This is a genomic window from Actinoplanes sp. NPDC026619 (assembly GCF_040638295.1).
Taxonomy (GTDB): domain Bacteria; phylum Actinomycetota; class Actinomycetes; order Mycobacteriales; family Micromonosporaceae; genus Actinoplanes.
Genome location: NZ_JBEZYA010000014.1, coordinates 167,117 through 222,735, shown reverse-complemented (window position 1 = coordinate 222,735; position 55,619 = coordinate 167,117). Strand labels below are relative to the sequence as shown.

Annotated in this window: 56 protein-coding genes and 3 pseudogenes (1 of these 59 cut by a window edge); 31 read left to right on the top strand and 28 right to left on the bottom strand. The window is 70.3% G+C overall.

Going from position 1 to position 55,619, the window contains the following annotated elements:
- Positions 1-21 precede the first annotated feature (21 nt).
- Positions 22-147: a hypothetical protein gene (locus AB0E90_RS28775; RefSeq protein ID WP_360412339.1), complete on the bottom strand. Its 126-nt coding sequence runs from the start codon at positions 145-147 to the stop codon at positions 22-24.
- Positions 148-371: 224 nt separating this feature from the next.
- On the opposite strand from AB0E90_RS28775, the gene AB0E90_RS28770 reads away from it, so the two are divergent.
- From AB0E90_RS28770 to AB0E90_RS28730, 9 genes are all read left to right on the top strand, one after another.
- On the top strand, positions 372-1,160 hold the full coding sequence (locus AB0E90_RS28770) for a hypothetical protein (RefSeq protein WP_360412336.1): 789 nt from the start codon (positions 372-374) through the stop codon (positions 1,158-1,160).
- 6 nt (positions 1,161-1,166) lie between these two features.
- Positions 1,167-1,826, top strand: a complete 660-nt coding sequence (locus AB0E90_RS28765; RefSeq protein ID WP_360412333.1) for a class F sortase — start codon at positions 1,167-1,169, stop codon at positions 1,824-1,826.
- Positions 1,823-3,049 (top strand): FAD-dependent oxidoreductase, encoded by a 1,227-nt coding sequence (locus AB0E90_RS28760; RefSeq protein ID WP_360412330.1) that lies wholly within the window; start codon positions 1,823-1,825, stop codon positions 3,047-3,049. The genes AB0E90_RS28765 and AB0E90_RS28760 overlap by 4 nt, the downstream gene beginning before the upstream one ends.
- The gene (locus AB0E90_RS28755; RefSeq protein WP_360412327.1) at positions 3,046-3,735 is read left to right on the top strand and encodes a DUF1365 domain-containing protein; all 690 of its coding nucleotides are present in this window, start codon (positions 3,046-3,048) and stop codon (positions 3,733-3,735) included. Before AB0E90_RS28760 ends, AB0E90_RS28755 begins: the two co-directional genes overlap by 4 nt.
- The gene (locus tag AB0E90_RS28750; protein ID WP_360412324.1) at positions 3,732-4,958 is read left to right on the top strand and encodes a cyclopropane-fatty-acyl-phospholipid synthase family protein; all 1,227 of its coding nucleotides are present in this window, start codon (positions 3,732-3,734) and stop codon (positions 4,956-4,958) included. Before AB0E90_RS28755 ends, AB0E90_RS28750 begins: the two co-directional genes overlap by 4 nt.
- Positions 4,955-5,725 carry a DUF1295 domain-containing protein gene (locus AB0E90_RS28745; RefSeq protein WP_360412321.1) on the top strand — a complete coding sequence of 257 codons (771 nt, stop codon included), beginning with the start codon at positions 4,955-4,957 and terminating at the stop codon, positions 5,723-5,725. The genes AB0E90_RS28750 and AB0E90_RS28745 overlap by 4 nt, the downstream gene beginning before the upstream one ends.
- Before the next feature lie 97 nt (positions 5,726-5,822).
- Positions 5,823-6,431, top strand: a complete 609-nt coding sequence (gene sigK / locus AB0E90_RS28740; RefSeq protein ID WP_360412318.1) for an ECF RNA polymerase sigma factor SigK — start codon at positions 5,823-5,825, stop codon at positions 6,429-6,431.
- Positions 6,428-7,171: an anti-sigma factor gene (locus AB0E90_RS28735; RefSeq protein ID WP_360412315.1), complete on the top strand. Its 744-nt coding sequence runs from the start codon at positions 6,428-6,430 to the stop codon at positions 7,169-7,171. Before sigK ends, AB0E90_RS28735 begins: the two co-directional genes overlap by 4 nt.
- Positions 7,172-7,364: 193 nt before the next feature.
- The gene (locus AB0E90_RS28730) at positions 7,365-8,879 is read left to right on the top strand and encodes a serine/threonine-protein kinase (protein ID WP_360412312.1); all 1,515 of its coding nucleotides are present in this window, start codon (positions 7,365-7,367) and stop codon (positions 8,877-8,879) included.
- Between the two features lie 44 nt (positions 8,880-8,923).
- Here the strand turns inward: AB0E90_RS28730 and AB0E90_RS28725 are convergent, their stop codons facing one another.
- Positions 8,924-9,547: a TetR family transcriptional regulator gene (locus AB0E90_RS28725; protein WP_360412309.1), complete on the bottom strand. Its 624-nt coding sequence runs from the start codon at positions 9,545-9,547 to the stop codon at positions 8,924-8,926.
- A gap of 85 nt (positions 9,548-9,632) precedes the next feature.
- Here AB0E90_RS28725 and AB0E90_RS28720 point away from each other — a divergent pair, with 85 nt between their 5' ends.
- Together AB0E90_RS28720 and AB0E90_RS28715 are read left to right on the top strand one after the other, a co-directional pair.
- A complete protein-coding gene (locus tag AB0E90_RS28720) occupies positions 9,633-9,791 on the top strand; it encodes a hypothetical protein (protein ID WP_360412306.1) in 159 nt (52 codons plus the stop codon).
- Entirely contained in the window at positions 9,788-10,057 is a 270-nt protein-coding gene (locus tag AB0E90_RS28715) for a hypothetical protein (RefSeq protein ID WP_360412303.1), read from the top strand. The genes AB0E90_RS28720 and AB0E90_RS28715 overlap by 4 nt, the downstream gene beginning before the upstream one ends.
- A gap of 32 nt (positions 10,058-10,089) precedes the next feature.
- Here AB0E90_RS28715 and AB0E90_RS28710 read toward each other — a convergent pair whose 3' ends face one another.
- The 3 genes from AB0E90_RS28710 to AB0E90_RS28700 form a co-directional block, all read right to left on the bottom strand.
- Positions 10,090-11,148, bottom strand: coding sequence for a glycoside hydrolase family 11 protein (locus AB0E90_RS28710; RefSeq protein WP_360412300.1), 1,059 nt, complete (start codon positions 11,146-11,148; stop codon positions 10,090-10,092).
- Positions 11,149-11,368: 220 nt separating this feature from the next.
- Entirely contained in the window at positions 11,369-11,956 is a 588-nt protein-coding gene (locus AB0E90_RS28705) for an HAD family acid phosphatase (RefSeq protein ID WP_360412297.1), read from the bottom strand.
- Positions 11,956-13,329: a M4 family metallopeptidase gene (locus AB0E90_RS28700; RefSeq protein ID WP_360412294.1), complete on the bottom strand. Its 1,374-nt coding sequence runs from the start codon at positions 13,327-13,329 to the stop codon at positions 11,956-11,958. Before AB0E90_RS28700 ends, AB0E90_RS28705 begins: the two co-directional genes overlap by 1 nt.
- 106 nt (positions 13,330-13,435) lie before the next feature.
- Here AB0E90_RS28700 and AB0E90_RS28695 point away from each other — a divergent pair, with 106 nt between their 5' ends.
- A complete protein-coding gene (locus AB0E90_RS28695) occupies positions 13,436-14,185 on the top strand; it encodes an NPP1 family protein (protein ID WP_360412291.1) in 750 nt (249 codons plus the stop codon).
- On the opposite strand, the gene AB0E90_RS28690 is transcribed toward AB0E90_RS28695, so the two are convergent.
- Complete coding sequence (locus tag AB0E90_RS28690) at positions 14,163-15,749, bottom strand: FGGY-family carbohydrate kinase (protein WP_360412288.1); 1,587 nt, start codon at positions 15,747-15,749, stop codon at positions 14,163-14,165. The genes AB0E90_RS28695 and AB0E90_RS28690 overlap by 23 nt on opposite strands.
- Complete coding sequence (locus tag AB0E90_RS28685; RefSeq protein ID WP_360412285.1) at positions 15,750-17,963, bottom strand: aminotransferase class III-fold pyridoxal phosphate-dependent enzyme; 2,214 nt, start codon at positions 17,961-17,963, stop codon at positions 15,750-15,752.
- 93 nt (positions 17,964-18,056) lie between these two features.
- On the opposite strand from AB0E90_RS28685, the gene AB0E90_RS28680 reads away from it, so the two are divergent.
- From AB0E90_RS28680 to AB0E90_RS28665, 4 genes and pseudogenes are all read left to right on the top strand, one after another.
- Positions 18,057-19,202 (top strand): helix-turn-helix domain-containing protein, encoded by a 1,146-nt coding sequence (locus tag AB0E90_RS28680; RefSeq protein WP_360412282.1) that lies wholly within the window; start codon positions 18,057-18,059, stop codon positions 19,200-19,202.
- Between the two features lie 123 nt (positions 19,203-19,325).
- Positions 19,326-19,490: a hypothetical protein gene (locus AB0E90_RS28675; protein WP_360412279.1), complete on the top strand. Its 165-nt coding sequence runs from the start codon at positions 19,326-19,328 to the stop codon at positions 19,488-19,490.
- Positions 19,491-19,663: 173 nt separating this feature from the next.
- A pseudogene (locus AB0E90_RS28670) lies at positions 19,664-20,043 on the top strand (hypothetical protein).
- Positions 20,044-20,165: 122 nt separating this feature from the next.
- Positions 20,166-21,104, top strand: coding sequence for a M20/M25/M40 family metallo-hydrolase (locus AB0E90_RS28665; protein ID WP_360412276.1), 939 nt, complete (start codon positions 20,166-20,168; stop codon positions 21,102-21,104).
- A gap of 15 nt (positions 21,105-21,119) precedes the next feature.
- Here the strand turns inward: AB0E90_RS28665 and AB0E90_RS28660 are convergent, their stop codons facing one another.
- The 4 genes from AB0E90_RS28660 to AB0E90_RS28645 all read right to left on the bottom strand — a co-directional run bounded on the left by AB0E90_RS28660 (position 21,120) and on the right by AB0E90_RS28645 (position 24,658).
- Positions 21,120-21,857 (bottom strand): GAF domain-containing protein, encoded by a 738-nt coding sequence (locus tag AB0E90_RS28660; protein ID WP_360412273.1) that lies wholly within the window; start codon positions 21,855-21,857, stop codon positions 21,120-21,122.
- A 126-nt stretch (positions 21,858-21,983) separates the two neighbouring features.
- Positions 21,984-22,643, bottom strand: a complete 660-nt coding sequence (locus AB0E90_RS28655; RefSeq protein ID WP_360412270.1) for a DivIVA domain-containing protein — start codon at positions 22,641-22,643, stop codon at positions 21,984-21,986.
- Positions 22,644-22,784: 141 nt separating this feature from the next.
- The gene (locus tag AB0E90_RS28650; RefSeq protein WP_360412267.1) at positions 22,785-23,420 is read right to left on the bottom strand and encodes a response regulator transcription factor; all 636 of its coding nucleotides are present in this window, start codon (positions 23,418-23,420) and stop codon (positions 22,785-22,787) included.
- Positions 23,393-24,658: a sensor domain-containing protein gene (locus AB0E90_RS28645; protein WP_360412264.1), complete on the bottom strand. Its 1,266-nt coding sequence runs from the start codon at positions 24,656-24,658 to the stop codon at positions 23,393-23,395. Before AB0E90_RS28645 ends, AB0E90_RS28650 begins: the two co-directional genes overlap by 28 nt.
- Before the next feature lie 99 nt (positions 24,659-24,757).
- Between AB0E90_RS28645 and AB0E90_RS28640 the strand changes: the two genes are divergently transcribed.
- Complete coding sequence (locus AB0E90_RS28640) at positions 24,758-25,774, top strand: acyl-CoA desaturase (protein ID WP_360412261.1); 1,017 nt, start codon at positions 24,758-24,760, stop codon at positions 25,772-25,774.
- A 4-nt stretch (positions 25,775-25,778) separates the two neighbouring features.
- Here AB0E90_RS28640 and AB0E90_RS28635 read toward each other — a convergent pair whose 3' ends face one another.
- From AB0E90_RS28635 to AB0E90_RS28605, 7 genes are all read right to left on the bottom strand, one after another.
- Positions 25,779-27,455 carry an acyl-CoA dehydrogenase family protein gene (locus AB0E90_RS28635; RefSeq protein ID WP_360412258.1) on the bottom strand — a complete coding sequence of 559 codons (1,677 nt, stop codon included), beginning with the start codon at positions 27,453-27,455 and terminating at the stop codon, positions 25,779-25,781.
- Positions 27,452-27,997 carry a PadR family transcriptional regulator gene (locus tag AB0E90_RS28630; protein WP_360412255.1) on the bottom strand — a complete coding sequence of 182 codons (546 nt, stop codon included), beginning with the start codon at positions 27,995-27,997 and terminating at the stop codon, positions 27,452-27,454. Before AB0E90_RS28630 ends, AB0E90_RS28635 begins: the two co-directional genes overlap by 4 nt.
- A gap of 39 nt (positions 27,998-28,036) precedes the next feature.
- Positions 28,037-28,786, bottom strand: coding sequence for an aquaporin (locus AB0E90_RS28625; protein ID WP_360412252.1), 750 nt, complete (start codon positions 28,784-28,786; stop codon positions 28,037-28,039).
- A gap of 510 nt (positions 28,787-29,296) precedes the next feature.
- Entirely contained in the window at positions 29,297-30,523 is a 1,227-nt protein-coding gene (locus AB0E90_RS28620; RefSeq protein WP_360412249.1) for an MFS transporter, read from the bottom strand.
- Between the two features lie 56 nt (positions 30,524-30,579).
- Positions 30,580-30,774, bottom strand: coding sequence for a hypothetical protein (locus AB0E90_RS28615; protein WP_360412246.1), 195 nt, complete (start codon positions 30,772-30,774; stop codon positions 30,580-30,582).
- 21 nt (positions 30,775-30,795) lie between these two features.
- On the bottom strand, positions 30,796-31,437 hold the full coding sequence (locus AB0E90_RS28610) for a response regulator transcription factor (RefSeq protein ID WP_360412243.1): 642 nt from the start codon (positions 31,435-31,437) through the stop codon (positions 30,796-30,798).
- Positions 31,428-33,182, bottom strand: a complete 1,755-nt coding sequence (locus tag AB0E90_RS28605; RefSeq protein WP_360412240.1) for an ATP-binding protein — start codon at positions 33,180-33,182, stop codon at positions 31,428-31,430. The genes AB0E90_RS28610 and AB0E90_RS28605 overlap by 10 nt, the downstream gene beginning before the upstream one ends.
- A gap of 288 nt (positions 33,183-33,470) precedes the next feature.
- Here AB0E90_RS28605 and AB0E90_RS28600 point away from each other — a divergent pair, with 288 nt between their 5' ends.
- Genes AB0E90_RS28600 through AB0E90_RS28590 form a run of 3 tightly spaced genes read left to right on the top strand, consistent with a single transcriptional unit; the run spans position 33,471 to position 35,207 of the window.
- Positions 33,471-34,088: a TMEM175 family protein gene (locus AB0E90_RS28600; protein ID WP_360412237.1), complete on the top strand. Its 618-nt coding sequence runs from the start codon at positions 33,471-33,473 to the stop codon at positions 34,086-34,088.
- A gap of 52 nt (positions 34,089-34,140) precedes the next feature.
- Complete coding sequence (locus AB0E90_RS28595; protein ID WP_360412235.1) at positions 34,141-34,773, top strand: TetR/AcrR family transcriptional regulator; 633 nt, start codon at positions 34,141-34,143, stop codon at positions 34,771-34,773.
- The gene (locus tag AB0E90_RS28590) at positions 34,770-35,207 is read left to right on the top strand and encodes a thioesterase family protein (RefSeq protein WP_360412232.1); all 438 of its coding nucleotides are present in this window, start codon (positions 34,770-34,772) and stop codon (positions 35,205-35,207) included. The genes AB0E90_RS28595 and AB0E90_RS28590 overlap by 4 nt, the downstream gene beginning before the upstream one ends.
- A gap of 54 nt (positions 35,208-35,261) precedes the next feature.
- Here AB0E90_RS28590 and AB0E90_RS28585 read toward each other — a convergent pair whose 3' ends face one another.
- From AB0E90_RS28585 to AB0E90_RS28575, 3 genes are all read right to left on the bottom strand, one after another.
- Entirely contained in the window at positions 35,262-36,146 is an 885-nt protein-coding gene (locus AB0E90_RS28585) for a hypothetical protein (protein WP_360412229.1), read from the bottom strand.
- A gap of 261 nt (positions 36,147-36,407) precedes the next feature.
- Positions 36,408-36,578: a hypothetical protein gene (locus tag AB0E90_RS28580; RefSeq protein ID WP_360412226.1), complete on the bottom strand. Its 171-nt coding sequence runs from the start codon at positions 36,576-36,578 to the stop codon at positions 36,408-36,410.
- A gap of 76 nt (positions 36,579-36,654) precedes the next feature.
- Positions 36,655-37,545: an RNA polymerase subunit sigma-70 gene (locus tag AB0E90_RS28575; RefSeq protein WP_360412223.1), complete on the bottom strand. Its 891-nt coding sequence runs from the start codon at positions 37,543-37,545 to the stop codon at positions 36,655-36,657.
- 54 nt (positions 37,546-37,599) lie between these two features.
- Between AB0E90_RS28575 and AB0E90_RS28570 the strand changes: the two genes are divergently transcribed.
- Positions 37,600-37,953, top strand: a complete 354-nt coding sequence (locus tag AB0E90_RS28570) for a nuclear transport factor 2 family protein (RefSeq protein WP_360412220.1) — start codon at positions 37,600-37,602, stop codon at positions 37,951-37,953.
- 47 nt (positions 37,954-38,000) lie between these two features.
- Positions 38,001-39,638 (top strand): CocE/NonD family hydrolase, encoded by a 1,638-nt coding sequence (locus tag AB0E90_RS28565; RefSeq protein ID WP_360412217.1) that lies wholly within the window; start codon positions 38,001-38,003, stop codon positions 39,636-39,638.
- A 164-nt stretch (positions 39,639-39,802) separates the two neighbouring features.
- Here AB0E90_RS28565 and AB0E90_RS28560 read toward each other — a convergent pair whose 3' ends face one another.
- Both AB0E90_RS28560 and AB0E90_RS28555 read right to left on the bottom strand, forming a co-directional pair.
- A complete protein-coding gene (locus tag AB0E90_RS28560) occupies positions 39,803-40,540 on the bottom strand; it encodes a hypothetical protein (protein WP_360412214.1) in 738 nt (245 codons plus the stop codon).
- Entirely contained in the window at positions 40,530-41,045 is a 516-nt protein-coding gene (locus tag AB0E90_RS28555; protein WP_360412211.1) for a SigE family RNA polymerase sigma factor, read from the bottom strand. Before AB0E90_RS28555 ends, AB0E90_RS28560 begins: the two co-directional genes overlap by 11 nt.
- A gap of 256 nt (positions 41,046-41,301) precedes the next feature.
- Between AB0E90_RS28555 and thrS the strand changes: the two genes are divergently transcribed.
- Both thrS and AB0E90_RS28545 read left to right on the top strand, forming a co-directional pair.
- A complete protein-coding gene (gene thrS, locus AB0E90_RS28550) occupies positions 41,302-43,278 on the top strand; it encodes a threonine--tRNA ligase (protein ID WP_360412208.1) in 1,977 nt (658 codons plus the stop codon).
- 40 nt (positions 43,279-43,318) lie between these two features.
- A complete protein-coding gene (locus AB0E90_RS28545; RefSeq protein ID WP_360412205.1) occupies positions 43,319-44,836 on the top strand; it encodes a peptide-N4-asparagine amidase in 1,518 nt (505 codons plus the stop codon).
- Here the strand turns inward: AB0E90_RS28545 and AB0E90_RS28540 are convergent.
- Positions 44,782-45,498 (bottom strand): nicotinamide mononucleotide transporter family protein, encoded by a 717-nt coding sequence (locus AB0E90_RS28540; protein WP_360412201.1) that lies wholly within the window; start codon positions 45,496-45,498, stop codon positions 44,782-44,784. The genes AB0E90_RS28545 and AB0E90_RS28540 overlap by 55 nt on opposite strands.
- A gap of 40 nt (positions 45,499-45,538) precedes the next feature.
- On the opposite strand from AB0E90_RS28540, the gene AB0E90_RS28535 reads away from it, so the two are divergent.
- The 3 genes from AB0E90_RS28535 to AB0E90_RS28525 all read left to right on the top strand — a co-directional run bounded on the left by AB0E90_RS28535 (position 45,539) and on the right by AB0E90_RS28525 (position 47,949).
- Positions 45,539-46,540 (top strand): magnesium transporter CorA family protein, encoded by a 1,002-nt coding sequence (locus tag AB0E90_RS28535; protein WP_360412198.1) that lies wholly within the window; start codon positions 45,539-45,541, stop codon positions 46,538-46,540.
- Positions 46,541-46,578: 38 nt separating this feature from the next.
- Complete coding sequence (locus AB0E90_RS28530; RefSeq protein ID WP_360412195.1) at positions 46,579-47,226, top strand: hypothetical protein; 648 nt, start codon at positions 46,579-46,581, stop codon at positions 47,224-47,226.
- A gap of 69 nt (positions 47,227-47,295) precedes the next feature.
- Complete coding sequence (locus AB0E90_RS28525; RefSeq protein ID WP_360412192.1) at positions 47,296-47,949, top strand: ATP-binding cassette domain-containing protein; 654 nt, start codon at positions 47,296-47,298, stop codon at positions 47,947-47,949.
- Here AB0E90_RS28525 and AB0E90_RS28520 read toward each other — a convergent pair whose 3' ends face one another.
- Positions 47,950-49,566 (bottom strand): methyl-accepting chemotaxis protein, encoded by a 1,617-nt coding sequence (locus AB0E90_RS28520; protein WP_360412189.1) that lies wholly within the window; start codon positions 49,564-49,566, stop codon positions 47,950-47,952.
- 21 nt (positions 49,567-49,587) lie between these two features.
- The gene (locus AB0E90_RS28515) at positions 49,588-50,430 is read right to left on the bottom strand and encodes an ATP-binding cassette domain-containing protein (protein ID WP_360412186.1); all 843 of its coding nucleotides are present in this window, start codon (positions 50,428-50,430) and stop codon (positions 49,588-49,590) included.
- Positions 50,431-50,518: 88 nt separating this feature from the next.
- Between AB0E90_RS28515 and AB0E90_RS28510 the strand changes: the two genes are divergently transcribed.
- Complete coding sequence (locus AB0E90_RS28510; protein WP_360412564.1) at positions 50,519-51,457, top strand: ribose-phosphate pyrophosphokinase; 939 nt, start codon at positions 50,519-50,521, stop codon at positions 51,455-51,457.
- A gap of 193 nt (positions 51,458-51,650) precedes the next feature.
- On the opposite strand, the pseudogene AB0E90_RS28505 reads toward AB0E90_RS28510, so the two are convergent.
- Positions 51,651-51,929: pseudogene (locus tag AB0E90_RS28505) on the bottom strand (cellulose binding domain-containing protein); the annotation flags it as partial.
- A gap of 1 nt (position 51,930) precedes the next feature.
- Here AB0E90_RS28505 and AB0E90_RS28500 point away from each other — a divergent pair.
- Positions 51,931-52,095, top strand: a complete 165-nt coding sequence (locus AB0E90_RS28500) for a glycine zipper domain-containing protein (protein ID WP_360412561.1) — start codon at positions 51,931-51,933, stop codon at positions 52,093-52,095.
- Here the strand turns inward: AB0E90_RS28500 and AB0E90_RS28495 are convergent.
- Positions 52,089-52,730 (bottom strand): annotated as a pseudogene (locus AB0E90_RS28495) (lytic polysaccharide monooxygenase); the annotation flags it as partial. The gene AB0E90_RS28500 and the pseudogene AB0E90_RS28495 overlap by 7 nt on opposite strands.
- 203 nt (positions 52,731-52,933) lie before the next feature.
- Between AB0E90_RS28495 and AB0E90_RS28490 the strand changes: the two are divergent.
- The gene (locus AB0E90_RS28490; protein WP_360412183.1) at positions 52,934-53,671 is read left to right on the top strand and encodes a phosphodiesterase; all 738 of its coding nucleotides are present in this window, start codon (positions 52,934-52,936) and stop codon (positions 53,669-53,671) included.
- Positions 53,672-53,742: 71 nt separating this feature from the next.
- A protein-coding gene (locus AB0E90_RS28485) for a response regulator (RefSeq protein ID WP_360412180.1) crosses the window boundary here: on the top strand, positions 53,743-55,619 show its 5' portion. 136 nt of this gene lie beyond the right edge of the window; 1,877 of the gene's 2,013 nt are visible here — the first part of the coding sequence; its start codon is at positions 53,743-53,745; its stop codon lies beyond the right edge, outside the window.

Below are 55,619 nucleotides of genomic sequence, written 5' to 3'. Positions count from 1 at the left end.
GCCGTCCGTACTCGCCATGCGTCAGACCGCCACCCAGTAGCAGCTGTTGGTACAGAACGCGGCCGTCGTGAGACGCACGTCGCCGGTGCGGCGGACGTCGATCTTCTTGGCCGTGCTCGCCTTCTTCATCTCGAGCGTGGACTTCATGGTTTTCCTCCCCTCGGAGTCGTTCGTCTCGGACAAGAGAGAGCATCCAAGGACGCCGCGAGGCCAGGTAGAGCAAGACCTCTTACTCTGGCGGCCCGCCACCGGCCCGCCACCGGCCCGCCACCGGCCCGCCACCGGCCGAAAAGATTCACCGGCTCGGACCTTTCCGCGGCGCGGGCGGCTCCGAATCTCCTCCGACAAGCCAACTGTCGAAGGGATTCCTCGTGAAGCTCTCCCGCACCCTGCTCGCCGTACCCGCCGCGGCAGTGATCCTGTTCGCCGTGCCCGGCGCCGCGTTCGCCGACGAAAGCGTTCAGGTGCAGCTCGACGCGCTGAACAAGTCCGGCGCGTCCGGCACCGCCACGCTGACCGCGATGGCCGACGGCGACCTGAAAGTCAGCATTCGCTCGACGGGGCTGGTGCCGAACTCGCCGCACGCGCAGCACCTGCACGGCTCCACCGACGGCATGGACTTCCACTGCCCGGACATGTCCGCCGACAAGGACGGCAACGGCTTCGTCAGCACCGAGGAAGGGATGCCGGTCTACGGCAACATCTTCATCTCGCTGACGACCAAGGGCGACACCTCGCCGAAGAGCGGCCTGGCCGTCGACCGGATGCCGATGGCCGACGCCAAGGGGAACCTGTCGTACAGCCGCACCATCGCGGCCGCCGACCTGCCCAAGGGCACCATCGAACACCTCAAGGACCTGCACATCGTCGAGCACGGCATCGACGCCGACAACAACGGCAAGTACGACATGGCCGCCCTCGGCGAGTCGACGCTGGCCAAGTCGGCCGGCCTGTCCGGCATCCCGGAGGAGGCGACCGACCCGGCCACGTGCGGCATGGTCGCCGGCGCGGCGGTCGGCTCGGTGCCGGTCGGCGGCGTCGCCACCGGTGACGGCAGCACCCGGAACGACCCGGCCATCGCGTACGGCATCGGCGGTCTTGCCCTGCTCGGCGCAGCCGGGGCGTTCCTCGCTCGTCGTCGCCTCAGCCGGCAGAGCTGAGCCGTCATGACCGACGCCGAAGCGTCGGGCCGGAGCCGCCGGGGGCGCTACGCGCTCTCGGCGGTCGTCCTGGCCCTCACCGTCATCGGGGTTAGCGCCCTGGTCAGGGGCGGTCAGGAGACACCCCACTCGCTGCCGGCGGCGGCAGCAGCTGCCAGCACACCCCCGGACCGCACGGCCGGCGTTCTGACCGCCGGGCCGCTGATGAGCACCTCGGCCCCGACCCGGGTCGTCATCCCGAAGCTGGGCGTCGACGTGCCGCTGACCGGGCTCGGCCGGCAGGCCGACGGCACCATGCAGGTGCCGGTCGACGCCACGACCGTCGGCTGGTACACCGGAGCGCCCACCCCCGGCGCCCTCGGCCCCGCCGTGCTGGCCGGGCACGTCGACTACAAGAACAAGCCCGGCACGTTCCACCGGCTCACCGACCTGAAGGCCGGCGACGCCATCACCGTCGACCGGCAAGACGGCAGTATCGCCATGTTCTCGGTGCTGAAGGTGGAACGCTATGCCAAGAACAAATTTCCGAGCGATGCCGTGTACGGCGCGATCAACCGGGCCGGCCTGCGACTGATCACGTGCGGCGGCCACTTCGACAGCGCCGCCGGACACTACGAGGACAACATCGTCGTGTACGCCGACCTGACCATGGCCCACCCGGCATGACGAGATCCGTCGCCGTCGTCGGCGCCGGTGTGTCCGGCCTGACCGCGGCCTACCTGCTGCAACGAACGTGGGACGTGACCCTCTACGAGGCGGACACCCGGCTCGGCGGCCACGCGCACACCCACGACCTGCCGGACGGTGGCTCGACCGTGTCGATCGACTCCGGCTTCATCGTGCACAACGACCGGACCTATCCGCTGCTGCGCCGGCTGTTCGCCGAGCTCGGGGTGCCCACCCGCGCGACCGAGATGAGCATGTCGGTGCGCTGCGACGGCTGCGGGCTGGAGTACGCCGGCGCGAAGGGCCCCGGCGGCCTGTTCGTCCAGCGGCCGACCCCGTCCTACCTGGCCACCCTGGCCCAGGTGCCGGTCTTCCACCGGCGGGCGCGGGCGCTCCTGGCCACGGCGGAGAACCCGACGCTGGGCGCGTTCCTGATGCGCGGCCGGTACACCGGGCATTTCGTCCGGCATTTCGTGGTGCCGTTGGTCTCGGCAGTCTGGTCGTGCGGACCGGAGGTGGTCGCCGACTACCCGGCCCGCTACCTGTTCACGTTCCTCGCCCATCACGGGATGCTGTCGGTGACCGGCTCGCCGACCTGGCGGACCGTCGAGGGTGGCTCCCGCACCTACGTCGACCGGCTCGCGAAGCACCTGCGCAGCGTGCGGGCCGGCGATCCGGTGACCGCGGTATCCCGTACCCCGGACGGGGTCCTGATCGAGGCCGGGGAGCGCACCCGGTTCGACGCGGTGGTCGTCGCGACCCACGCCGACCAGGGGTTGCGACTGTTGTCCGACCCGACCGAGGCCGAGCGGCGGACGCTGGGCGCCTTCGGGTACTCGCGCAACGTCACGGTGCTGCACACCGACGACGCGGTGCTGCCGCGGCGGGAGCGGGCCCGGGCGAGCTGGAACTACCGGCTGCCGGGCTGTACGCCGGACGCCGGGCCGCCGATGGTCACCTACGACATGAACCGGCTGCAGGGGCTGACCGCGCAACGGCACTACCTGGTCACGCTCAACGCCGGGAGCAGCCCGGACGCGCTGGCCCGGATGACCTACGAGCATCCGATCTACACGCCCGCCTCGGTGGCCGCGCAAGCCGGACTGCCCGCTCTCAACGACGGCCGGACCGCGTTCGCCGGGGCGTATCACGGCTGGGGCTTCCACGAGGACGGCTGTCGCAGCGGGGTGGCGGCCGCCCGATCCCTGGGGGTGGAGTGGTGACCGCGCCGGCCCTCTACGAGTGCACGGTGCGGCACACCCGCACCGCGCCGCTGCGGCACGCCTTCGCGTACCGGACCTATCAGTGGCTCGTCGACCTGGACGAGTTGCCGCGCAACCGGTGGCTCGCCTCGTTCCGGGCCGGCGACCACTTCGGTGACCCGGCGCTGAGCATCCGCGAGAACGTCGACGCCTACCTGGCCGGGCACGGCATCGACCTGGCCGGCGGCCGCATCCGGCTGCTCACCAGCGCCCGGGTGCTCGGGCACGTGTTCAACCCGCTCAGCGTCTACTGGTGCCATCGGGCGGACGGCAGCCTGGCCGCGGTGATCGCGGAGGTGCACAACACGTATGGCGGGCGGCACTGCTATCTCCTGCACACCGACGAGCGAGGCCGGGCCGAGACCCCGAAGACGTTCTACGTCTCGCCGTTCAACGACGTCTCCGGTGATTACCGGCTGAGCCTGGCCGAACCCGGCGCCCGGCTGGCGCTGACCATTGCGCTGGACCGCGACGGCGCCCGCCCGTTCGTCGCGTCGCTGCGCGGTGAGCGCCGGCCGGTGACCCGGCGCGCGCTGCTGCGGCACCCGCTGGTCACCGTCGCGGTCTCGCTGCGGATCCGCGTCCAGGGTGTGCGCCTGTACCTGCGCGGCCTGCCGGTCGTGCCCAGAACGGAAGGTCTTCGATGACGGTAACCACCAACCCGACGACCGGCCTGGACCGCCGGCCGGCTGTGGCGGCCCCACTTCGCGCCGCGGTTGCCGGCGTGGTGTTCCGCCGGGCCATGGCGTCGTGCGCCGTCCGGGTCCGCTACCCCGACGGCCGGACGACCGGAACCACCGGACCGATCCTGGACGTACGGCGTCCGGACGCGCTGCTGGCCCGGGTCGGCGCCGCCGGGCTGATCGGCTTCGGCGAGGCCTACCAGGCCGGTGACTGGGACTCCGACGACCTGGTCGGCCTGCTGACCGTGCTCGCCGGTTCGATGGGGACGCTCGTTCGGCCGTGGTTGCAGTGGATGCGGCGGTTCCACGGTGCCCGGGAGCCGCGGGCCGAGCGCAACACCCCGGATGGCTCCCGGCGCAACATCCACCGTCATTACGACCTGTCGAACGACCTGTTCGCGCTCTTCCTCGACGAGTCGATGTCGTACTCGAGCGCGCTGTTCGACCGGCCCGGCGACGACTTCACCGCCGCCCAGCACCGCAAGATCGACCGGCTGCTGGACGGGACCGGCGCCGGCCCGGGCAGCCGGGTCCTGGAGATCGGCACCGGGTGGGGCGAGCTGGCCATCCGGGCGGCGCGGCGCGGAGCGCGGGTGGTCAGCGTGACCCTGTCGGCGGAACAGCGTGAGCTGGCCTTGCGCCGGGCGGCCGCGGCCGGCGTCGGCGACCGCGTCGAGGTCCGGCTGTGCGACTACCGGGAGATCGAGCCGGCGCCGGGCGGCTTCGACGCCATCGTCTCGGTCGAGATGGTCGAGGCGGTCGGGATCGACTACTGGCCGACGTTCGCGGCCACCCTGTCGCAGCACTCGGCCCCGGACGGCCGGATCGGGCTCCAGATGATCACCATGGCGCACGACCGGATGCTCGCCACCCGGAACACCTACACCTGGATCCATAAGTACGTGTTTCCGGGCGGCCTGATCCCGTCGGTGCCGGCGATGACGGACGTCCTCGGCCGGGCCGGCCTGACAGTGCTCGACCGGCTCGATTTCGGCCTCGACTACGCGGAGACCCTGCGCCGCTGGCGGGCCGCCTTCACCGAGCGCGAGCGGTCGGGCGCGGTGGCCGCGCTCGGGTTCGACGCCACGTTCGCCCGGACCTGGAACTTCTATCTGGCCTACTGTGAGGCGGGCTTCGCCGCCCGCTACCTCGACGTCTGCCAGCTCATCGTGCGGAGGTCCGGATGACGACCCTGCTGGTGTCGACCGCCGCGGCCGCCCTCGTCGTGATGCTGGCCGCCTTCGGGATCGGCGTGGCCCGCGGGGTGCACAAGGGGGTGGATGTCGCGTGGGGGCTGGGGTTCGCCGCGGTCGCGATCGCCGCGGTCGCGCTGAACGCGGACCGGCCGATGGCCTGGCTGGTGGCCGCGCTCACGGTGATCTGGGGCGTCCGGCTGGCTGTCCACATCGGACGGCAAGCGGGGCGGCATCAGGGCGAGGACCCGCGCTACGAAGAGATGCTCGGCCGGGCCAAAGGCAGCCGGACCTGGTACGCGTTCCGCAGCGTCTACCTGCTGCAGTGGATCACGCTGTGGTTCGTGTCGTTGCCGGTTCAGGTCGCGGCCCGATATGCCCCGCTCAATGCGCTCGCGGTCATCGGCGTACTCATCTGGGCGGTTGGTCTGTTCTTCGAGGCGGTCGGCGACGAGCAGCTGGCCCGTTTCCGGGCCGACCCGGCGGCCAAGGGCAGAGTGCTCGACACCGGGTTGTGGCGCTACACCCGGCACCCCAACTATTTCGGTGACGCGTGCGTCTGGTGGGGGCTGTTCGCGCTGGCCGCGCTGCACTGGACCGGCTGGCTCACGGTGCTCTCGCCGCTGCTGATGACCTGGTTCCTGGCGGCCAAGACCGGCAAACCGCTGATGGAGCGGCACCTCGCGGAGACCCGGCCGGGCTACGCCGAATACGTCGCCCGCACCAGCGGGTTCGTCCCCCGGCCACCGAGGCGCGATTGAATCGTCGGCTACCTGGGAAAACTCCGGCCAATCCGCGTCGGCCGCGGCGTCGAATCACCTCCCGGACGGATCTTTGGCCGGGGAGAGGCGGAGCACCATGGCAGAGCGGGGCACGAATCGGCGGCCGGACCACCTGACCCCGGTTCCCGACCCGGCGCCGGATGTGGGCGCCCTGCTCAGCGCGGTGGCGCGCGGCGACGAGCAGGCGTTCGGCCGGCTCTACGACCTGGTGGCCACGCGCGTCTACGGGCTGATCCGCCGCGTGCTGCGGGACCCGGCCCAGGCCGAGGAGGTCACCCAGGAGGTGATGGTCGAGGTCTGGCGATCGGCCGCCCAGTTCGATTCCGGGCGGGGTTCGGCGACCGGCTGGATCTTCATGATCTCGCACCGCCGGGCGGTCGACCGGGCCCGCGCCGCGCAGGCATCGACCGATCGGGATGCCCGGGTCGGCGCCGCCTCCATCGACACGCCGTACGACTCGGTGGCCGACGAGGTCACCGGCCGGCTGGAACGGCAGCAGGTGCGGCACTGCCTGGACGAGCTCACCGAGCTGCAGCGTGAGGTGGTCAACCTCGCGTACTACCAGGGATACTCATATCCCCAGGTCTCGGAGGTGCTGGGCACGCCGTTGGGCACGGTGAAGACCCGGATGCGAGACGGCCTGATCCGCCTGCGGGACTGCATGTCGACGGGGGTGGCGGCGTGAGCGCGGACATTCACACGCTGGTCGGGCCGTACGCGCTGGACGCGGTGGACGACCTCGAGCGAGCCGCCTTCGAGCGTCACCTGCGCGAGTGCGAACCCTGCCGGCTCGAGGTCGACGAGCTGCGCGAGACGGCGGCGCGCCTGGCCGACGGCGCCTGGTCGGTGCCGCCGCCCCGGCTGCGGGAAAACGTCATGGCGGAGATCGCGAACACCCGGCAGATTCCCGGCCGGCCGCCCGAGGTCGCCGCGCCCGGCCGGGCGACGACGTCGCGTCGCCGGTGGCTCGTTGCCGCGGCGGCCGTCGTGGTCGCGGCAACCGGGGCCGGCACGGCCGTCTATGCCGTTCAAGATCAGCGGGTACGCCATGAGCAGGCTCTCGCCGAGTCCGCTCGCGCGAGCGAAGCGCGGGTCCGGTCCGTCCTCGCCGCGCCCGACCTGGTCGTGCGCGAGCAGCCGCTGAAGAGCGGCGGCCGGGTCACGGTGGCGACGTCGAGCCTGCTGGACGCCGGTGTGATCATGCTGGCCGCCGACGGCGCGCCGGCCACCGGCCGGGTCTATCAGCTGTGGACGATCCGGGCCGGCGCGCCCGCTTCGGCCGGTGCGCTGACCGCCGGGCAGTCGGCGATCGTGCAGATCGTCGACGGCCTGCCCGACTCGTCCGCGGTGGGCGTCACCGTCGAACCGGCGCCCGGCTCCGCCGCACCGACGGCGCCGCTGGACGCCCTGGTCCAGATCACCTGACCGAAGACGGCGCCGCCGGACGCCCCTGGTTCGGATCACCTGAGCGAAGACGGCGCCGCCGGACGCCCCTGGTTCGGATCACCTGAGCGAAGACGGCGCCGCCGGACGCCCCTGGTTCAGATCACCTGAGCGAAGACCCAATCCGCGGCTCGCCCCGCTCCGAATCCCCGCGGAGACGGATCGGGGTGAGCCGATGGAGACGCTCGACGAGGTGCTGGGCGGACGCTACCGCCTGCTGGAGATGGTCGGCACGGGCGGGATGGGCCGGGTCTGGCGGGCGCGCGACCAGCTGCTGCTGCGCGACGTGGCGGTCAAGGAGATCACGGTGGCCTCCACCGCGCTGCTCGCCGCCCAGACGATGCGTGAGGCCCGGGCTGCGGCCCGGCTCGACCACCCCGGCGTGGTGCAGGTCTTCGACGTGGTCTGGCAGCACGACCGCTCGTGGATCGTGATGGAGTACGTCAACTCCCGCTCGCTGTACGAGGCCGTCCGCGACGACGGGCCGCGGTCGCCCCGGGAGGTGGCCCGGATCGGCGTGCACGTGCTGGCGGCGCTGCGGGCCGCGCACGCCGCCGGGGTGCTGCACCGCGACGTCAAGCCGCACAACGTGCTGCTCGGTGTGGACGGCCGGGTCGTGCTGACCGACTTCGGCCTGGCCACGATCGGCGAGCGGGACGGCGGCGTCGATCCGCGGCTCGGTTCCCCGCACTACATCGCGCCGGAACGGGTGCGGTCGGCGCCGGCCGGCGCGGCGGCCGACCTGTTCTCGCTCGGCGCCACGCTGTACGCCGCGGTCGAGGGGCGTGCGCCGTTCGCCCGTGGTGACACCGATTCCTCGCTGCGCGCGCTGCTCGACGACCCGCCCGACCCGCCCCGGCGGGCCGGCCCGCTGTCCGGGATCATTCTCGGGCTGCTCGCCAAGGAGCCGGAAGCGCGGCCGGACGCCGCCGAGACGGAATCGGTGCTCCGAGCGGTCGCCGGGGGTGCGAAGGCCAGTCCCTGGCGTGGCCGCGCGCCGGTTCCCCCGCGGCCCTCCCGCCGGCGCCGCGACCGCCGCTACGTGGTGGCCGGAATCGCCGCCGTGCTCCTGGCCACCGGTGGCGCCGGCGCTTACGCGGCCGGCCGGCACCGGCCGGAGGCGTCCACGCCGGCCGCCCTCTTCCCGAGCATTGCCTCCGCCGCCCCGGCCGCGCCGACCGGCATGTGCGGCTTCGGCGCCGACGCGCAGCCGGCCGTCGCCGCGACCACCGGCGTGCCGGCCGGCCTGCCGAAGGGCTGGATCTGGCACCGCGATCCCAGCGGTTTCGCGCTCGCGTTGCCGGCCGGCTGGCAGCGCTCGATGACCGGCAACGACGTCTGTTTCAGCGACCCGGCGGGCCGGCGCGCCTTCACCGTGAACATGATCGCGGTGGTCACCCGGCAGCCCCTGGCCTACTGGCAGAACCGCGAGAAGGTGGAGCGGGCCGACGGCGCCCTGCCCGGTTACCGGCGGATCAGCATGGGCGTCCTGCTGTTCAAGCGGGGCGCCGCCGACTGGGAGTACACCTACCGGCCCGACTCGGACACCACGCTGCACGTGCACCGGGTGCTGGCCGCGGTCAGCAGCAACCGCTCCTACCTGCTGCGCTGGACCACCGCCGACCGGGACTGGCCGGCCGGCCTCGGCCAGCAGAGCCAACTGATGGATCTCTTCGCGTCGGCGCCGTGACCCCGGTGCCGCCCGCTCTGGATCCGGCCCTGTCCAGCCGACGGTCAGGCGAGGCCGGTCGGCCATTGGCGGGTGCCCAGGACGATCAACCGGAGCTGCCGGCCGGCGGTGTCGATCACGTCCTCCTCGGCCGCGGGGCGGTCCAGCAGGGCAGCGGTGGTCCAAACCATCAAATTGACGATCAGGTTGGTGACCATCCGCAGGTCGGCGGCGATCCAGCGGTCGTAGCTCGGGCCGCCGACCAGCCTGTCGGTGGCCAGGTCGGTGGCCAGCTCGGCGGCGAACAGGTCGAGCTGCTCGGCGATCGCGGCGCGGACCGCGGTGACGCCGCCGTGGCGCTCGCGGGCGATGAACCGGAAGTGCTCGGGGTCGGCGTGCACCTGCCGGGCGAGGATCCCGACCGACCGGTTGATCACCTCGTCGCTGGAGCTGAGGCCGTCACGGACCGTGCGGATGGTGCCGCGCAGGCTGCCGAGGCACTGGTCGACGAGGGCCACGCCGAGGCTGTCGACATCGGGGAAGTGGCGGTAGAACGCGGTCGGGGTGATGCCCGCGGCGCGGGTGATCTCGCGCAGGCCGATGCTGCTCAGGCTCCGGTGCTCCATCAGGGCGAGCGCGGCGTCGAGCAGCGCCTGCCGGGTGCGGGCCTTCTGGTCGATGCGGCTCATGTCACTCAGTTAACACCTGTCCACTGAAGCAGGAGAAGCCTAGGCTGACTTCAGTGAACAGTTGTCTACTGAAAGGAGCACGGAAATGCTGGCACTGATGGCCGCGATCGCCCTGATCGCCGTAGTCGTCGGCCCGACCCTGCTCACCGGGCAACCCCTGCTGATCGCCGTGGGCATCGTCGCGGCGGCCGCGGTTCTGCTGGTCAACCGGCGCGCCCGCCGGATCGCGGGGCGGACCCGATGAACACCATCCTCAAGCGCATCGCCGGCATCGACGACCGGGCCATGGCGTCGCTGACGCTGGGCGTGGCCGGCCTGTTCTTCTTCAACGTGGTCTTCGGGCCGACCGCCATCGTGCTCGGCCTGATCGCCGCCCACCGGCACCGCGCCGGCACACCCAGCCGCAACGCGGGCCGGGCCGGCGCCGCGCTGGGCGTGGCCGACCTGCTCGTGCTGGCACTCGTGATGGCCGTGCAGCTGCGCGACGGCGGCCTGATCTGGCATGTCTGAAGCCGGGCCGGCCGGAGCCGGCCCGGCGTTGATCAGCTGCAGGTGGCGCCGTTGAGCGCGAAGCCGGTCGGGGCCGCGCTGTTGCCGGTGTGGTTGGCCTGGAAGCCGATGGTGGTCGAGCCGCCCGGCGGGATGGCGCCGTTGTAACTGGCGTTGGTGGCGGTCACCGTGCCGCTGGAGGGCGAGTACGTCGCGCTCCAGCCGGAGGTGATCGTCTGGCCGGACGCCAGGCCGAACTTCAGCGACCAGCCGCTGATCGCCGTCGTGCCGGTGTTGGTGATCGTGATGTTGTCGGTCAGGCCGGTGTTCCAGGCGCTGACCGAGTTCGTCACCTTGCAGGCGCTGGTGCCACCGGATCCGCCGCCCGGTGTCGTCGGGGTGGTGCTCGGCGTCGTCGGCGCGGTGGTCGGCTGGGTCGGGCTGGACCCCTCGCTCACCGTGATGTTGGAGCTGCCGCTGCTCTGGTAACCCTCGGTGGCCATGATCTGGTAGTCGTGCGCGCCCAGGTTCAGCCCGAGAGCGGCCCACGCGTTGAAGTGGTTGGCCGTGGTGATGGTGCCGCCGGTGCGGTGCGACTGCCGGACGCTCCAGTACTGGTAGAAAGTCGCGGTGCCGATGATCGACGGCTGGTTGACCCGCTGCGTGCGGTAGATGTCGTAGGTGCTGCCGTCGGTGGTCACCGAGCCGAGCCGGGTGGTGCCGGTGCTGGGGTTGTAACTGCCGAAATTCTCGACGATGTAGTACTCGATCAGCGGGTTGGTGGTCCATCCGTACAGCGCCAGGTAGCCGTTGCCGCTCGTGCTGAAGCTGCCGGAGTAGTTCACCGTGTGGCTGGAGCCGGGCTTCCAGCCCTTGCCGACGACGGTGTTGTTGATGCCGCTCCACTGGACGCTGTAGGACCCGCCGGCGCCCAGGGTCATGTTGACGTTCCCGCTGTCTTTCCAGTACGAGAAGAAGTAGCCGTTGTGGGTGCCGGTCGTGTTCGAGGTGACCGTCCGGTCGGCCTCGGCATGGGCGGCGGTGGCCACGGCAACCGAGGCGACGGCCAGCAGGACGGCGCTGGCGATGCTGATGAGGGGCCGCTTTTTCACGCGCGTGCATCCTTCCTTGGGAGGGCAGCTCGACGCTCCGCTGTGGGTGGACGAGCCGGCGGTGGAACCGGCGACGTCAACGGCGGTCACGCTGTGATTCGATGAAGTTCATCGATGAAACGAAGTATGGAGCGTTGACAACTTCCGGGCAAGCTCCGAAACTTCCGGACGGCACGACAAAAGAGGCCGGCCCGCAGGCCGGCCTCTTCGTCGAAAGTGCTCAGTCCAGTTGGCCGTCGTAGTCCGGCAGTTTGAACGTGCGCTCGGCGTGGCCGCCGAGCAGGTCGCTGTCGTTGTTGCCGACGTTCGCGACGATCGTGTAGCCGGCTGATTCGATCTTGATGCGGTAGTTGGTCTTGAGTGTCTGCGCCGAATCGCTGCTGAAGGTCGGTCGCATGTAGAGCGCGGCCCAGGTGTAACCCGCCGACGACAGGTTGCCCACGGTCCACGGCTGGAGGATGTCGGGCCGGTTGGTCACGAAGAACACCACGGCGCCCAGCGACTGCGCCTGCTTGGCCAGGGCCAGCACCGGTGGGGTGGCCGGCGGCCAGACCGCTCCGGCGTACGTGGTCTCCATGGCCGTGTTGTCGATGTCCAGGACGATGGCGGTCTTGACCCGGGTGTCCGGCAGTCGGCCGGTCAGATAGGCGCCGGCCTGGTCGGTCACCGCGGAGACATCGGCGAGCCAGGTCTCGACCGGGGGCAGCGCGGCGGCGGTCGCGGCGGAGGCGGGCGTCGCCGTGCCGGTCAGGGCCAGCCCGAGGGCCGCGACGACAACGACGGCGCCCCGGCGGAGGACGTTGACCATCAGATGAACCCGCGAGCCTTGAAGGCGGTGGTGACCGAGGCGGCGGCGGTGCTGCCGTAGAGGGACTGGGCGGCGCTCACGGTGGCGTTGGCGGCCGCGGCGAACGTCGTACCCGGAGCGAAGTTGAATTGTGCTTCAAGAATGATCTTGTTGGCGGTTTCCCGGCCGAGCGCGGTGCTGATGTCGTAGAGCGCCCGTGACCACATCTCGCCGTCGGCGTGCACCTCGTTCTCGAAGTCACCCGGGTAGACCTTGGTGCCGTCGATCCGGCGCAGGCAGTGCGGCGTCGTGCTGGTGTAGGAGACCGCGTCCCAGTCGCCGATGCAGACCAGCGGCGTCACGGTGGTATTGGTGCTGACCGGCGACGACATGGTGTAGGCCCAGTAGTCGCCGAAACCCTCGCCGATCGCGCCGGACTGCGTGGACGACCCGAAACCGGGCGACTGCGCGTCCTGGATGGCGTGGCCGTACTCGTGCCAGATGATCTCGGCGTCCTCGGCGTCGTCGACCCCGCCGGTCCCGAAGGTGATCTGGTCGGTCGAGGGGTCGTAGTAGGAGTTGTCGTCGGTGTAGCCGGTGGTCTTGTACTTCTGCGCCGAGTTGTTGACGTCGGTGAAGCCGAGGCTCTGGATGTACTCCTGCGCCGACGTGATGCTGTAGTACCCCATGACCTGCTCGAAGCCGGCCTGCGCCCGGGTGTAGGTGTAGGTGCGGGTGCTCGAGGTGACCGCGCTGCTGCTCTGGTTGCTGGCGTAAGCGCCCTTGAGCGTGGTGACCCCGCTGGTCAGCTGGGTCAGCGTCACGGTCTTGTAGGCGGCGGTGAAGGAGCTCGCGCTGGTGCTGTCGGTCAGGCTCTCCTTCTGCAGGGTCACCACCGGGTTGGGGCTGAAGACCTGCCCGGAGCCGCTGACCTCCTTGACCGTGCTCTTCTCGGCCAGCGTCGTGCCGCTGGCCGCGTCGACCACGCTCTGCACGGTGCCGCCGGGGGTGTCGGTGAGTACCAGCCAGCCGAGCTTGGCCGTGTCGCCGGGCACGATGACCGCCGAGGAGCGCAGCAGCGAACCGGCGAGGCGGCCGGTGACCGACGACTCCGCCCGGCCGCGGGCGAAGGCGGCGCTCCGCGCGGGCACTCCCTTGATCGCGATCCGGCCGTCGTCGATCGACCTCGCGCCGGTGCTGTCGGTGTGGGCCGCGTAGTAGCCGCCGAGAACCGGCACGCCGTTGTAGGTCTGCTGATACCAGGTGTGCGTGCCGAGCAGGGAGTGACGGGTGGCCACCAGGGTGAGGCCGTCCGGGGCCGCGTGGGCGGCGGTGCCGCTCGCGACGATGACCAGTCCGACGATGCTGCCGATGGCGGCGAGGCGCTTCATCATGCTGAGCATCATATTGATGTATTTAAACCTAAGAGGGGATCGCGAACAGGTTATATCGCCACTGCGGCCGTTGCCTTCCGGATCAAACGCAGTCACGCTCTTCGATATGAAGAAGCTCGCTGCCGGCGTCCTCGGCCTCGCCGTCGTGATCGCCGCGGCCACCCCCGCCTTCGCCGCGGTGCCGGCGAAACTGCCCGGCAAGGCCGAGGCGATCGAGACCAAATGGCAGCCGGCCTACGACTACGACACCGACGGCTGCTACCCGACGCCGGCGATCGGCCCGACCGGCGTCGTGAACGGCGGGCTCAAGCCGGGCGGCTCGCTCAGCGGCGAGTGCCACGACACGTCCGATCTGGACAGCACCAACGGCTACTCGCGATACAAGTGCAACAACGGGTGGTGCGCCGTGGCGTACGGGCTCTACTTCGAGAAGGACCAGGCGCTCGCCAACAGCTCGATCGGCGGGCACCGGCACGACTGGGAGCACGTCGTGGTCTGGGTGCAGAACGACGTGGCCGAATATGTCTCCACGTCGGCGCACGGCGACTTCAACATCTATGCGTCCACCGCGGTGATCTGGACCGGCAACCACCCGAAGATCGTCTATCACAAGGACGGCGTGGGAACCCACGACTTCCGGCTCGCCAACTCGGGCGACGAGCCGCCGGAGAACGCCTATCACACCTGGCAGTACCCGACGCTGGTCGGCTGGACCGGCTATCCCACGACCGCGATCCGGGACACGCTGAGCAACTACGACTTCGGCAGCGCCAACTTCGGCCTGAAGGACGCCAACTTCGTCAGCCTGATCACCGAGGCGAAGCCGGCCGGCATCACTTTCGACCCGGCCGGTTGAGCCTTTTGTAGATCGGGGCCAGCTGTTTGTGCAGGAGGGTGTAGGTCTCGTAGATCTCGTCGTAGTCGGCGCCGGGCTCAAAGACATGATCCGGTTTGGTCAGATCAGATATGTCGGAAAAGTTGATCAGGCCGGCGCCGACCGCCCCGATCCAGCCCGCCCCCCGGGCGTTGACCGCGACCGGGTTGGCGTCCCGGCGGATCTCGATGCCCAGCACGTCGGCGAAGATCTGGCACCACGAGTTCGACCGGGCCGCCCCGCCGGTGATCACCATGCTGGTGACCGGCTCCTTCAAGAAGCGGCTCACCGCACCGGTCATCCATCGGGTGTTCAGCGCGACCCCCTCGAAGACCGCCCGCAGCAGGTCGGAGCGGGTCGTCTCGAGCGAGATGTTGAGGAAGCCGGCTCGCAGGTTTGGATCGTCGACCGGGGCGCGCTCGCCGTACAGCCACGGCATGTAGAGCACCCCGTTCGCGCCGGCCGGCACGGTCGGGATGAGGCTGTCGAACGCGTCGAAGATGGTGCCCTCGTCGCGGCTGACGTGCCCGGCCGAGACGATGGGGTCGTCGAACTCGACGATCTTGTCGCGCAGCCAGGTCAGGTTCGCGCCCGCGGTCGCCTGCAGCGCGGTCATCAGGTAACGGTCCGGCAGCGCGCACGGGATGGACGCGATGCCGCTGGTCACGTCGGTCTTCTTGGCCGGCACGTGGGCGCAGATCCAGGACGACGTGCCGAGATAGAGGTGCGGCTCGTTGTCGCGCACGGTGCCGGCCCCGATCGCGGCCGCGGTGTTGTCGATGGCCCCGGCCACCACCTGCACGGACTGCGGAAGACCGAGGTGATCGGCAGCGCTGGGGGCAAGCGTGCCGATCACCTCGGTGCATTTCACGATCGGCGGGAACTTGTCCGCGTCGATCCCACTGGCCGCGACCAGCGCGGAGGAGTAGCGGATGTCGGTGGCCTTGCGGTTGTCGGTCACCCACGAGGTGAGGATCGAGTCGACGGTGGCCACCGTCCGCCCGGTGAGCTTCAGGTTGATCCAGTCCAGGACGTTGAGAAACGTCTTCGTCCGCGCGTAGATCTCCGGCATCTCGTCGCGCACCAGCAGCATGTGGGCGGCCGGATCCTTGCCGGTCACCGACGGCATCCCACCGGTCAGGCGAAGCCAACGAGCAATATTCAAGACCGACATGCCTTGGTACGCCGGGAAGCCGCCGAACTGCTTCCGCAGGTGCGCCGCCCCGCGCATGTCCAACCAGGAGATGCACTGGGTGAGCGGCGCACCGTTCGCGTCGACCGCGATCGTGCCCTCGCCCTGGGTGGACGAGCAGATCGTGGTCACCGCGCGTAAATGCGAAGGGAACTCCCGGCCCAGGTCGGCGACCGCCTCGGCGAGCGCGTCCCACCAGGCGACCGGGTCCTGCTCGGCGCCGCCGCCGGGCAGCACCCGCAGCGGCACCGGGCGCTCGGCCCAGCCGGTCACGGTGCCGTCCGCGGCGACCAGGGCCGCCTTCATCCCGGACGTGCCGAGGTCGATCGCCAGCACCTGCGGCGGTAGGACCACCTAGACTCCCTCGACCTGCGCGAAGACCTGGTCGAAACGGGTGAGGGCGTCGTCGATGACCTCGTCGGTGTCGGCCATCGAGGTGTACATCCGGGAACCGGCGAGCGTGATGATGCCGTGCGCCGCGTACGCCGCGCCCATCTGCTCCATCAGCGTCTTGCGCTTCTTGTTCTCCTTGAGCAGCTTGATCGGGTCACGCATGCTCAGCAGCATGACGCCGCTGCACTCCAGGTGCACGATCGAGCCCTGGTTGTACGCGACGTAGGGCAGCCCGTACTTGTCGATCAGCTTTTGCAGTCCGCGGGTGAGCCGGTCGCCGGCTTTTCCGGCGATGACCGGCGCGTTGGTGCGGGCCATCTCCTCGATCGCGAAGTAGCCGGCCGCGCACGACAGCGGGTTCGCCGACAGGGTGCCGCCGACCTGGATGTGCGCGCCGCTCTTGCCGTCCAGACCGGAGCCGAAGACGCTCATCACCTCGGCGCTGCCGCCGACCCCACCGGCCATCGGATAACCGCCGGAGACCGCCTTGCCGAAGACCGTCAGGTCGGGCTTGACACCGAAGTAGCCGGCCGCGCCGCCCATCCCGGTGCGGAAGCCGGTGACCACCTCGTCGAAGATCAGCAGCGCGCCGAACTCGTCGCACAGCTTGCGGACGGCCGCGTTGTAACCGTGCGGGACCGGCCGGGTGCCGGACTCCGGCCCGAACGGCTCGACGATGACCGCGGCGGTGCCGCCGCGCAGCCGGTTTTCGGTGAGCTTGCGCTTGAGGGTGCCGAGGTCGTGCGGGAAGGTCTCCCGGGTCCGCTCGGTGGCGCCCCACGGGATGCCCTTGGCGTTCATCCGGAACGTGCCGGGCACCCGCAGGCCGTAGACCACGGTGTCGGACCAGCCGTGATAGGCCCCGCCGACCTTGATCACCATCTTCTTGCCGGTCTTGGCCCGGGCAGCCCGGACCGCCGCCATCACGGCCTCGGTGCCGGAGCCCAGCGACCGGTACATCTCGATGTGCGGCATGTAGCGGTTGATGCTTTCGGCGAGCTTCAACTCGTACTCGTGGAAGAGACCCGTCACCGGACCGCTCTGCTTGATGACCTCGGCCACCTGCTCGTTGACCGGGCCGTAGTTGCTGCCCAGGATCGTCGGGCCGCCGGCCTGCAGGAAGTCGATGTAGACGTTGCCGTCCCGGTCGGTCAGGTGCGCGCCCTCGGCCTTGTCGACGGCGAGCGGGAACGGGTAGTTGAAGGCCAGGTTGTGCTGGACGCCGCCGGGGATCCGCTTCTTGGCCCGGTCGGTGATCTCCTTGCTGGCCGTGCACTTGGTCTCGAAGTAGCTCAGCACGTCGAGCAGCGCGTCGTGCCGCAGCCCGCGGATCGGCTGGGCGACCAGCGCCTTGAGCCGCCGCATGGTGTCCGGGACGTCGAGGTACTCACTGATCATGTAGCCGTGCGTGGTTTCGGCGGGTGAAATGTCCGCTTCTTTCACTGACGGCAGCTCTTCGTCCTCGGGTACCCGGATCGGCTCGACCGCGTCGACGATCTGCGAGGCGATCCGCTTCTCGTCCTTCTTCAGCTTGCCGAACGCGATCTCCCGGATCGTGTTCGGAATCGTGTAGACCTTGCCCGCCTCGGTGGTCAGCGCCATCAGATAGGCGATCGACACCTTCTCCAGCAGCGCCATGTTGAACACCGCGCGGGTCGGGTCGGTGCCGACCGCGACCACCCCGTGGTTGGCGATGATGAACGCGTTGTCCCCGCTCGCCACCTTCTTCTGCACGTTCTTGGCCAGGAAGCCGGTGCCGCTCGGCGCGTAGTCGATGATCGCCACCTCCTTGCCGAGGAAGCGCACCTGCTCATCGGTCAGCGCCGGGATCGGCTTACGCAAAAAGGCGAGCGCCGACGCGTACGGCTGATGGGTGTGCACGATCGCATTGACGTCCGGCCGCTCGCGATAGATGTTGGCGTGCATCCCGCACTCGATCGACGGCACCAGCCCACCCGCGCCGTCCGGATCCGGGACGTGTTTGCCCTGGAAGTCGACGATGCAGACGTCCTCGGCCCGCATCTTGTCGTAGTCGTAGTTGCTCGGCGTGACCGCGTAGAGCTGGTGGCCCGGGATGCGGACCGAGACGTTGCCCTCGGTCGCCTTCAGGTAGCCGCGCTCGAGCATCGTCCGGCACATCTCGACGACATGGCGGCGGGACATCAGATGCTTCATGTAGTCATCGTCACCCATCGCGCCGGTGCAGACACCGTCGTCCGGCCAGCAAAGCCCTCTCCCGCAGTTATCACGCCGTGCTAAAAATGGCCGATGACGACTCCGTGGCGGCGCGTGCCGGCCGATCTGGCCGCCGCCATGCGCCCCCGGCTGCCGGACACCGTCCCGGTCATCGCCGCCGCGGTCGCCGGGATCAACCCGGCCACCGGCGCGAAGTTCGAGCGCGACGTCACCACCGCCGTCCAGGTCGCCCTGGACCGCTTCCTCGACCTGGCCGGCACCGACGAACCGGCCCTGCCACCCCGGATCCGCGAGGTGTTCGTCGCGCTCGGCGCGGCCGAGGCCCGCGAGAACCACGGCCCGGAGGTGCTGCTCGCCGCCCTCCGGATGGCCGCCCGCCTGCTGCTGCGCACCGCGTCGCAGGCGCTCACCGAAACCCGTCCGGTCACCGTGGAGGAGATCATCGATCTCTCCGACGCCACCAGCGCCTTCGTCGACGAGCTTGCCGCGGCCTGCACCGAGGGCCTGGCCCGCCAGCTGCGCGAACAGGCCGGCGAGGGCGACCGGCGCCGCCGCCGGGCCGCCGACCTGCTGCTGAACGGCGGCGCCCCGGCCGAGACCGCCCGCGAGGCGGTGGCCGCGATCGGCTGGCCCGGCCTCGACCGGGTGGTCCCGGTCCTGCTCCCGCCCGACCAGGCCCGCGACGCCCGGTTCCGCTTCGCCGCCGACGGCGTGGTGGCCGAGCGGGCCCACGACGCGGTGCTGCTGCTGTGCGCCGGCCCGCGCACCGAGCGGGCCGACCTGGCCGAATCGCTGGCCGGCCGGGCCGCGGTGATCGGCCCGGCGGTCTCGTGGACCGAGGTTCCCGGCGCGGTCCGGCTGGCCGAACGCGCCGCCGAGCTGATCGGCCCCGGCGTCTTCGTGGAGGACCACTTCGCCGCGCTCGCGCTGCGGGGCGAACCGGGCGCACTGGCCGCACTGGCCGCCCGCCGCCTCGGCCCGCTGGCCGCCCTGCGCCCCGGCCAGCGCGAACAACTCCTGGTCACGCTGGAGTCCTGGTTGCGCCACTGGGGTTCTCGGGCGGCGGTGGCCGCGGAGCTCTACGTTCACCCCCAGACGGTCAGCTACCGCCTCAACCGCCTGCGCGACCTGCTGGGCCCCGCCCTCGACGACCCGACCGCCCGCTTCGAACTCCAGCTCGCCCTCACCCACCCGCCGTCTCAGATTGCGGGAAGATAGCGACCTCGGTAGACATCAGGTCCGCTATGGACGTGCTTCGGGCAAGAAGCTGACGCCGGAGGCCTCATGTCTGGAGCTTGGTGGACGGTGCTGTCCGTCATTGCCGCAGGGAGTGTCCGAATCATGTGTGACCTGATCGCCCTGGCGCGAGAACGCTCGCGCCGAGCCGACATCGCCGCACTGCTGGATCGCGCCGGAGACGACGTGCGCATCATCGAGGAGGGAGCCGGCGGAACCATAACCGTCGAAAGCAGCAGCCGCCGGAGACCGGACAGGACCGGTACGTGATCGGCCTGGCGGACGAGCCGTACCGCGCCGCGGATTTCGAGTCGTTCTACCGCCAGACCGTCGACAAGGTCTTCAGCCGGGCGCTGAGCACGGCGCGCGGTCAGCGGCACGTGGCGAGTGACGCCGTGCAGGAGGCGTACGTCGAGCCGCTCAGCTCGGCCGAGACCGAGGGCATGCTGGCGGCGATCCAGCGCCGGGTGCCGGTCCGGCCGGGTCTCAGCCGCGAGCGTGCGGGCAGGGCACCGAGCGAGATCACCGCCGCGAAGATCGTCATTGCCGGCGGCTTCGGCGTCGGCAAGACGACGCTCGTCGGTGCGGTCTCCGAGATCGAGCCGTTGACCACCGAGGCGCTGATGACCTCGGCCGGGCAGGGTGTCGACGACGCGTCCAAGGTGCCCGGCACGAGGCAATGGCGATCCGGGCGGACGTGCCACTGGTCGCGTGCGACGCCCGGCATCGCGATTCGGTCAAGACCGTGCTGATCGCGGCGGTCGAGCACGCGATGAGCCTGATGGTGGAGACGGAGCGGAAGGGGATGTTCGCCGAGGGGTGACGACCGCGGTGGGCGGGAGCACAGTTCCCGCCCGCCGGTCGTATATATCAATTGTTATCTATCAATATGGGGCGGCGGATGTCTACATTACGTTCCTCCTCAATCCCCCCTTTGGAGGAACGATGCGGGTTCGCAAGTTCGCCCTCGCTGGTGCGGCTGCCGCGCTGACCGCCGCGCTCGCGGTCACCGGCGCGACGTACGCCGGCGCGGCCACGGTCGCCCCGGCCGCCGCCCCGGCGGCGGTTGCTGCTCCGCCGGTGATCGACGCCGCGGTGCCGATGGCGCACCTGACGCAGCTGATGAGCTTCGCCACGGCCAGCAGCAACACCCGGGTCATCGGCAGCGCCGGGTTCACCTCCACGGTGAACTACATCAAGGCGCAGCTCGACGCGCTCGGCTGGACGACCACCGTGCAGAGCTTCACCACCGGCGGCAAGAAGGCGTCCAACGTCATCGCGGAGTGGCCGTACGGCGATGCCAATCACGTGATCATGGCGGGTGCGCACTCCGACTCGGTGAAGGCCGGGCCGGGCATCAACGACAACGGCTCCGGGGTCGCTGCCCTGCTGGCCGACGCCGCCGCGATCACGCAGTCCAACCTGCAGCCGGCCAAGCGCATACGCTTCGGCTTCTGGGGCGCCGAGGAGCAGGGTGACGTCGGCTCCGCCTACTACGTGTCGCACCTGGCCGGCGGCGGGGCCGCGAAGATCGACGCCTACCTCAACTTCGACATGGTTGGCAACAAGGTGGAGAACGGCAAGGCGGTCGGCTGGAGCCTGTACGCCGAGGGCCAGTCGAACGGGCTGAACGCGCCGTTCCAGTCGTACTTCACCTCGAAGGGCATCACGGTCAACCCGTCGCTGGACACCGACGACCGGTCGGACCACGCCGCGTTCAAGAACGCCGGGGTCGACGTCACCGGGGTCAGCTCGGTGCGCAGCCTCAACGAGCTGGGCGCCTGTTACCACAAGGCGTGCGACAACCTGACCGACGTCGACAGCGGCAGCGTGGCCCTGGCCACGAACGCGATCGCCAGCGTCGTCTGGACGCTGGCGGGCTGACGGGGGGCGTGGCCGTCACCGTGGTGCCGGCCACGCACCTGCCCGCGGGCGTCGGGCGGGGGAGTCGAACCGCAGCTCGCCGGCCAGCACCGCGTCGACGACGTCGGTCAGCTCCTGGCCCTGGCCGGAGGCGTGCCGGCGCAACCGGCGCGCGGCGGCCGCGGCGTTCGTGCCGATCTGTCCCATGACGATGCCGGTGGCCCGGTGCAGGCGGACGTCGTCGAGCGGGACGGCCGGCTCGGGCGCCTCGTCGCTCAGCAGGCTGGCGGTCGCCGCGGCGTGCAGGATCATCAGTCGTTGGTGGTCCAGCGAGAGCGGGCCCGGCCAGCCGCGGCAGAGATCGAGAACGGCGACCGGAAGGTCGCCGACGAGCACCGGGAACGAGAAGAGCGCGGCGGCGCCGTGGCGCCGGGCCGGCACGGTCAGGGCCGCCCATCGCAGGGTCGCGCTGGTCGCGGCCAGATCATCGACGAGCACCGGCCGGCCGGTGCGCACCGCGTCGAAGCAGGGCCCCTGGCCGAGGTCGATCTGAAGGTCCTCGACCGGCTCGATGAACGGCCCGTCGACGTTGACCACCCGCTGGCGGCCCGGCCAGGCGAACATCATCAGCCCGACTCCGGAGGCGGGGCCGATCGCCAACCTCAGATGGCGGCAGACCGCGGACTTGCCGCCGGCGGCGCGGAGCGTTGCGGCCAGTTGTGCCACGTCCGCCTTGGGCGGGGGCGGGCCGGTGTCGGGAGTGGAAGAGATCACGGGGACTCTCCGATCGTGCGTCAAGCACGGCGGCCCGTTCCGGGATCGAAGGCGAATCCACGGAGTTACCCGAGCCAAGTCACCCAAACGAATCGAATACCCGAACGCTACACCAAACCGGCTTCGTCAGATCTCATCCTGACGGCGTATATGGTGCACCAGAGCGGCCCGATAGTTCTCGGCGAACAGGGCCAGTTCGCTCACCTGCTTCTGCAGGGCGATGTGCCGCGTCTCCAGCTCGACCAGCGCGTCGCTGTCCCGCCGCTGCGAGTCCTCGCCCAGGTCGAAGGCCATCTTCCGGGCGTCCTCGGTGATCCGCTCGGACTCCGCGTTCGCGTCCTGGAGCAGCTCCCGGGCGTGCTGGTGAGCGCTGTTCATGTGCTGGTCGGCGGTGCGCTGGGCGACCGCGAGAACCCGATCGTTGGCGGGGGCCGGGGTGGGCGCCGGCGCGGGGGTGGCCGCGGCCCGGCGGGCGTCGGTGAGCCGGCCGTGCAGGGACTGGGCGTTCTGCTCGGCCCGGTCGCAGGCCTGGCGAGCCCGGTTGAGCTCGTCGCTCACCGCGGAGAGCTCGGCCTCGGCGGCGCCGTCCAGGTTTTCCCGCGGGGGAGCGGCCGCGTCGGCGAGGCGGGCGCGCTCGCGCAGCATGTCGTTCTCCTCGAGCAGCTTGATCATCTCGTGCGAGACCGCGTCCAGCAGCGAGTCGACCTCCTCCTCGTCGTAGCCCCGGCGGCCGATCGAAGACTTCCGGAACTCCATGTTGTGGATGTCGGCCGGCGTCAGCGGCATGTGGCTCCTCGAGAGGCAATCGAATCTGTTTCGCAGTGAGGGTTATTCAGGACGGTTGTGAGCCACGTCGCTGACCGGCGGCAATCTGCAGCTCCAGGTAGGTCCTGAATAACCCTCAGTCTACGCCCGGCAGGGGCCGGATCAGGCGTCCAGGAATTTGAGGACGGCCAGGACCCGGCGGTTGTCGTCGTCCGACGGTGGCATGCCGAGCTTGGTGAAGATGTTGTTGATGTACTTGCTCACGACCTTCTCGGTGATGAACAGCCGCGCCGCGATGGCCGCGTTGGAGCGGCCCTCGGCGATGTGCCGGAGCACATCGGTTTCCCGAGGCGAGAGGCCGGCGAGCGGTTCCCGGCGGGCCAGCAGCCGGGTGACGACCTCGGGGTCGAAAGCGGTCCCGCCCGCCGCCACCTGCTGCACTGCTTGAACGAACTGCTCCACGTCCGAGATGCGGTCCTTCAACAGGTAACCGACCGCGCCGCGGCTGTCGGTGAGCAGTTCCCGGGCGTAGAGCGGCTCGACGTGCTGGGACAACACCAGCACCGGGAGGCCGGGAATCACCGCCCGGGCGGCGATGGCCGCTTTCAAACCCTCGTCGGTGTACGTCGGTGGCAGCCGCACGTCGACGATCGCCACGTCCGGCCGATGATCGAGCAGCGCCGGCAGCAGCGCCGGACCGTTGTCGACCGCCTCGACCACGTCGAAGTCGAACGCCTTCAGCAGCCGGGTGAGCCCGTCGCGCAGCAGCGTCAGGTCCTCGGCGATGACAACCCGCACGGCACCTCCATGGTAAGAACGGTCGGGCCGCCCGGCGGGGAGGATATCGCCACCGTGCCGTCGAAGGCGCCGAGCCGGCGTTCGATGCCGTGCAGTCCGGTGCCACGGGTCGCGTCGGCGCCGCCCACCCCGTCGTCGCCGACCTGCGCGACCAGGGTGCCGTCCGCGTATTCGATGGTCACCCAGGCCGAACCGGCCCGGCTGTGCCGGCTCATGTTGGCCAGCGCCTCGGCGATCGCGAAATAGACGGCCGACTCGACCGGGGTGTCCAACCGGCTGGGCAGCTGCGAGGTGACGTCGGTGCGCACCGGCAGGCTCACCGCCAGGGCGCGGACCGCACCCTCCAGCCCGCGTTCGGCCAGGGCCGGCGGGTGGATGCCGCGGACCAGGTCGCGCAGCTCGGCGAGGGCGGTGGTGCTCGACGCCCGCGCCTCGGCGAGCAGCTTGAGCGCCGCCGCCGGATCACGGCGGACGAGCCGCTCGGCCAGCCCGATCGTCATGCCGACCGAGACCATCCGGGCCTGGGCGCCGTCGTGCAGGTCGCGCTCGATGCGGCGCAGCTCGGCGGCCTGGGCATCGTTGGCATCGGCCCTGGTCAGGGTCAGGTGAGCGACGCGCAGCCGCAACTCGGCGGCGGCCGTCGGCGCCAGGAACAGCCGGGTGAACTTGAACGCTGTCCGGCGCAGCAGCGGCGCCACGACCAGGGCGATCGCGAGGAGGAGGAGCCCCTGGGGGAGCGCCAGCCACGCTTCTTCGTGGTTCCCGGTCGGCCAGTACAGGCCGTACCCGAACCAGAGATTGCTGATGTAGAGCCAGAGGGGCAGCAGCGTCACGCCGGCTATGCCGTAACCGGTCAGGGCCAGGACGACCAGCCCGAGCGCGGTCGTGATCAGCGCCCCCGGCAGCAGCCACGCCATGTCCCGCCAGGTCGCCGGGTCGGTGATGATCCAGCGCAGCCAGCGGCGGGTGCCGAGCTCGCGGCGGTCCGGCGGCGGGTGATAGGGACGGCGGATCGGCACGCCGGCCCGGGTGGCCAGCCGGCGCTCGAGATTGGCACGCCACCGCACGACACTGGTGGCCACGTTGAGCAGATCGGTCCCGAGCACCGGAACCGGACAGAGCACCAGCCCGGTCAGCCAGACCGCGAGAACCGGCACGTTGAGGCCGGCCAGGCCGGTCACCAGGAAGCTGTCCGCGATGGCGCTCAGGCCGGTGCGTATCCGATTCCCGAGCGTCATGCCGTCCATCATCCCGCGCCGGGCAAGGGTGCTGGCACCCCAACCCGACGGGGGCTCTCCACTCCTGTTCGCGCGGCCGTTCTCCCGAAGACTGTGCGGATGACGGCAACCTCAACGGGATCGCGAGCTTCCACCGGCAGCGACTTCGCGGAACTGAACCGCCGGGTCAACGCGCAAGGCCTGCTGCGAAGGCAGCCGGCCTATTACGCCGTACGGCTGAGCCTGGTGTCTTTGATGGTGGTGGCCGGCTGGACTGCCTTCTTCCTGGTCGGGTCCTCGTGGTGGACGCTGCTGGTGGCCGCCTTCCTCTCGGTGGCGTTCGCGCAGCTGGCGCTGGTCGCCCACGACCTCGCCCACCGGCAGGTGTTCCGCACCAAGCGCCCCAGCGAGATCGCCGGGCGGCTGGCCGGCAACATCGGCGTCGGGATGAGTTACGGCTGGTGGATGGACAAGCACACCCGCCACCACAACAACCCGAACCACGACGACCTCGACCCGGACGTGGCGCCCGAGGTGCTGATCTGGGCGACGAAGTCAGCGCTCGGCCGGCGCGGCCTGGCCGCCTTCATCACCCGCCACCAGGCCGGCTTGTTCTTCCCGCTGCTGACCCTGCTCGGCATCGACCTCAAGGTCTCCAGCGTCAAGGCGATCCGGGCCCGCACCGTCAAGCGGCCGGGCCTGGAAGCCGCACTGCTGATCATCCACGCGGTGGCCTACCTGAGCGCGCTGTTCATCGTGCTCTCGCCGCTGCAGGCAGTCGCCTTCATCGTGGTGCACCAGGCGCTCTTCGGCGTCTACCTGGGCATGACGTTCGCCCCGAACCACAAGGGCATGCCGCACCCGGACGGCACCGAGGACTACCTCCGCAAGCAGGTGCTGACCTCCCGGAACGTACGCGGTGGCTGGTTTGTCGATGTTGCTCTGGGTGGTCTGAACTACCAGATCGAGCACCACTTGTTCCCGGGCATGCCGACCCCGAACCTGCGCAAGGTCCAGCCGATCGTGCGCGAGTACTGCGCCGAGGTCGGCGTCGCCTACGAGGAAACCACCCTGATCGAGTCCTACCGCCAGGCGCTGCGGCACCTGCACGAGGTCGGCGCGCCGCTGCGCGCCTGACCCGCTACGGCTTCATCTCGTACGCGCCGACCAGCGCGACCACCTGACGCCACACCTCCGCCGTCCGCGTCTCGTCCGAGACCGGGCGGCGGACGTGCGCGAGGGCCCAGGCGGCCTGCGACTCGGTGGTGGCAGTTTTGCCGTGCAGCTCGGTGGCGTACGCCGAGAAGTCGCGGATCAGAACCGCGAAGATCTCGTCGATCAGGACCGGGTCGCCGGCTTTCTCGAGGATCAGCTGGCCGTAGACGATCAGCGCGAACAGGTGGCCGACCGACAGCAGGAAATCGAGGTCTTTCTGCTGCTCGGCGGTCGGGGCGTGGTCCTGGAGCAGATCGCAGAAGCCGTCGGCCTGCTCGCGGAAGCGGGCCACGTTCGGCAGCTCGGCATGCGCGTCGAAGGCGATCCGCCAGTCGTGGAAGCGGATGGCGCCGAGCCCGCGCGCCGGGCCCTGCCGGAACAGGAACTCGTCGTCGGCGGCGTCCGGCCGGGCCGGGACCTCGGGCAGCTCGAGCGGGTTGAACAGGTAGTTCGGCATGAACTTCAGGATCAGCGCCAGGTTGACGTGCACGGTGCCCTCGAGCTTCGGCAGCCCGCGGATGTCCATCGCGGCCTTGTCGAAGTAGGTGTCCTTCTCGAAGCCCTTGGCCGCGATCACGTCCCACATCAGGTCGATGACCTTCTCACCCTCGGTGGTGACCTTCATCTTGGTCATCGGGTTGAACAGCAGATAACGGCGGTCGTCGGGACCGGCCGAGCGGAAATAGTCGACGGCGCGGTCACTGAAGAGCTTCATGGCAACCAGCCGGATGTACGCGTCGGAAAGCTCCCGCCGTACATGCGCGAAGTCGGTGACCGGCTTGCCGTACAGCATCCGGCGGTGCGCGTGGGTGACCGCCTCGTACATGGCGTGCTCGCAGATGCCGATCGCCGCCGTACACAAATTGAATTTTCCGATGTTGACCGTGTTGAGCGCGGCATCGAACGCGGCCGGCCCGCTGTGCAGGATGTCTTCTTCACGGACGGGATAGTCGCGCAGCTCGAACGTGCTCACGTACATCTGCTTGTTCACGACGTTGTCGATCAGGTGATAAGCGGGATGGCGGCTGTCGGCCTTGAAGAAGACGTAGCCGTCGGGGGTCTTCCCGAACACCGACACGAGCCCGGCGACATTGCCGTTGCCGATGTAGTACTTGGTGCCGTTCGCGACGAATCCGCCGTCGCCGGCCGGCGTGAGCACCATGTCGGTGGCGTAGATGTCGGCGCCGTGGCCGCGCTCGGACAGCGCGAATGCCATCACGTGACCGTCAGCGAGCAGTTGAGCGGCGTGCGCGCGGGCCTTTTCGTTCGCGCTTTGCCACACCGGCCCGAGGCCCAGCACCGTGACCTGCCACGTGTACCAGAAGTCAAGCCCGTAGAAGCCGAGGATCTCGCTGAGCTCGGCGTTGCGCGCGGTGTCCCAGCGCGTGTCCCCGCCGCCGTCGGCCGCCGGCGTCAGAAACGTCGCAAACAGCCCCTCCTTCGCCGCGAAGTCGAGAAAGTCGGAATACCAGGCGCGGTCGATATAGCCGGCCATGAGCGCCTTCTTGCCGCGCTCCTCGAAGAAGTCCACGGTCGCGCGCAGCAGCCGCCGCGATTCGGCGTCGAGATGCGCAGGGTCATAGGTGCGCGGATTGAGGATCACGGCAAACCTTTCAAGAGCGTTTCGAGTACGTCGTCGAGCCAGTCGAGCAGCATCCGCTCATAAGCGATCCCGCCGCGCAGCACGACGTATTGCAGGTCCTGCCCGTTACTTGACGGCGCGGGAAAGTCACGTTGCTCGCTGACCAAATAGCGGGCGAGGGTCTCCTCGTGGGTGGCGCGATAACGGCGTACCTCATCAATGAGCCGGACCCGCCCCGCCGCGTCGTCGAACGCGGCGCCTCTGATCTTGACGGCCAGATCGTGCCGGACCGCCTCGGGCTGCACGGGCGCCCGCAGCCACTCGGTGAGCGCCTCGCGCCCGGCGTCGGAGGCCTGGTAGGACCGCTTGTCAGGCCGGCCGTCCTGGCCGATGTCGAGCCCGGTGACCCAACCGTCGGCCTCCATCCGCTTCAGCACGCGGTAGATCTGCTGGTGGGTGGCCGTCCAGAACCGGCCGATCGACCGCTCGAACCGGCGGGCCAGCTCATAACCCGACCCGGGCTGCTCCAGCAGCGAGACCAGGATCGCGTGCTCCAGCGCCATGACGCCATCTTGCTATGCAACTCGTTGCATAGCAAGCGTTCATCGATGGGCGGCGACCGGTTCCGCGGCGAGGGCGGGAAGGCTGCGGACCTGCAGGCGCCAGGACACCCAGCCGGCGATCATCGCGCCCACGATCGGGGCAAGCAGATAGACCGCGAGCAGGTGAAACTGCCCGGCGAACAGGGCCGGCCCGAGCTGCCGCATCGGATTGGCGGAGCCACCGGTGAACGTGCCGAGCACCGCCCCCTGCACGCCGAACAGCCCCCCGACGATCCACGGCCCCGGCCACCGCCAGGCGGGACGGTTCGCCGTCAGCCAGCACATAGTCGCCACGATCACGGCAAGGGTCGCGGCCTCGGCGACGAACACGGCCGCCCCGCCCCAGCCGGCAGCCGGCTGCACCACCGAGGTGGTGGCGGCCCTGCCCCAGGCCAGCCAGGTGATCCCGGCCGCGGCGACCGAGCCGGCCGACTGGGCGACGAGATAGGGCACGACCCGGCGCCCGGGAAAGCTCCCGAACGCGTACAGCCCGAGCGTGATCGCCGGATTCATGTGCGCACCGGAGAACCGCCCCGCCCGCGACGTCGCAAACCCCACGATGACCAGCCCAACCACCATCGAGACGACAACGACGCGAACCCGAAGCTCAGCAGCAGAGCCCCCGGCCGCCATCGCGCCGATCCCCCACCGCACGAGCCCGAAGACGGCCGCAAAGAACAGCGTGGTCAGAACGAACTCGACCAGCGCGGCCCGCATGTCGCCGCGAGTGGGCCGCCAGTCGATCTTCACAACTCGAGAATGGCCGAGAGGCTCACCGCTTGAGCAGGGCCGATGGTCCCGTCGAGCCCCGCGTCCCCGACCTCGGTGTGCGGCAGCCCGCATGCTGGACTCGATCTTCAAAGGTTGGGCACGCGTCCCGAATGCCGACGGAAAGTCCCGCAGGGTGGATTTGCTGTCCATTTGATGGGCCGGGCCCACTGACAAATGGTGCTTATCGGCCATTTCGACGAACCTTTGTCGACCTTGGACAGTTGGTGCGCGCTGCGAGCACGAAGTCTCCAAGATCGGGCGCGGGGCGCGGGGCGCGGGGCGCGGGGCGCGGGGCGGAGTGCGGGGGGCGCGAGGGCGCGCGGGGTGCGAGGGGCGCGGGGTGCGAGGGGCGCGGGGTGTCCGGGGCGCGGGGTGCGCGGGGCGCGGGGTGCCCGGGGCGCGGGGTGCGCGGGGTGCCCTTGCGGATTGCGCGGTGCGGGGTGCGCGGGGCGCGGGGGGCGCGTGCGGGCGGCGCTGGGGTTGTTTGGGTTAGTGGGACGAATGGGCGATTCGGGTTAGTTGGGGCCACAGCAGGACCAGGAAGACGGCGGAGCCGCCGAAGGCGAACCAGAACGGGGCCGTTACGCCCCACTGCGTGGCCAGGGTGCCGCCGATCACTGAGCCGACTACCAGGCCGCCGAAGACGCCGATCGTGTTTACGCTGCTCACCCGGCCCTGCAGCTCGGTCGGGACGGCTCGCTGGCGGACGGTCACCGAAGTCGTGCCCCAGACGAAGGCGTGTGCGCCGAAGACGAAGAACACCGGCATCGCCACCCACGGGGTCGTGGTCAGGGCGAGCGCCAGGTGGGTCAGGGTCTCGATGATCAGGCCGATGCGCATCACGTTGCCGAGGCTCACCCGGGCGGTGATCCAGCCGTACAGGCCGGTGCCGAGCAGGCCGCCGACCGCCGACACCGTGGTGAGCAGGCCGAACCCGGTCGGGCCCAGGCCGAGGCGGTCGGATGCGTAGATCACCAGGACCGACCAGGCGGCGCCGAAGGTGAAGTTGAAGATCAAAATCGTCAGGACCAGCGTGCGTACGGCGGGATGCCGCGCGGTCCACACGATGCCCTCACGGACTTCTCGCCAAGTGCCGGACGCGGCCGGACGTTCCCGCGCGGCGGCGGGCAGCCGCACCCGGGCGACCAGCAGCACCCCCGCCAGGACCAGGATGCCTTGGGTGAGGAACGGCCACAGGTACCCGGCCGCGAACAGGAACGCCCCGATCGGCGGCCCGGCCAGCTGGTTGAGCGTCAGGAAGCCGAACTGCATGCGCGCGTTGGCCAGCGCCAGATCGTCGCGGTGCACGAGCATCGGCGTGAGGGTCGAGCCGGTGTTGTCGGCATAGACCTCGGCCGTGGCGATCAGGCCTAGCGCGACCAGCGCGAGCGCGGCGGTGAGCCGGTCGGTGGCCAGCAGAACCACCAGCGCGGTGAGCACGACGACCCGGCTGCCGTCGGCGATCATCACGATCCGCCGGCGGTCGTGCCGGTCGGAGAGAACGCCGGCGTGCAGCCCGAACAGCAGCGGTGGCAGCCAGCGCAGCAGCGCCGCCATCGAGATCAGGAACGGGTCGTCGGTGAGCGCCGCGACCAGCAGCGGACCGGCCGCGACCGCGATGCCGTCGCCGAGGTTGGAGACCCACGACGAGGCGAGCAGCCACCGGAACGGGTTGCCGAGGCGAGCGGGCAGGACGCGTTCGGCAACGGTGGTCACCGCGCGACTTTATGCGGGGCACCACCACGCCGCGACGTATTTTCGGCGGCCGATGCCTACTCGTCTTCGCGGTTCGCGTGCAGCTTGTTGATGCCGACGTTGCTGCTGCCGTTGGCCGGGGTGGCCGACGTCGGCGGTTTGTCGGTCTGGAACGTGCCGGTCTCCTTCGAGCCGGTGATGTACGTGTCGCCGTGCGCGCCCGCGTTCTCGACGACTTTGTTCTCGTGTTCCACCGCATCGGGATTGCTCATGACCATGGGTTACCCAGCAAATCAGCCCTGAAGCCAGTGCAGCACCGCCAGCACCCGGCGATTGTCCTGCTCCTGCTGCTCCAGCCCGAGTTTCTTGAAGATGCTGAGGATGTGTTTCTCGACCGTCTTCGGGGCCAGGAACATCGCCTCGGCCACCCCGTTGTTGGAGCGGCCCTCGGCCATGTGCTGAAGCACCTTGCGTTCCTGGCCGGAGAGCAGATCGAGGGGGCGGCGCCGGCTCGGCCGGTCCATCAGGCGCTGCACGATCTCGGGGTCGATCGCGGTCTGGCCGCCGGCGACCCGGCGCAGCGCGTCCTCGAGCACCTCGACCCGGCCGACCCGGTCCTTGACCAGGTATCCGACTCCGGTCGCACCACCTTCGAGCAGCCGGACCGCGTACGCCGTCTCCGCGTACGCCGAAAGCAGCAGGATGCCCACCCGCGGATGCCGCCGGCGGATGCTCTCCGCCGCATGCAGGCCCTCGGCGCCGTGCGCCGAGAGGCGGATATCCATGATCACCACGTCGGGTGGGTCGGCGGCGATGCCGTCGAGGAGCTCGCGCTCGTCGCCGGCCTGGTGGGTGACCTCGATGCCGAGCTCGCGCAGCAGCGCGGCCAGTCCTTCCCGGAACAGGACCGCGTCGTCGGTGAGCGCTACCCGCATGGGATCCGCACCGTGACCGTGGTGCCGTCACCGCCGGTGGCGATCGTCATGTCGCCGCGCAGCGTCTCCACCCGGTCGCGCAGCCCGGCCAGGCCGGAGCCGGTCTCGAAGCTCGCGCCGCCGCGGCCGTCGTCGGCGACCCGGGCGACCACCGTGCCGTCGCGCAGCGTCACCCGCACCGTGGCAGCGGCATCGGCGCCGGCGTGCCGGATGACGTTGGTGAGCGCCTCGCAGATGACGAAGTACAGGGTTTCCTCGATCGGGTCGGGCAGCCGGTCGGCGGTGACGTCGAGGGTGACCGGGATGGTCAGCCGGTCGGCGACGCCCTGCAGCGCCGGCTGCAGACCCATCTCGCCGAGCACCGCCGGATGGATGCCGCGGGCGAGGTTGCGCAGCTCGGCGAGGGCCTCGTCGAGGTCGTTGCCGGCCGTCTCGATCGCGTCGCTCGGGTCGCGGCCGCGTTGCGCCCGGTGCTTGGCCAGGCTGAGGCTGCTCATCACCCGCAGCAGCAACTGCTGGGCGCCGTCGTGCAGGTTGCGCTCGATGCGGCGGCGCTCGGCCAGCCCGGCCTCGGCGATCCGCCGGCGGGACGCCTGCACCTGGGCCAGCTGGGCGGCGAGGTCGTCGCGGAGCAGGCCATTTTCCAGCACCAGACCGCCGGCCACGGCGCCGCTGCGTACCAGGTCGGCGCGGCGGCGCAGGGCCGGGTCGACGAGCAGCAGCGCCACCGAGCGGCCGTTCCCGGCCGGCATCGGCACCCGCCATCGGGCCATCTCACGCTCGGTCAGCGGATAGCCCTCGCAGGTGACGTAGCGCGACGGGCTGGCCTGTACGGCGAGCACCATGGTCGGGTCGCCGAGCACCTCGCGCAGCGCCGACTGCACGTCCTTGAGCGAGGTGCAGTCGGCCAGCCGGACCACCAGGTCGGCCACCCCCGAGCGGGCCAGGCGGCGCTGGGTGAGGCTGATCAGGAAGGCGATCGGGGCGATCAGCGCGGTCAGGGCGGTGATCGTGCGCAGCGCGTCGGTGACCGGCTTGGACAGGTGGAACAGCTGCGCGGCGATGTAGAAGCTGCCGAGGAAGCCGATCGCGATGCCGGCCGCCGAGGCGGGCAGGCTGTCGGCGCGTTCCAGGCCGCGGCTGCGCCGGATCTTCAGCAGCAGCAACACGATCAGTCCGACGGCGAGGACCATGACGCCGACCTTGAAGATGGCGCTGGCGGCGTCGAACAGGCCGCGGTGGGGTGCGATCGTCAGCCACCACGCGTCCGGGTTCCAGCCGGCCCATTCCGGCTCGGAGACCGCCGCGATGAACAGCTTCACGCCGGCGACCCAGATCGCGAAATAGACGAAGTACCACCGTTCGTACCGGCGGCTCAGCACCGGTTCCGGATAGCGCAGCAGCGCCAGGCCGCCGACCGCGAACCACCAGTAGCCGAACAGGAACGAGATCAGCGGGGCCGGGCCGATCTCCCACTCCGGCGGCCACGTCCACCACCAGGACGCCTCGTAACAGATCGCGGCCACGATCATCGCCCAGCCGGTGCGGCTGGTGCTGCGGTCGGAGAGCAGGAAGACGCCGCTGGCCGCGAACGAGGTCACCACGAAGACGTAGATCGTGCCGAGTGCGAATTCGGTCGACCAGGTGGGAATCCACGACAGAACGGCGGTGGCCGCCGCGATCAGGGACACGATGGATATCGCGCGGACCGGCGATGTGCCCTGCACCGGCAGCGCGGAAGCCATGGCAGCCATCGTGTCAGCCACGCCGGTGGCGTGCCAAGGCGACGACTGGGGGTTTTCCCTGCTACTGCTCCACCGGCACCTGCTTCTATCGTTTAACCCCAAACCCATTCACGGTCATTTCGCCGTACGCCGTGGTCCGCCCCCGTGGACCGTGGCGGAGACCGGTTGGGGAGCGAAGGCGGACCGAACCGGTGGCGGCCGGAGCGGTCTCGCGGTCGGCGCGGGAGCGGCAACCTGCGCCGGCCGCCCGCCTTTTCGCAGGTAACGGCGGCCGCCCATAATGTCGCGGTGATCGAGAAAGAACAGCGGGACAGCTCCGAGCGGTTGGTCATGTTCACCGACGCGGTGGCCGCGATCGCCCTGACGCTCCTGATCCTGCCGCTGCTGGAGACCGTCGCCGAGGTGCCGTCGTTCGACGAGCTCATCCACGACCACAAGTCCCAGTTCGGGGCGCTGGTGCTGAGCTTCGCGGTGATCTTCCGATTGTGGTGGAGCCACCATCGGCTCTTCCGCCACATCTCCCGGCTCAGCGGATGGCTGGTGGCGTGGAGCGCGGTCTGGACCTTCGCCATCGTGCTGCTGCCGATCCCGACCGCGGTCATCTCGGCCTTCCACACGTCGGCCGGCACTGTTCTCTTCTACGGCGCCACCCTCGCGCTGTCGACTGCGGCGCTCGCCGGGATCGGCCTGACCGTCTACCGCAATCCGGAGCTGTCCGAGGGGCGGACGCCGCTTCCGCGGGAGAACGTGCTGATCAACGCGAGCTTCTTCGTGACCCAGGTGATCGCCACGATCGTCGGCTGCGTGTTCCCCGACATCAACTTCTACGCCTTCTTCCTGATGTTCCTGACCGGGCCGCTCGAGCGGCTGCTCCTGTCGCGGTGGCACACCCGTTCATCGGCGTGACCGGCGACACGATTTATTTACGAACGGTCGGTCGTTTTGTAGCGTCGGAGGCATGACCGAGGACGGCCGGCTGATCCGTGGCGAGCGCACCCGCACCGCCGTGCTCGACCGTGCCCTGCCGCTCGCCACCACCGCCGGGCTCGACGGGCTATCCCTCGGGCAGCTCGCCGAGACGCTCGGCATCAGCAAGTCCGGGCTCTTCGCGCACTGGCGGTCCAAGGAAGCGCTGCAGCTGGCGGTCATCGACCACGCCCGGCAGCAGTGGACCGACGAGGTCATCCGGCCGGCCATGGCGGCACCCCGCGGGGCGCGGCGACTGTGGACCGTGCACGACCAGCGTCTCGCTTTCTACGAGTCGCAACTGCTGCCCGGTGGCTGCTTCTTCGCCAACGCCCACTTCGAGTACAACGCGCGACCCGGCGTGATCCGCGACCGGCTGGCCGCCGAGCTCGCCGACTGGATGGCGTTTCTGACCGGGTTGACCACCGACGCGATCACGACCGGCGAGCTGCGGCCGCAGACCGATGCGGCCGGCTTGGCGTACGAGATCGAGTCTCTCGGGGTGTGCGCCGTCATGCAGGCGCCCGTCTTCGGGCCCGACACGTTCCGGCATGCCCGGCATGCCCTGCGCGAGCGCCTGTCGGCGCTCGCCACCGACCCGACGATTCTGGGGGACCTTCCATGACTGCCGCCGCTGTTGAGTACGGCCACACCACCCGGGTGCCGGTTCACTTCGATGACCTGGACGCCCTGGGTGTGCTGCACAACGCGCGGTACGCCGTGCTGGTCGAACGGGCGATGACCAACTGGTGGGCCGAGCGGGGGGTCTCGTTCGCCGGCGGCCGGCCGACCACGGCGGACGCCTTCAACGTCGTCCGGGAGTACGCCATCACCTTCCACGTGCCGGTCCGCGGCACCGGCGAGATCGCGGTGCACTTCTGGCTCGACAAGCTGGGCAGCTCGAGCGCCGCCTACGGCTTCCGGTTCACCTCGCTCGACGGCGCGACCGTGCACGCCGAGGGGCGGCGGGTCAACGTGCGCCTCGATCCGGCCACCATGCGTCCCGCGCCGTGGACCGACGAGGGCCGCGCGCTGGCCACGACACTCCTGCGCGACTGAACCGAATCCGGGCGTCGCGGGCCTGGCCCGCTACGCCCGGAACGATTCGGCTGCTCAGATGACCGGGGGCGTGGCCTCGGTCTCGGTGCCGGTGGTCGCCGGCGTCTCGGTGGCGACCGGCTCCGGCGTGACCTCGGTGGGCTCACCCGGAACGCTCGGCGTCTCCGCGACAACCGGCTCGGCCGTGGCCGGGGTTTCGGCGACAGCAGGTGCCGGGGTTTCGGTGACGGCGGGTTCCGGGGTGGCCGGGGTCTCCGCGACCGCGGGCGCCGGGTTTTCGGTGGCGACGGGCTCGGCCGGTGCCGGAGTTTCAGTGGCGACCGGCTCGGGCGTGGCCGGGGTTTCCGTGATGGCAGGCGCCGGAGTTTCGGTGACAGCGGGTGCCGGGTTTTCGGTAACGGCAGGTGCCGGGTTTTCGGTGACAGCGGGCGCTGGGGTTTCCGCGCCGCCGGGCGCCGGAGTTGCCGCGCCCGGCGTTTCGGTCGGGGCCGGCTCCGGTGTGGCGGGGCCGTTCGGGGCTTCGGTAGCGGCCGGCGCCGGGGTCTCGGTGGTGGTGGGCGTGGGCAGCGGGACGGGATTGCCAGGCAGCCCGGGGCCGGGCTGGCCGGGCGGAACACCCGGACCGGCCTGATCAGGGCCGGGAGGCACGCCGGGGCCGGGCTGGCCGGGAGCGGGGTGCGGCAGGTCCATGGATGGCTTGAGGGCGTGTTCGACCACGCGGAGCAGCCAGTCGTCGTCGCCGAACGCGATCACCAGCAGGTGGCCCGAGTTGAGCGGCATCCCCGCGCCCGGAGCGGGCGGCCAGTGGTCCCACACCGCGACCGGTGACGACGCCGGCGAGTCCGGCGGCGGGGCCGCCATGGCCGGACCGGCCGCCATCGTCATCCCGGCGAGCAGCCCGAGACCGCCGACGAACAGATTCCGCGTTGCCTTCTTCATTTCCCTGCCTTTTCTCTCGATGGGCATCACGCGGACCAGCACAGCATGCGATTTCAGATCATTTCCCCAGGTCCGCGGAATTGCGGCGGGTGGGACGAATGGAGTCGTCCGAGGAACGATTGACGTGCGACAAGTAACCGGAAATGGAAATACGCCGAGATGCCTTCATCGGCATTCCGGTAATAATTACCCGCGGCGAAACGGCAGCGGCGCGCGCCTCGTCCGGGGCCACGAATCCCCGCCGTGGCGGCGGCTAAACCGCTAGACCTGCGCCGGTTCCCGGTAACGCTCGATCGTGCCCTTGCCGGCGGCCTTGGCGGCGTACATCGCAATGTCGGCCTGCCGCAGCAGCTCGCCCAGATTGCCGGCCTCGGTGGTGATGCCGATGCTGCCGCCCACCGCGGCGAGTTGCCCGCGCAGTCGCATCGTCACGGCCGTCCCAACGACCGGGACCCGCCCGGGTTGACCTTGCCCGGCTTTCCGCACCCGGGTTGCCACCCGGAGCGACTCAGCGCGGACCCGGCTCCAGGAAGCGGGTGAGCGCGGCGATGCGGTCGTCGCGCGCGGTCAGCACCAGCAGCCCGGCCGGGGCGTCGTCGAGGAAGCAGGCGAACGCGGGCTGCCGGTTGGCGCCGGCGGGTTCCAGGCGCAGGGTGTAGCGCCAGGTCGGGCTGGCCGCCAGGAAACCGGCGATCGCCTCGGGGCCGTGATACTCGTGCGGCGCGGGCGGCATGGCGAGCCAGGCGTCGTCGGTCAGCAGGGCCAGGAGCGCGGGCATGTCCCGTACCGAAAAAGCATGCGCAAAGCGGTCGACCAGGTCTTGGTCCGCGGGTGTCGCCGCCGGCCCGTCGTCGCCGGCGGCGGTCCGGGCCCGTTGCAGCAGGCCCTTCGCCGCGGTGGCGGTTACCCCGAGCAGATCGGCCGTCTCCTCGGTGGGGTAGCCGAGCACATCGCGCAGGATCAGCGTGGCTGCCTGGCGCGGTGGCATCCGTTGCAGGGCCGCGATGAAGGCGAGCGACACCGCCTCGCGCATCTCGTAGCGGGCATCCGGCCCGGGCGCGTCGTCCGGGACGCCGTCGAGCAGCGCGTCCGGGTACGGCTGCAGCCAGGTCACCTCGCCCAGGCGGGTCGGCGCGGGCGGCTCGAACGGCGGCACCGGCGCGGGCACCCGGCGGGACGCGCCGCGGCGGACGTTCAGGCAGCGGGTGGTCGCGATCCGGTAGAGCCAGGTGCGCAGCGACGATCGGCCCTCGAAGCCGTCCATCCCGCGCCACGCGGCCAGCAACGTCTCCTGCAGGGCGTCCTCGGCGTCGGTCAGCGAGCCCAGCATCCGGTAGCAGTGCAGCAGCAACTCGCGCCGGTGCGGCTCGACGACGGCCGCGAACGCGTGATCGTCCACCGGCCGATCCTGGCATGCCGTTCCGTTTCCGCCCGCGGTGGTGTCTCTACCGGTATGACACCTCTGGACACCGCACTCGCCTACCACCGCGCCTGGACCGGCAAGGACCTGGACGCCGCGATGGCCTACCTCGCCGGCGACATCGTCTGCGACGCGCCGGCCGGCCGGATCGAGGGCGCCGCCGCCTACCGGGCGTTCCTCGAACCGTTCGCCATGTCGCTCACCGGCACCGAGATGATCGCCGCGTTCGGCGACACCGAGCGGGCGATGCTCATGTACGACACCGCGTCCGCTCTGGTGGCGAGCGCGCCGGGCGCCGAGTGCGTCACGGTGGCCGGTGGCCTGATCACCCACAGCCGGTTCCTGTTCGATCGGCTGCCGTTCCACCTGGCGCGGGCGGCCCGGTAAGGGCAGAGTTGGTGATCAACCGCTTCCGACGCGAGAGGGCTCCGCCGATGCCGCGTGCCAAGCTGTTCGACCGTCTGGTCACCCGCGTGTTGAAACTGCCCGGCGAGGCCGGCGGATACGACGTCGAGCGGGAGCTGCGCATCCCGACGAGCGACGGCCTCACCCTCGCGGCGCACCACTACGCGCCCGAGGGTGAGCCGGCCGGCACGCTGCTGGTCCGCGGCCCCTACGGCTTGGGCGCGCCGTTCGACATGCTCTACGCCCGGCCGTACGCGGCCCGCGGCTACCACGTGCTCTTCGTGGCGTCGCGCGGCACCGCGGCCTCGGACGGCGATTTCGACCCGATGCGCACCGAGCTGGCCGACGGGCGGGACGTGGTCGCCTGGCTGGTGGCCCAGCCCTGGTTCACCGGCACGTTCGCCACCGTCGGGCCGTCGTACCTCGGCTTCACCCAGTGGGCGCTGCTCGTCGACCCGCCGCCGGAGATGGCCGCCGCGGTCATCACGGTCGGGCCGCACGACTTCGCGTGGCACTCGTGGGGCCACGGCGCGATGAACCTCGACCTGGTCGGGTGGAGCGACATGATGAACCGGCAGCCGCGCACCGACGAGCAGCCGGGCCTGCTGTGGGGCCAGTTGCGCGAGGCGGTCGCGATGCCGGCGCGCACCCGGGCGCTGCGGCCGGTCTTCACCGATCTGCCGCTCGCCGACGCGGGGGAGCGGCACTACGCGGGCGGGGCACGCTGGTTCCGTGACCGGGTCACCCGGCCGGACATCGACAACGACCCCTACTGGGCGCCGATGCGGTTCGGGGCGGCGCTGGAGAAGGCGGAGATCCCGATTCTGCTGCACTCCGGCTGGCAGGACCTGTTCCTTGAGCAGACCTACGCGCAGTATCAGCGGCTGCGGTCGCTGGGCCGCGACGTGGCGCTGACCATCGGGCCGTGGACGCACAAGGGGGTGATCCGAGACGGGGCGCCGATGCTGATCCCCGAGACGCTCGACTGGCTCGGTGCGAAGCTCGGCGGGCGGCCGCTGGCTCGGCCTACCCCCGTACACCTGCGGGTGACCGGCACCGGCGACTGGCGTGACCTGGACGAATGGCCGCCACCCAGCACCTCGCTGACGCTCTTTCCGCGCCCCGGCGCGGCTCTGGCGACGGAACCGGGTGCGGAGTCCGAGGCCGGCTTCACCTTCGACCCGGCCAACCCGACGCCCGCGTTCGGCGGACCGCTGCTGGACGGCGGCGGTTACGTCGACGACTCCCGGCTTGCCACCCGTCCCGACGTGCTCGCCTTCACCGGCGAGCCGCTCCCGGCGGCGCTGGAGGTGCACGGCGTGCCGGTCGTCGAGCTCGCGCACCGCAGCGACAACCCGCACGCCGACCTGTTCGTGCGGGTCAGCGAGGTGGACCCGGCCGGGCGGTCCCGCAACGTCACCGAGGGCTACCTCGGCCTCGACCCGAAACGGGACCACTCACAGCCGGTTCGGATCTCGCTGATGCCGGTCGCGCACCGCTTCGCGGCCGGCGCCCGCATCCGCCTGCTCGTCGCCGGCGGTTGCTACCCACAGTTCACCCGCAACCTGGGCACCGACGAGAACCCGGGCACCGGCACCACGCTGGTCCCGGCCCGGCACCGCCTCACCCTCGGCCCGTCCCGGCTGGAGCTGCCGGTCGTTCGCTGACGCCCCGCGCAGAACGGCGGCCACCGCGGTCCGTCCGGCCCGACCGTCAGCGAATGCTCGTCGCCGGCGACCGGAATCCCGGCGTCGGTGGTCGTGGGCCTGGTCACGGTGGGCTCCTCATGGTGGCGGTTGGTAACCGTCAACCGAGTACCCACATATTGGAGTCAATCCAGATAGTCGCCCTCGACGTGCGCCGTCTTTCCGGCCGTGGCGGTCGCCTCGTACGAGTCGGCGCTCATCGACCGGGCGCCGGCGGCGTGGTTGTACTGCGCCGCGAACGTGTAGCTGCCCGGCGCCAGGGTCGCGCCCGGCTTCAGCGTGAACCGGTAGACGAGGTCTTTCTTGGTGCTGCTCTCGGCGACCGTGATCAGCTCGGCCGGTATCGACGTCCACTTGCCGGTCGAGCGCAGCCCTGGGCTCTTCGCGATCCGCACGGTCACGTCGAGCGCCGTGATCGTGCCGGTCGTGGCGAGGACGAGGTCGCTCTGCCCCCAGTTGTCGATCGAGTAGGGGTTGAGCGAGGCGGTCGCGGTCAGGAAGCTGCGGTGGGTCGCCTTCGGGGGCTCCGCCGTCGATTTGCGAGAGGGGACAGTGGAAGGGCTGATCGACGGGGCTACTGGTGGCATCGGAGTTGCCGACACCGGGTCGGGCGCGCCGCCGGCCATATTGATCCCGGTGATGCCGGCGACCAGCACGCCGGCGACCGCGACCGCGGCGGCGACCGGCCGGAGAACGTTCAGCGCACGCCGGGGGCCCGGCGCGACGGGGCGAAAGAGGGCCACCAGCCGGTTCGGGGCGGTGGCCCGCCGCTCGTCGATCCGGCCCAGCATGGCCGCCCGATCGGGGAGATGCCGCTCGGCCTCGTCGCGCAGCACGTTGCGGAGGTCGCGGTTATCGGGCACGTGGTCCACCTCCTGTCGCTACCGGTAGGTCCTGCAGGTATTCACTGAGCTGGGCGGCGCCCCGGAAGGTCTGGCTCTTGACCGCCCCCACCGAGATGCCGAGGATGTCGGCCACTTCACGTTCCGGCACGTCGAACGCGTACCGCAGCACCACGCACTCGCGCCGCCGCTGCGGGAGCCGCCGCAGTGCCACCCGCACGTCGAGCACCGCGGTGGTGTCGGCCTCTCCGGGCCGGCGGAGCAGGCTCAGGCCCCGCAGCCCGAGTCGCTCCTTGCTCTGCTTCTTGATCCAGTGCCGGGCGAGGTTGGCGACGATCCCCCGGGCGTACGCGAGGGGGCTGTCCGCCGCGGACACCCGCGTCCAGTGCCGCCACACCTCCACGAACGCGTCGGCGGCCAGGTCGTCGGCCGCCCCGGTCTCGCCGGTGAGAAGGTAGGCAAGTCGTGATAAATCCGCGTGATGTTGCTCGAAGAACCGCTGGAAGGCAGTTTCGGATTCGCTCACGCGGGTGTTCCCATCGCTGGTCGATCAATCCCTCTCCGGTACGTGATTCCGCCGCTCACGGTTCGATCTTGAAGGGGCCACCCGGTCGACCGGCTCGTGGGTACCGGCCGACCGGGCGGAGTCCAACAATCGGGGGGCGACAGGACTCAACTCACTCAGTGGCCGCCACGCCCGGAAAGGTTGCTCGCTCCGCACCACATTTTTCGGCCGGATAGCATCAGCAGCGGTCCGCGTCCACCGTCGAAGGAGAATTACCGTGTCCGCCGCTCCACTAGTAGTCCTGGCCGGGACCACGGCCTCCGATGCGGTGGCCAAGTCCGGCCTGCCGACGTCGGGCCCCAAGGCGGTCGTGGTGGTCCGGGACGCCGCCGGCCGTCTGCGCGACCTCGACTGGGCGCCTGAGCTGGACACGGACGTGACGCCGGTCGCGATCGACGAGCCGGACGGCCTCAACGTGCTGCGGCACTCGACCGCGCACGTGCTGGCCCAGGCCGTGCAGGACGTGTTCCCGGAGGCCAAGCTGGGCATCGGCCCGCCGATCACCGACGGGTTCTATTACGACTTCGACGTCGAGAAGCCGTTCCAGCCCGACGACCTCGGCAAGCTCGAGAAGCGGATGCAGGAGATCGTCAAGGCCGGCCAGACGTTCCGCCGCCGCGAATATTCCTCGCTCGACGAGGCCAAGGTCGAGCTGGCTTCCGAGCCGTTCAAACTCGAGCTGGTCGACATCAAGGGCGACGTCGATGAGGAAGCGGCCGCGACCGGCGCCGGCGAGCTGACCCATTACGACAACGTCGACAAGGACGGCAAGCGCGTCTGGGGCGACCTGTGCCGCGGCCCGCACCTGCCGTCGACCCGTTTCATCCCGGCGTTCAAGCTGATGCGGTCGGCCGCCGCCTACTGGCGCGGAAGCGAGAAGAACCCGCAGCTCCAGCGCATTTACGGGACGGCGTGGCCGTCTCGGGACGAGCTCAAGGCGTACCTCAATCGTCTGGCCGAGGCCGAGCGCCGCGACCACCGCAAGCTGGGCACCGAGCTGGACCTCTTCTCCTTCCCCGATGAAATCGGGTCGGGTCTGGTCGTCTTCCACCCGAAGGGTGGGGTGATCAAGCGCGAGATGGAGGACTACGTCCGCGCCCGGCACATCGAAGAGGGCTTCCAGTACGTCGGGTCGCCGCACATCACCAAGGAAGGGCTGTTCCACACCTCGGGACACCTGCCCTACTACAAGGACACGATGTTCCCCCCGATGGAGCTCGAGGGGGCGAACTACTACCTCAAGGCGATGAACTGCCCGATGCACAACCTGATCTACAGGTCGCGTGGGCGGTCCTACCGTGAGCTGCCGATGCGGCTGTTCGAGTTCGGCACGGTCTACCGCTACGAGAAGTCCGGTGTGGTGCACGGCCTCACTCGCGTGCGCGGCCTGACCCAGGACGACTCGCACTCCTACGTCACCGCCGAGCAGGCTCCGGACGAGATCAAACACCTTCTTGCTTTCGTACGCTCGTTGCTCGACGACTTCGGCCTGGACGACTACTACCTGGAGCTGTCGACCCGCGACCCGAAGAGCGACAAGTTCATCGGCTCGGACGAGCAGTGGGAGAAGGCCACTCGCGTTTTGCAGGACGTGGCGACCGAGTCGGGGCTGGACCTCGTGCTCGACCCGGGTGGCGCCGCCTTCTACGGCCCGAAGATCTCGGTGCAGGCGAAGGACGCGATCGGCCGCACCTGGCAGATGTCGACCATTCAGTACGACTTCAACCAGCCGGCCCGCTTCGGCTTGGAATATCAGGCCGCCGACGGCACCCGCCAGGAACCGGTCATGATCCACTCGGCGAAGTTCGGCTCGATCGAGCGGTTCTTCGGCGTGCTGGTCGAGCACTACGCGGGCGCGTTCCCGGCCTGGCTGGCGCCGGTGCAGGTGGTCGGCATCCCGATCCGCGACGACCACGCCGACTATCTGGCTGATTTCGTCGCGCGCCTTCGTAAGGAGGGCATCCGGGCCGAAGTGGACTACTCCACCGACCGGATGCAGAAGAAGATCCGCACCGCCCAGCAGCAGAAGATCCCGTTCATGGCGATCGCCGGCGACGACGACGTGGCCGCGGGCACGGTGTCGTTCCGCTACCGGGACGGCTCGCAGCGCAACGGCGTCTCGATCGACGAGGCCGTGGCGCACGTGGCCGAGATCGTGAAGTCGCGCACCAATGTGGGGCCGTCCGCCGCCTGATATATGGACGTCGATGCCCGGTGGTGGCAAGGTGATCTTTATGCGCAGATTGATCGCCGTCGCTGCCGCCGGGCTCGTGCTGTTCTCCGGGTCACCCGCGCAGGCCGCCATGCCGCCCGCCGAGTTCGGCACCGACTGGGACGATCCGCGCACGGCCGCGCCGCCGATCGTCCCGCCGCTGGGAAAATCCTGCTCCACGACCATCGTGGACCACGCGTTCGCCGGCTATGACACCTACGTCAGTTCGTACACGCCGCCGTGCCGCGGGCCGTGGAGCAAGGTGGTTCTCCGACTCGACGGCACCGTCAAGGGCCGGCAGTACGACCGGCTCGGCTGGCTGACGATCGGCGGGGTCGAGGTCTTCAAGACCTCCACGCCGGAGCCGTCGCCGGACGGCATCGCCTGGTCGGTCGAGAAGGACGTGACGTCCTACGCCGCGCTGCTGCGCTCGCCGCAGACGGTGAACATGTACCTCGGCAACACGGTCGACGACACCTACACCGGCGTGCTGAACGTGCGCGTGTCGCTGACCTTCTACGCCGGGCGCTCGACTGACACCGCCGATGACGTGCTCCCGCTCGCCGACCAGGGGCGGGACGGGCCCGACCTGACCGGCACCGTGACGGTGGCCCGCAACACCGAACGGCTGCTGGCCGAGGTCTACGCGACCGGCTCCGGCGGTGGCTGCGAGGAGTTCTGGTACCTGACCGCGCCGTCCGCCACCGGCTACTCCTGCCCGGCCGACCCCGGCCCCTATCGCGAGGTGCAGGTGCTGCTCGACGGCAAGGTCGCCGGCATCGCCGCGCCGTTCCCGCACGTCTACACGGGCGGCTGGTCCAACCCCTTCCTCTGGTATGTCGTGCCGGCGCCCCGGGCGTTCGACATCCGCCCGATCAACTACGACCTGACCCCCTACCTCGGCCTGCTCACCGACGGCGTCGCCCACCGGGTGTCGGTGCGGGTCGTCGGCGTGCCGGCGGGTCAGTCCGGCTGGGACACCCCGGTCAACTTCCTCGGCTGGCGCGACCACGGCGCCACCCGGGTGACCGGTGCGCTGGTCGCCTCGCATTTGTCTCCGCTCACCAACCGTGTCACGGCCGGCGACCGTTCCGTGGTCGTGCACGGCGGTCATGCGCTGGTCTCGACCGGCTATCTGCGGACTTCGCATGGTTTGGTTACCGCGGCGGTCACGCAGCGCGTCGGCAACGACAGCACGCACACGTGGGGTGACGGCGAGAACCCGGACGCGCTGCAGGCGACCTGGACCGACGACGCCACCAGCGTGACCGGCGGCCGGGTCTCGAGGTTGGCGCAGCGGTTCGCCCTGGACGGCTCGATCACCATCGGCGCCGACAACCGCCTGACCACGACGATGCGGATGACCGACGCCCGCGGCCCGGTCACCGACACGTTCACCGGCGAGGCGAGCTGGCTGCTCGACGTCCCCCGCGACCAGCGCCACGCCACCGCGACGACAAGCGAGCGCTACCAGATCGCCGGCCGCTACGACCGGACGGTCGCGACCGTCAACGGGGTTGTGGTCCCGCCCTCCACCTGAGAGATCCGCAGCCACACCACGAAACCCCAGATCACGAACGCGGCGTAGACGGCGTAGAGGATCGCCGACGGGTAGTAGCGGAAGTGCAGCAACTCGGGCACTCCGACCAGGTCGACGGCGATCCAGCACAGCCAGAAGTCCACCCAGCCGCGGGCCATCGCGTAGGTGGCCAGCATCGAGCCCACGAAGATCCATGAGTCGGCCAGGTAGTACCACCACGGGACCGGGAAGCCGGCGCCGACCGCGCGGAAGACGACGAAGCAGGCCACCACGGCGGCCAGGGCGGCCGGGACGAAGAAGGCTCGCTGCCGCCGCGAGGCCCAGTGCGGGGTGACGGCGGCGCCATGCGTACGGGCCCGGTTGCGCCGCCAGGTCCACCAGCCGTACACGCTGGTGATGATGAAGAAGACCTGGCGGGACGCCTGCCCGTACAACGGGGTGCCCTGATCGTTGCCGATTGCTTGGCCCATGAAGACGGTGAACAGCAGCACGTTGCCGACGATGCCGACCGGCCAGGCCCACGCGTTGCGGCGCAGGCCGAACAGCGCCGAGCCGAGCCCGAAGGCGTTGCCGACGATCTCCCGGTAATAGATCGCCTGGTCGGCGGTCACCTGCCACTTAGCGGTGTAGAACGAGGTCAGGACGTGATCGAACCAGGTCACGGCTCATGGTATTGCCGTCACGACGGTGGGGCATAGTGTGATGGTGAACGCCCCCTCCTGCCCCGCCGAGACCCGCCTGTATGAGAACGGCCGGGTCATCGCCGAGGATTTTCCCGCCGAGCAGGTGCACGAGAAGCTCGCCGCCCATCCGAACGCGGTGCTCTGGCTCGACCTCTACCGGCCGACCGAGGCCGATCTCGCCGCCGTGGCCGCCGAGTTCCACCTGCACCCGCTGGCCGTCGAGGACGCCACCGAGGAGCACGAGCGGCCCAAGCTCGACCGCTACCCCGAACACCTTTTCCTCAACGTGTACGCCGTGGACGTCTCCACCGATCCCGCCGAGCCGCCGTTCGGGAAGACCGAGATCAGCGCGTTCGTCACCGACCGCGCGCTGATCACCGTCCGTAAGGCGCCGAGCGACACCGCCAAGTTCGTCGAGCGGTGGGACGCCGACGACAAGCTCGTCGAGCCGGGCGGGGTGGCGTTCCTGTTGCACGGCCTGCTCGACGTGGTGGTCGACGGGCACATCACCGCCTCCCAGCAGCTGGACGAGGCGATGGACGGCGTCGAGGACGTGCTGCTCGAGGAGGGCGGCGCCCCCCGCGCCGTACGCATGCGTGGTTTGCGGTTGCGCAAGACGGTGGCGGCGCTGCGCCGGGCGGTCGCGCCGATGCCGGAGCTGGTCGGTCAGGCCATGCGCAAGGACCTCGGCCTGGTCGACGACGACCTGGCACCGTACTTTCGTGATGTCGAGGACCACGCGCGGCACGCGTCCGACCAGGTCGAGCACCTGCGTGACCGGATCGAGGGCCTGCTGCAGGCCGACCTGGCCGAGCAGGGCAACGCGCTCAACGACATCACCCGCAAGCTGGCCGCATGGGCCGCGGTCATCGCGGTGCCGACCGCCCTCACCGGCTATTTCGGACAGAACCTTCCGTACCCTGGTTTCGAGAAGACCTGGGGCTACGTCCAGAGCATGGTCCTGCTCGTGCTGTCGGCCGGCGGTTTGTGGTTCTACCTGCGCCGCCGTCACTGGCTGTAGGGCACACGCAGACCCCGCTCCTGGCGTAGCCTGCCGGGATGCTGGCACTCATCTGGGGCGCGGTGCGTACGCGCCGCGCCCAGGTGCTGACCGTGCTGATCCTAACCGCGCCGGCCGCCGCCCTGGCCGCCGCGGCGCCCTGGTTCGCCGAGGCCGCCGCCGACCGGTCGACCGCGGCCGATGTCGCCGCCGCCCCGGCCGACCAGCGGATCCTGTCCATCCGGCAGCGGGTGGTCACCAACGGCGACCCGAGCGCCTCGATCCGGCAGTTCACCGACCTGGTCGGCCCGAAGCTCCCGCTGCCCGCCGCCGCTCCGGCCGTCGGCCTCGTGCAGTCGCTCGACCAGGCCGGGCGGAGCGGGCAGCAGCCCATGCCGGTGGCCTACCGCGACGACTACTGCGCCCACCTTCGCCTGGAAGGATCCTGCCCGGCCGCGTCGCTCGAGACGGCGATCAGCCGCAGCACCGCCCAGCAGCTCGGCCTCTCGGTGGGGCAGACCCTGCCGCTGCGGGACACGCTGCTGGCCGAGCCGATCAAGCTCAAGGTGGTGGCGATCTACGAACTGGCCGAGCCGGACGGCATCTACTGGAGCAACCCGTTCTACCGGGCCGGCACCGGCCCGGACCCGGTGTTCACCCCGCTCGCCACGTTCCGCAACCGGCGGCGACCCGCACCGTCCGGCTGACCGGACGACCGTCGCCGCCGGCGGCGACCCGCACCGCCGTATCGATCGAGGAACTTAGGAGCTGATCGTGTGAAGACGCTGACGGTCGACGGGGCCGACCTGGCCTGGGACGACGGCCGGCCGGTGCTGACCGGCGTCTCGGTCACCGCCCGGCCGGGCGAGATCCTCGCCGTGACCGGCACCTCGGGCGCCGGTAAGTCGACGCTGCTCAGCGCGATGGCCGGGCTGCTGCACCCGGTCGCGGGCAAGGTTCTCGTCGACGACGAGCCGCTGGCCGACCGCGATCACGCGGTGCGGCTGGGCGTGGTGCTGATCCCGCAGGACAACGGGCTGGCCGCGATCCTCACCGCCGCCGAGAACATCTCGGTCGCGGTCATCGCGACCGGCGGCACGCCCGCTGAGGCACGCCGGCGCACGGCCGAGGCCCTCGAGCCACTCGGCCTCTCCGGGCAGGCGAACCAGCTGATCGAGGAGCTGTCCGGCGGGCAGCAGCAGCGCACCGCGATCGCCCGCGGCCTGGCGCTGCGTGGCGACGTCCTGCTGGCCGACGAGATCACCAGCGAACTGGACGCGGCCAACCGGGTGCGGGTGATGGAGCTGCTGCGCGCCGAGGCGACCCGGGGCGCCGCGGTCGTCTTCGCCACCCACGACCCGGAGGCCGCTGCGGCCTGCGACCGCGAGCTGCACCTGGCCGACGGCGAGGCGATCTGGGCCCGCCCCTGATCAGATCCGGAACTGCCCCACCAGCGCGCGCAGGCCGTTGCTCAGCTCGGACAACTCCTCGGTCGCCTGCTTGATGTCGAGCACGCCGCTGGTCGTGGTCTGCGCCTCCGCCGAGATGGTGGCGATGTTGGTGGCGATGTCGGCCGTGCTCGTCGTCGATTCGCTGATGTTGCGGCGTACCTCGTCGGTGGTGTCGGTCTGCGCCTGGACTGCCACCGCGATCGTGGACTGGAAGACGGTCAGGCGGCCGGCGATCTCGACGATCTCGTCGATCGCTCCGGTGGCCGTGGCGGTGTCCTGCTGAATGCTCTGGACCCGGGCGGTGATGTCGCCGGTGGCGCTCTCGGTCTCCTGCGCCAGCTCTTTCACCTCGCCGGCCACGACCGCGAAGCCCTTGCCCGATTCGCCGGCCCGAGCAGCCTCGATGGTCGCGTTGAGGGCGAGCAGGTTGGTCTGCTGGGCGATCGCGGTGATGGCCTTGACGACGTCGCCGATCTCCTCGCTCGAGGTGACGAGCCGGCCGATCACTTCCTGGGTTGCCCGGGCGGCCCGCATGCTCTGCTCGCAGACGCGGCTCGCCTCGGCCGCGGTGCCGGCGATCGTCTGCAGCGAGCCACCCATCGAGGAGGCCTCGGCCGCGGCCGTGCGCACGCGCGCCGCGACCTCGTCCGCGGCCAGTACGACCTCGCCGGACTGCCGTGACGTCGCCTTGGCGTCCACCATGATCTGGATCGCGGTGGTGGTCAGCGTCTCGCTGGCGTGCGCGACCGTCGAGGCCGAGTCGCGGATCTCCCGTACCGTCGCGGCGATCTTGTCGACGAACCGGTTGAACGAGCGGCTGACGTCGGTGAACTGGTCGTGCCCGGTGGTCTCCAACCGCCGGGTCAGGTCGCCGTCGCCCTCGGCGATGTCGGCGAGGCGGTCCTGCAGGGCGCCCAGCGGCCGGATGATCGACAGCGCCAGCAGGATCGCGAGCACCACCGAGACCACCAGGGTCAGGCTGCCGACCAGGGCCGCGACCCGGCTGGTCCGGTCGGCGGTGCGGACCGCCTCCCGGTGCGCCACCGCCTCCTGCTGCCGGGCGGCCGCGAGCAGCCGGTCGACGCCGCCGGCGATCACCGCGTACAGGTCGAGGCCCGAGCCGGCGACCAGGTCGTTGGCCTTGGCGGTCTGCGCGGCGGTGCCCGCCCGGTAGGCGGCGATCACCGTGGCGTCCATGTCCTGGAACTTCCCGAAGGCGGTCCGGATCGTGGTCACGTCATCCTGCTCGGCGGCGGTCAGCGGCAGCGCCGCCATCTCGTTCAGCTCGGTGACGAAGCTGTCCATCGACGCGAGGAAGGCCCTCCGCTCCGGCGCCGTGTCGGCGGTGGCGTTCCTCGCCCCGCGCACGATGTTGAAGGCGTAGCCGGCCTGCCAGCCGCTCACGTCGGTCACCCGGTACTTGAGCTGCTGGGCCGCGTCGAGCCGGGCCTCCGACCCGGCCAGCGCCTGGGCCGTGCTCCGGGTGCTGTCCGCCGACCACACAGCGGCCACCCAGATGGCCACCACACACAGCGCCAGGAGGAGAAATCCGGCCACCAGGCGGGTCGTGACCCGCATCCGCCGTAGGAATTTCACAACCGATGTTATCGAGGAAAGCTACGCGACGTGTTCGCTTCCGCCCGGCACCAGCGTGACCTCGCCGTCGACGTGCTGGACGGTGAACAGCGTGCCCGGCGGGTAACTGCCCAGCACCTCGGGCGGCAACTGGACGGTGCCGTCGCCGGCGACCACCGCGAAATCCTGCCCGTCGCGGCCCTCGGCGCCGACCCGGCCGTCGCGGATCGTCACCGCGCGGCCCAGCCGGGCGCCCACCTCGTTGTCGTGGGTGACCACCACGATCGTGGTCTGGCGCTCGGCGTTCACCGTCTCCATCGCGGCCAGCACCTCGTCGCGGCCCGCCGTGTCGAGCCGGCTGGTGGGCTCGTCGACCAGCAGCAGGCCCGGCCCGGTGGCGATGCCGACCGCGAGGGCGGCACGCTGCCGGCCGCCCGGGGTCAGGTCGGACAACCGCTGCCGGCCTTGACCGGGCAGGCCGACCAGGTCGAGGATGCGGTCGGGGTCGTCGAGCTTGATGCCGCGGGTGTGCGCGGCCCGCCGCTGCGCCAGCCAGATGTTGCGGTGCAGCGACGCATAGGGCAGCAGGTTGCGCGACGCGCCCTGCAGGACCACGCCGACCTCGGTGCCGCGCAGGCGGGAGATCTCGCCGTCGGAGAGCTTGCCCATGTCATAGGTGCCGATGTTGATGCTGCCCGCGGAGGGGCGCATCAGGCCGGCGAGCAGGGCGATCAGCGTCGACTTGCCGGAACCGGACGGGCCGACCAGCGCGATGGTCTCGCCCGGCGCGATGGAGAGGTCGACCCCGGCGAGGGCGACCACGTCACCGGCTTCGGCGCGGTAGATGTGCACGACGCGGCGGCAGACCACGGCGAGTCCGTTCATGGCATCAAACTAGTGGAGATCCGCTGGTCCTACGACCCGCCAAAGGTCGCTCGCAAGTTTCTGGTGGCATGCTTTTAGGGTGATCCTTGTGCGTGACATCGCCGTATTCTCCGGATCCGCCCACCCCGAGCTCGCCGCCGAGATATGCCTCCATCTGGGCGTGCCGCTGATGCCGACCAAGACTTCCCGGTTCGCCAACGACTGCATCGAGGTTCAGCTGCAGGGCAACTGCCGGGAGAAGGACGTCTTCCTGATCCAGCCACTGGTTCCACCGACCCAGGAAAACCTGGTCGAGCTGCTGTTCATGCTCAACGCCGCGCGCGGCGCCAGCGCCGGCCGGATCACCGTGGTGCTGCCGCACTACGCGTACGCCCGCAGTGACAAGAAGGATGCCCCGCGCATCTCGATCGGCGGCCGCCTGGTGGCCGATCTGCTCACCACCGCCGGCGCCGATCGCGTGCTGGCCATGACCCTGCATTCGCCGCAGGTGCACGGCTTCTTCAACATCCCGGTCGACCACCTGCACGCGCTGCGCGAGCTGGCCGAGCACTTCCGCGGTTACGACCTGAGCAACACCGTGGTGGTCTCGCCCGACCTGGGCAACGCCAAGGAGGCGGCGGCCTTCGCCCGGCTGCTCGGCGTCGAGGTCGCGGCGGGGGCGAAACAGCGCTTCGCCGACGACAAGGTGGTGATCAGCGCGGTGATCGGCGACGTCACCGACCGCGACGTGATCGTGCTGGACGACGAGATCGCCAAGGGCAGCACGGTGTTCGAACTGCTCGACCGGCTGCGCGAACGGAACGTGCGCAGCGTCCGGGTGGCCTGCACGCACGGCCTGTTCACGAACGACGCGATCAAGCGGCTCTCCGGCGAGAGGGAGATCGAGGAGATCGTCTGCACCAACACGGTGCCGATTCCCCCGGAGAAGGTCACCGAGAAGCTGACCGTCCTGTCGGTGGCGCCGGCGCTCGCCGAGGCGATGCGCCGCATCCACAACGGTGAGTCGGTCAGCGCGCTGTTCGCTTGATTCGAGTTGGGGTGAGCGGGGGTACGGGGAGGGCGTCCCGACCCCCGCTCCAGTCCATGTGGACGGATTGGTGCCTCGTGGAACCGGTGTCACGCAAGAGTTACTGGTGGGTCTCCCTTCATTTGTGAAGGTCAATGCTGGGAGCGCTCCCAAATGACTGTAGCGGGCCGCCCCGGCCTTGAGAAGGGGTGCGTCAGGTCGTCGCGGTACAGGTGACGGTCGGCGCCGACGCGGTGCCGTTGGCGATGAAGCCGTACGAGGTGCTGGCACCGGCGCCCAGCGCGCCGTTGTAGCTGGCATTCGTCGACGTCACCACGGTCCCGCTGACCGTGCTGGTGGCGTTCCACGTCTGCTGGATGGTCGGCGCGCTCGCGTAGGTGAGGCGTACCGTCCAGCTCTTGATCGCCGAAGTTCCGGCCGCGACCTTGACGTCGGCCTGGTAGCCGCCGGACCACTGGCTGGTCAGCGCGTAGGTGGCCGTGCAGGCGCCGGTCGGGGTCGTGGTCGGGCTGGTGGTGGGCGCCGTGGTCGTCGGGGCCGTGGTGGGCGCCGTGGTCGGAGCCGTCGTCGGCGCCGTGGTGGGCGAGGTGGTCGGCGTGGTGCCGCCGCCACCGAAGTCGATGTCGCTGCACCAGTAGTACGACTGGTCCATGTGGCTGGCCTGCCAGATCGTGTAGACCATGGCGCGCCCGGTGCGGCCGGACAGCGAGACCGGGATGTTCAGCTGCACGCCGCCGGTCACCGCGGTCCACTGCGACGCCGGCGTGTTGCCGACGACCGAGACGCGGGTGAGGTCCGACCACTTCAGCGCGGTGGTGCGCGGGTCGAAGCCGGGGTTGGTGACGTACACCCACAGGTAGTCGGCGCCGTGCAGGGCCTGGTCGAAGACTTGGACGTTGAAGCTGTTGCCGACCGTGGTGGCCTTCCAGTCACCGACCGTGTCCATGGCCTTGTAGCGGCCGTTCTGGGTCTGGCCGGCGCTGCACAGCTGACCGTCCGGAATGACGCCCTGGTGGTTGCCGGCGACACCCTCCCGGTAGAGGCCGTTCCAGTTCCACATCGCCTGGACATCGGTCTGCCAGGCCTGGTAACACATGGGGTCCTCGGTGGCCATGGCCGGATCCTGGAACTTGTCGCCCCATCGCAGCCAGCAACCGTAGTTGCGGGAGGCAGGGCTGAGAACGTTGCCGTGCGCGGACGCGGGGCCGACCGGTATGGCGATGGCGAAGGCGGCGATGAGTACGCCGGCGATGGCGCTGACAAGCAGGCGCATGCGTTTTCTGGACATGAGGGCTCAGAACTCCGCAGGGGTTAGGGGATTGGGGGACGTGGTGCGGAGGCAGCCCTCTTGCTCCGCGGCGTGACCCGGCGAGTGACGCTTACCATCCCTGTTGAATTGACATCTGTCAATGAGACCCCCGTGGTGTCGCCAATTGGACGTCGTAGCGTAGGCGCTCTTGCGCGTAGCGTCAGGTCATGGGGATATTCGCGCACGTCAGTGATGTACACATCGACGCGGGGGAGCGCAGTGTCCAGCGCGCCGGCCGGGTCTTCGGATACCTGGCCGGCCTCCCGACCCCGCCCGATGCGGTGATCGTCACGGGCGACCTGGCCGACCACGGCGCCGAGTCGGAGTATGAACGACTCCGCGACCTTGTCGATCTTCCGATACCGGTGCTCTGGTGCCCCGGCAACCACGATGCACGCGAGCCCTACCGCAAGGCGCTGCTCGGCGAAGAACCGGACGCCCGGCCGATCAACCGGGCCTTCGAGATCGCCGGCACGCTCATCCTCATGCTCGACTCCAGCATTCCCGGGCGCAACGACGGCCTGCTTGCCGACGAGACCCTGGAGTGGCTCGCCGCGGCCCTCGCCAACCAGCCGGAGCTGCCGACGCTCGTCTGCTTCCACCACCCGCCGGTGCCGCTGGGCATCCCGTTCATCGACGAGATCCGCCAGTTCGGCGCGGAGCGCCTGGCCGCGGTGCTCGAGCGCCATCCCCAGGTGGTCGCGGTGCTATGCGGCCACGCGCACACCCCGGCCGCGGCCACGTTCGCCGGCCGGCCGCTGCTGGTCGCCCCGAGCGTCACGTCGACGCTGATGCTGCCGTTCGAGACCGACCAGGTGTTCGACCGCGACCTGCCGCCCATGGTCGCGTTTCATGTGCTGAGCGACGACCGCCACCTCACCACGCACTACCGGGTCATCCTCTAAACAAAGGTTGCAAACCTGGCGAACCGGTCGCATGCATCCCACCAGACACGGATCATGTCGGCATGGGTGTCATGGCTTACCCCCTCCGGTACGCGCTGGCCGACCTCGCTCTGGCACTGAGCCGGGTCGCCGAGAATTCGGTCGAGGTGCGATCCACCGCGGCCCGTGCAGCAGCCGACATGATCGGCGACGGCGCCGGGGTGCAACTGCTGCGCGACGACGGCCGGTACGACACGATCACCTACCGGCACGTCGACGACGAGCGGTCCGCCTCGGTCGGCCGGGTGCTCGACCACGTCGGCCAGCTGCCCGACGACGACTTCTCCACTGCCCTCGCCGCCAGCCGGCGCCCCATAGTGCTGGCCGGCGACGGCGTCGAGCCACTGGCCGGGGACGAGCACCATATCCACGCGGCCGTGCTCGTCCCGGTGATCGTCGACAACACCTACGCCGGTTACCTGGTGCTGACCCGGGGCACACCGGGCGCGCACTACTCCACCGCCGAGGTCGAGCTGGCCCGCGACATCGCCGGCGAGCTGGCCCTGGCCGTGTCGAGCGCCCGCGCTCTGGAACGGCTGCGGATGTCCGAGGAGCGCTACCGCCGGGTCCTCGAGACCATCCCCGAGGGGGTGCTCCAGCTCGACCCGGACGGCGTGGCCACCTACGCGAACGAGCCGATGGGCGTGGTCCTCGGCATGCCCCGCAGCCAGCTCGTCGGAGTCTCCCTGCGCGGCTTCCTGGACGACCAGGGGCAGAAGGAGCTGACCCGCCGGCTCGGCGAGTGCGAGCAGGGCCGCTCCACGGTCGGCGCGACCCGGCTGATGCGCGCCGACGGCTCCCGTCGCAGCGTGCGGATGAGCATGATGCCACTGATGAACGACCAGGACCAGTTCAGCGGCGTGGTCTGCATGGTCACCGACACCACCGACCACATCGACGCCCGCGGCCTCAAGCGCCAGCTCGACCACCTGCGCCGGCTCGACAGCCTCGGCCAGCTGATCGGCGGCATCTCGCACGACTTCAACAACCTGCTCACCGTGGTGGGTGGCTCAGCCGACATGATCCTGACCGCGACCGAGGACGGCACCGACCCGCACCGGCTGGCCCAGGACATCCTCGACGCGGTCGGCACCGGCCGCACGCTCACCCACCAGCTGCTCGCGTTCGGCCGCAGCGACGGCAACCGCCCCGAGATCATCCCGATCCCCGACCTGCTCACCGACGTGCAGTCGCTGTTCAGCCGCACTCTCGGCGAGCACATCGGCCTCGACCTGGCCTTCGGCGCCGACGTGTGGGCGGTGCGTGCCGAGCGTGGCCCGCTCGAGCAGGCCCTGGTCAACGTCGCGGCCAACGCCCGCGACGCGATGCTGCACGGCGGCATGCTGCGGGTGGCGGCGACGAACGAGGTGGTCAAGGAGGGCGGGACGCCCGGCGGCGCCCCGGCCGGGCGGGTGGTCCATCTGGTCATCCAGGACACCGGCACAGGCATGACTGATGAGGTACGCCGTAGAGCGCTCGAGCCGTTCTTCACCACCCGCCCGACCGCGTCCGGCCTCGGCCTGGCCACCACGGCCGGCATCGTGCAGGGCATCGGCGGCCACATCGAGCTGGAGTCCGAGCCGCGCATCGGCACCACAGTCCACCTCTACCTCCCGGCCGCCGAGGAGAAGCCGGCCCCGGCCGCCGGCCGCCAGAACCAGGTGATCGGCAACGTCCTGATCGTCGAGGACCAGCCCGAGGTGGGCGAACTCGTACGCCGCCTGATCGAACCGGCCGGCTACACCATCACGGTCGCCACCGACGCCCTGATGGCGGTCACCCAGGTAGCCGCGGGCGCCCACCCCGACCTGTTGATCACCGACGTGGTGATGCCGACGATGACCGGCCCCGAGCTGGCCTCGGCGCTGCGCACCCACCACCCCGACCTGCCGGTGCTGTTCATGTCCGG

Bases quoted from the DNA above. Each gene is read 5' to 3' on its own strand.
- AB0E90_RS28645 (WP_360412264.1), bottom strand. From the start codon at position 24,658: ATGACGCTCGGGAATCGGATACGCACCGGCCTGAGCGCCATCGCGGAC.
- AB0E90_RS28750 (WP_360412324.1), top strand. From the start codon at position 3,732: ATGACGGTAACCACCAACCCGACGACCGGCCTGGACCGCCGGCCGGCT.
- sigK (WP_360412318.1), top strand. From the start codon at position 5,823: ATGGCAGAGCGGGGCACGAATCGGCGGCCGGACCACCTGACCCCGGTT.
- AB0E90_RS28725 (WP_360412309.1), bottom strand. From the start codon at position 9,547: ATGAGCCGCATCGACCAGAAGGCCCGCACCCGGCAGGCGCTGCTCGAC.
- AB0E90_RS28775 (WP_360412339.1), bottom strand. From the start codon at position 147: ATGAAGTCCACGCTCGAGATGAAGAAGGCGAGCACGGCCAAGAAGATC.
- AB0E90_RS28610 (WP_360412243.1), bottom strand. From the start codon at position 31,437: ATGCGGGTAGCGCTCACCGACGACGCGGTCCTGTTCCGGGAAGGACTG.
- AB0E90_RS28765 (WP_360412333.1), top strand. From the start codon at position 1,167: ATGACCGACGCCGAAGCGTCGGGCCGGAGCCGCCGGGGGCGCTACGCG.
- AB0E90_RS28640 (WP_360412261.1), top strand. From the start codon at position 24,758: ATGACGGCAACCTCAACGGGATCGCGAGCTTCCACCGGCAGCGACTTC.
- AB0E90_RS28590 (WP_360412232.1), top strand. From the start codon at position 34,770: ATGACTGCCGCCGCTGTTGAGTACGGCCACACCACCCGGGTGCCGGTT.
- AB0E90_RS28530 (WP_360412195.1), top strand. From the start codon at position 46,579: ATGCTGGCACTCATCTGGGGCGCGGTGCGTACGCGCCGCGCCCAGGTG.
- AB0E90_RS28585 (WP_360412229.1), bottom strand. From the start codon at position 36,146: ATGAAGAAGGCAACGCGGAATCTGTTCGTCGGCGGTCTCGGGCTGCTC.
- AB0E90_RS28565 (WP_360412217.1), top strand. From the start codon at position 38,001: ATGCCGCGTGCCAAGCTGTTCGACCGTCTGGTCACCCGCGTGTTGAAA.
- AB0E90_RS28760 (WP_360412330.1), top strand. From the start codon at position 1,823: ATGACGAGATCCGTCGCCGTCGTCGGCGCCGGTGTGTCCGGCCTGACC.
- AB0E90_RS28515 (WP_360412186.1), bottom strand. From the start codon at position 50,430: ATGAACGGACTCGCCGTGGTCTGCCGCCGCGTCGTGCACATCTACCGC.
- AB0E90_RS28570 (WP_360412220.1), top strand. From the start codon at position 37,600: ATGACACCTCTGGACACCGCACTCGCCTACCACCGCGCCTGGACCGGC.
- AB0E90_RS28675 (WP_360412279.1), top strand. From the start codon at position 19,326: ATGTGTGACCTGATCGCCCTGGCGCGAGAACGCTCGCGCCGAGCCGAC.
- AB0E90_RS28745 (WP_360412321.1), top strand. From the start codon at position 4,955: ATGACGACCCTGCTGGTGTCGACCGCCGCGGCCGCCCTCGTCGTGATG.
- AB0E90_RS28545 (WP_360412205.1), top strand. From the start codon at position 43,319: ATGCGCAGATTGATCGCCGTCGCTGCCGCCGGGCTCGTGCTGTTCTCC.
- AB0E90_RS28615 (WP_360412246.1), bottom strand. From the start codon at position 30,774: ATGAGCAATCCCGATGCGGTGGAACACGAGAACAAAGTCGTCGAGAAC.
- AB0E90_RS28680 (WP_360412282.1), top strand. From the start codon at position 18,057: ATGACGACTCCGTGGCGGCGCGTGCCGGCCGATCTGGCCGCCGCCATG.
- AB0E90_RS28595 (WP_360412235.1), top strand. From the start codon at position 34,141: ATGACCGAGGACGGCCGGCTGATCCGTGGCGAGCGCACCCGCACCGCC.
- AB0E90_RS28630 (WP_360412255.1), bottom strand. From the start codon at position 27,997: ATGGCGCTGGAGCACGCGATCCTGGTCTCGCTGCTGGAGCAGCCCGGG.
- AB0E90_RS28605 (WP_360412240.1), bottom strand. From the start codon at position 33,182: ATGGCTTCCGCGCTGCCGGTGCAGGGCACATCGCCGGTCCGCGCGATA.
- AB0E90_RS28655 (WP_360412270.1), bottom strand. From the start codon at position 22,643: ATGCCGCTGACGCCGGCCGACATCCACAACATGGAGTTCCGGAAGTCT.
- AB0E90_RS28665 (WP_360412276.1), top strand. From the start codon at position 20,166: ATGCGGGTTCGCAAGTTCGCCCTCGCTGGTGCGGCTGCCGCGCTGACC.
- AB0E90_RS28730 (WP_360412312.1), top strand. From the start codon at position 7,365: ATGGAGACGCTCGACGAGGTGCTGGGCGGACGCTACCGCCTGCTGGAG.
- AB0E90_RS28720 (WP_360412306.1), top strand. From the start codon at position 9,633: ATGCTGGCACTGATGGCCGCGATCGCCCTGATCGCCGTAGTCGTCGGC.
- AB0E90_RS28490 (WP_360412183.1), top strand. From the start codon at position 52,934: ATGGGGATATTCGCGCACGTCAGTGATGTACACATCGACGCGGGGGAG.
- AB0E90_RS28535 (WP_360412198.1), top strand. From the start codon at position 45,539: ATGGTGAACGCCCCCTCCTGCCCCGCCGAGACCCGCCTGTATGAGAAC.
- AB0E90_RS28700 (WP_360412294.1), bottom strand. From the start codon at position 13,329: ATGATGAAGCGCCTCGCCGCCATCGGCAGCATCGTCGGACTGGTCATC.
- AB0E90_RS28685 (WP_360412285.1), bottom strand. From the start codon at position 17,963: ATGAAGCATCTGATGTCCCGCCGCCATGTCGTCGAGATGTGCCGGACG.
- AB0E90_RS28715 (WP_360412303.1), top strand. From the start codon at position 9,788: ATGAACACCATCCTCAAGCGCATCGCCGGCATCGACGACCGGGCCATG.
- AB0E90_RS28695 (WP_360412291.1), top strand. From the start codon at position 13,436: ATGAAGAAGCTCGCTGCCGGCGTCCTCGGCCTCGCCGTCGTGATCGCC.
- AB0E90_RS28705 (WP_360412297.1), bottom strand. From the start codon at position 11,956: ATGGTCAACGTCCTCCGCCGGGGCGCCGTCGTTGTCGTCGCGGCCCTC.